At 69.4% G+C, this 56,830-nt stretch carries 52 protein-coding genes (1 of these 52 cut by a window edge); 12 read left to right on the top strand and 40 right to left on the bottom strand.

The features are described 5' to 3' along the window. From lysS to AC16DP_RS38510, 5 genes are all read right to left on the bottom strand, one after another. Positions 1-155: the start of a lysine--tRNA ligase gene (gene lysS, locus AC16DP_RS38530; protein WP_329728375.1), read on the bottom strand. The gene continues 1,390 nt to the left of window position 1, outside the view; 155 of the gene's 1,545 nt are visible here — the first part of the coding sequence; its start codon is at positions 153-155; its stop codon lies off the left edge, out of view. A 99-nt stretch (positions 156-254) separates the two neighbouring features. Beyond that, positions 255-608, bottom strand: coding sequence for an anti-sigma factor family protein (locus tag AC16DP_RS38525; protein WP_329728376.1), 354 nt, complete (start codon positions 606-608; stop codon positions 255-257). A gap of 26 nt (positions 609-634) precedes the next feature. Then, on the bottom strand, positions 635-1,270 hold the full coding sequence (locus AC16DP_RS38520) for an RNA polymerase sigma factor (protein ID WP_329728377.1): 636 nt from the start codon (positions 1,268-1,270) through the stop codon (positions 635-637). A 118-nt stretch (positions 1,271-1,388) separates the two neighbouring features. Beyond that, positions 1,389-2,508 (bottom strand): peptide chain release factor 2 gene (gene prfB / locus AC16DP_RS38515; RefSeq protein WP_329728378.1). Its coding sequence is split into 2 segments (ribosomal slippage): positions 1,389-2,438 and positions 2,440-2,508, totalling 1,119 coding nucleotides; the frame shifts between segments, so codons are not numbered across the junction. A 54-nt stretch (positions 2,509-2,562) separates the two neighbouring features. Beyond that, positions 2,563-3,879, bottom strand: a complete 1,317-nt coding sequence (locus AC16DP_RS38510; protein ID WP_329728379.1) for an Lnb N-terminal periplasmic domain-containing protein — start codon at positions 3,877-3,879, stop codon at positions 2,563-2,565. 128 nt (positions 3,880-4,007) lie between these two features. On the opposite strand from AC16DP_RS38510, the gene AC16DP_RS38505 reads away from it, so the two are divergent. Then, a complete protein-coding gene (locus AC16DP_RS38505; RefSeq protein WP_329728380.1) occupies positions 4,008-4,469 on the top strand; it encodes a hypothetical protein in 462 nt (153 codons plus the stop codon). Between the two features lie 24 nt (positions 4,470-4,493). Here the strand turns inward: AC16DP_RS38505 and ybeY are convergent, their stop codons facing one another. From ybeY to AC16DP_RS38480, 5 genes are all read right to left on the bottom strand, one after another. After that, a complete protein-coding gene (gene ybeY / locus AC16DP_RS38500) occupies positions 4,494-5,339 on the bottom strand; it encodes an rRNA maturation RNase YbeY (RefSeq protein ID WP_414640708.1) in 846 nt (281 codons plus the stop codon). Between the two features lie 23 nt (positions 5,340-5,362). Next, positions 5,363-7,846 (bottom strand): HD family phosphohydrolase, encoded by a 2,484-nt coding sequence (locus AC16DP_RS38495; RefSeq protein WP_329728381.1) that lies wholly within the window; start codon positions 7,844-7,846, stop codon positions 5,363-5,365. Between the two features lie 108 nt (positions 7,847-7,954). Next, positions 7,955-9,052: a PhoH family protein gene (locus AC16DP_RS38490; RefSeq protein WP_329728382.1), complete on the bottom strand. Its 1,098-nt coding sequence runs from the start codon at positions 9,050-9,052 to the stop codon at positions 7,955-7,957. A gap of 100 nt (positions 9,053-9,152) precedes the next feature. Beyond that, positions 9,153-10,346, bottom strand: a complete 1,194-nt coding sequence (locus tag AC16DP_RS38485) for a DUF4388 domain-containing protein (protein ID WP_329728383.1) — start codon at positions 10,344-10,346, stop codon at positions 9,153-9,155. Positions 10,347-10,359: 13 nt separating this feature from the next. Further along, complete coding sequence (locus AC16DP_RS38480; protein ID WP_329728384.1) at positions 10,360-12,606, bottom strand: tetratricopeptide repeat protein; 2,247 nt, start codon at positions 12,604-12,606, stop codon at positions 10,360-10,362. A gap of 112 nt (positions 12,607-12,718) precedes the next feature. On the opposite strand from AC16DP_RS38480, the gene mazG reads away from it, so the two are divergent. Together mazG and rpsT are read left to right on the top strand one after the other, a co-directional pair. Continuing rightward, positions 12,719-13,897 (top strand): nucleoside triphosphate pyrophosphohydrolase, encoded by a 1,179-nt coding sequence (gene mazG / locus AC16DP_RS38475; protein ID WP_329728385.1) that lies wholly within the window; start codon positions 12,719-12,721, stop codon positions 13,895-13,897. A gap of 113 nt (positions 13,898-14,010) precedes the next feature. Next, positions 14,011-14,286, top strand: coding sequence for a 30S ribosomal protein S20 (gene rpsT, locus AC16DP_RS38470; protein WP_329728386.1), 276 nt, complete (start codon positions 14,011-14,013; stop codon positions 14,284-14,286). 9 nt (positions 14,287-14,295) lie between these two features. Here the strand turns inward: rpsT and lptE are convergent, their stop codons facing one another. The 4 genes from lptE to AC16DP_RS38450 all read right to left on the bottom strand — a co-directional run bounded on the left by lptE (position 14,296) and on the right by AC16DP_RS38450 (position 18,501). After that, positions 14,296-14,838: an LPS assembly lipoprotein LptE gene (gene lptE / locus AC16DP_RS38465; protein WP_329728387.1), complete on the bottom strand. Its 543-nt coding sequence runs from the start codon at positions 14,836-14,838 to the stop codon at positions 14,296-14,298. A 63-nt stretch (positions 14,839-14,901) separates the two neighbouring features. Continuing rightward, positions 14,902-15,468: a hypothetical protein gene (locus AC16DP_RS38460; RefSeq protein WP_329728388.1), complete on the bottom strand. Its 567-nt coding sequence runs from the start codon at positions 15,466-15,468 to the stop codon at positions 14,902-14,904. A gap of 12 nt (positions 15,469-15,480) precedes the next feature. After that, complete coding sequence (gene leuS / locus AC16DP_RS38455; protein WP_329728389.1) at positions 15,481-17,979, bottom strand: leucine--tRNA ligase; 2,499 nt, start codon at positions 17,977-17,979, stop codon at positions 15,481-15,483. 138 nt (positions 17,980-18,117) lie between these two features. Next, positions 18,118-18,501, bottom strand: a complete 384-nt coding sequence (locus AC16DP_RS38450) for a response regulator (RefSeq protein ID WP_043409778.1) — start codon at positions 18,499-18,501, stop codon at positions 18,118-18,120. A 129-nt stretch (positions 18,502-18,630) separates the two neighbouring features. Between AC16DP_RS38450 and AC16DP_RS38445 the strand changes: the two genes are divergently transcribed. From AC16DP_RS38445 to AC16DP_RS38430, 4 genes are all read left to right on the top strand, one after another. Further along, positions 18,631-19,311, top strand: coding sequence for an Fpg/Nei family DNA glycosylase (locus AC16DP_RS38445; RefSeq protein WP_329728390.1), 681 nt, complete (start codon positions 18,631-18,633; stop codon positions 19,309-19,311). A 236-nt stretch (positions 19,312-19,547) separates the two neighbouring features. Next, positions 19,548-20,810 carry a hypothetical protein gene (locus AC16DP_RS38440; RefSeq protein ID WP_329728391.1) on the top strand — a complete coding sequence of 421 codons (1,263 nt, stop codon included), beginning with the start codon at positions 19,548-19,550 and terminating at the stop codon, positions 20,808-20,810. A 15-nt stretch (positions 20,811-20,825) separates the two neighbouring features. Continuing rightward, positions 20,826-21,797 carry a HEAT repeat domain-containing protein gene (locus AC16DP_RS38435; RefSeq protein ID WP_329728392.1) on the top strand — a complete coding sequence of 324 codons (972 nt, stop codon included), beginning with the start codon at positions 20,826-20,828 and terminating at the stop codon, positions 21,795-21,797. A 50-nt stretch (positions 21,798-21,847) separates the two neighbouring features. Continuing rightward, complete coding sequence (locus tag AC16DP_RS38430) at positions 21,848-22,519, top strand: BamA/TamA family outer membrane protein (protein WP_329728393.1); 672 nt, start codon at positions 21,848-21,850, stop codon at positions 22,517-22,519. Between the two features lie 13 nt (positions 22,520-22,532). On the opposite strand, the gene AC16DP_RS38425 is transcribed toward AC16DP_RS38430, so the two are convergent. Beyond that, positions 22,533-23,012 (bottom strand): cupin domain-containing protein, encoded by a 480-nt coding sequence (locus tag AC16DP_RS38425; RefSeq protein ID WP_329728394.1) that lies wholly within the window; start codon positions 23,010-23,012, stop codon positions 22,533-22,535. A gap of 104 nt (positions 23,013-23,116) precedes the next feature. Between AC16DP_RS38425 and AC16DP_RS38420 the strand changes: the two genes are divergently transcribed. Beyond that, on the top strand, positions 23,117-23,893 hold the full coding sequence (locus AC16DP_RS38420; protein WP_329728395.1) for an alpha/beta hydrolase: 777 nt from the start codon (positions 23,117-23,119) through the stop codon (positions 23,891-23,893). Positions 23,894-23,911: 18 nt separating this feature from the next. Here AC16DP_RS38420 and AC16DP_RS38415 read toward each other — a convergent pair whose 3' ends face one another. Next, complete coding sequence (locus AC16DP_RS38415) at positions 23,912-25,075, bottom strand: ATP-grasp domain-containing protein (protein ID WP_329728396.1); 1,164 nt, start codon at positions 25,073-25,075, stop codon at positions 23,912-23,914. Between the two features lie 682 nt (positions 25,076-25,757). On the opposite strand from AC16DP_RS38415, the gene AC16DP_RS38410 reads away from it, so the two are divergent. Further along, positions 25,758-26,243, top strand: coding sequence for a hypothetical protein (locus tag AC16DP_RS38410; RefSeq protein WP_483956954.1), 486 nt, complete (start codon positions 25,758-25,760; stop codon positions 26,241-26,243). Here AC16DP_RS38410 and AC16DP_RS38405 read toward each other — a convergent pair. The 17 genes from AC16DP_RS38405 to AC16DP_RS38325 form a co-directional block, all read right to left on the bottom strand. Continuing rightward, positions 26,237-26,848 carry a transglycosylase SLT domain-containing protein gene (locus AC16DP_RS38405; protein WP_329728398.1) on the bottom strand — a complete coding sequence of 204 codons (612 nt, stop codon included), beginning with the start codon at positions 26,846-26,848 and terminating at the stop codon, positions 26,237-26,239. The genes AC16DP_RS38410 and AC16DP_RS38405 overlap by 7 nt on opposite strands. Before the next feature lie 230 nt (positions 26,849-27,078). Next, a complete protein-coding gene (locus AC16DP_RS38400; RefSeq protein WP_329728399.1) occupies positions 27,079-27,870 on the bottom strand; it encodes a hypothetical protein in 792 nt (263 codons plus the stop codon). A gap of 16 nt (positions 27,871-27,886) precedes the next feature. Beyond that, a complete protein-coding gene (locus AC16DP_RS38395) occupies positions 27,887-28,921 on the bottom strand; it encodes a protein-glutamate methylesterase/protein-glutamine glutaminase (protein ID WP_329728400.1) in 1,035 nt (344 codons plus the stop codon). Beyond that, the gene (locus tag AC16DP_RS38390; RefSeq protein ID WP_414640706.1) at positions 28,918-29,787 is read right to left on the bottom strand and encodes a CheR family methyltransferase; all 870 of its coding nucleotides are present in this window, start codon (positions 29,785-29,787) and stop codon (positions 28,918-28,920) included. The genes AC16DP_RS38395 and AC16DP_RS38390 overlap by 4 nt, the downstream gene beginning before the upstream one ends. Positions 29,788-29,812: 25 nt before the next feature. Continuing rightward, complete coding sequence (locus AC16DP_RS38385) at positions 29,813-31,789, bottom strand: HEAT repeat domain-containing protein (RefSeq protein WP_329728402.1); 1,977 nt, start codon at positions 31,787-31,789, stop codon at positions 29,813-29,815. Further along, positions 31,786-32,397, bottom strand: a complete 612-nt coding sequence (locus tag AC16DP_RS38380) for a chemotaxis protein CheW (protein ID WP_329728403.1) — start codon at positions 32,395-32,397, stop codon at positions 31,786-31,788. The genes AC16DP_RS38385 and AC16DP_RS38380 overlap by 4 nt, the downstream gene beginning before the upstream one ends. Next, positions 32,394-32,957, bottom strand: a complete 564-nt coding sequence (locus AC16DP_RS38375) for a chemotaxis protein CheW (RefSeq protein WP_329728404.1) — start codon at positions 32,955-32,957, stop codon at positions 32,394-32,396. Before AC16DP_RS38375 ends, AC16DP_RS38380 begins: the two co-directional genes overlap by 4 nt. Positions 32,958-32,991: 34 nt before the next feature. Then, the gene (locus AC16DP_RS38370; protein WP_329728405.1) at positions 32,992-35,325 is read right to left on the bottom strand and encodes a chemotaxis protein CheA; all 2,334 of its coding nucleotides are present in this window, start codon (positions 35,323-35,325) and stop codon (positions 32,992-32,994) included. Continuing rightward, the gene (locus AC16DP_RS38365; protein WP_043409781.1) at positions 35,322-35,696 is read right to left on the bottom strand and encodes a response regulator; all 375 of its coding nucleotides are present in this window, start codon (positions 35,694-35,696) and stop codon (positions 35,322-35,324) included. The genes AC16DP_RS38370 and AC16DP_RS38365 overlap by 4 nt, the downstream gene beginning before the upstream one ends. A gap of 50 nt (positions 35,697-35,746) precedes the next feature. Further along, positions 35,747-36,238 (bottom strand): M17 family peptidase N-terminal domain-containing protein, encoded by a 492-nt coding sequence (locus tag AC16DP_RS38360; RefSeq protein ID WP_329728406.1) that lies wholly within the window; start codon positions 36,236-36,238, stop codon positions 35,747-35,749. Beyond that, on the bottom strand, positions 36,235-36,654 hold the full coding sequence (nusB, locus tag AC16DP_RS38355; RefSeq protein ID WP_329728407.1) for a transcription antitermination factor NusB: 420 nt from the start codon (positions 36,652-36,654) through the stop codon (positions 36,235-36,237). Before nusB ends, AC16DP_RS38360 begins: the two co-directional genes overlap by 4 nt. A 2-nt stretch (positions 36,655-36,656) precedes the next feature. After that, a complete protein-coding gene (ribH, locus tag AC16DP_RS38350) occupies positions 36,657-37,154 on the bottom strand; it encodes a 6,7-dimethyl-8-ribityllumazine synthase (RefSeq protein WP_329728408.1) in 498 nt (165 codons plus the stop codon). A gap of 39 nt (positions 37,155-37,193) precedes the next feature. Further along, the gene (ribB, locus tag AC16DP_RS38345) at positions 37,194-38,426 is read right to left on the bottom strand and encodes a 3,4-dihydroxy-2-butanone-4-phosphate synthase (protein ID WP_329728409.1); all 1,233 of its coding nucleotides are present in this window, start codon (positions 38,424-38,426) and stop codon (positions 37,194-37,196) included. Then, positions 38,423-39,067: a riboflavin synthase gene (locus AC16DP_RS38340; protein ID WP_329728410.1), complete on the bottom strand. Its 645-nt coding sequence runs from the start codon at positions 39,065-39,067 to the stop codon at positions 38,423-38,425. The genes ribB and AC16DP_RS38340 overlap by 4 nt, the downstream gene beginning before the upstream one ends. Positions 39,068-39,191: 124 nt before the next feature. Next, complete coding sequence (locus AC16DP_RS38335; RefSeq protein WP_329728411.1) at positions 39,192-40,436, bottom strand: cytochrome P450; 1,245 nt, start codon at positions 40,434-40,436, stop codon at positions 39,192-39,194. A 198-nt stretch (positions 40,437-40,634) separates the two neighbouring features. Continuing rightward, positions 40,635-41,528: an alpha/beta fold hydrolase gene (locus AC16DP_RS38330; RefSeq protein WP_329728412.1), complete on the bottom strand. Its 894-nt coding sequence runs from the start codon at positions 41,526-41,528 to the stop codon at positions 40,635-40,637. A gap of 230 nt (positions 41,529-41,758) precedes the next feature. Then, complete coding sequence (locus tag AC16DP_RS38325; RefSeq protein WP_329728413.1) at positions 41,759-43,579, bottom strand: methyl-accepting chemotaxis protein; 1,821 nt, start codon at positions 43,577-43,579, stop codon at positions 41,759-41,761. Positions 43,580-44,035: 456 nt separating this feature from the next. On the opposite strand from AC16DP_RS38325, the gene AC16DP_RS38320 reads away from it, so the two are divergent. Further along, on the top strand, positions 44,036-44,899 hold the full coding sequence (locus AC16DP_RS38320) for a UbiA family prenyltransferase (protein WP_329728414.1): 864 nt from the start codon (positions 44,036-44,038) through the stop codon (positions 44,897-44,899). Between the two features lie 96 nt (positions 44,900-44,995). Here the strand turns inward: AC16DP_RS38320 and AC16DP_RS38315 are convergent, their stop codons facing one another. Further along, complete coding sequence (locus AC16DP_RS38315; RefSeq protein ID WP_329728415.1) at positions 44,996-46,372, bottom strand: NAD(P)/FAD-dependent oxidoreductase; 1,377 nt, start codon at positions 46,370-46,372, stop codon at positions 44,996-44,998. 222 nt (positions 46,373-46,594) lie between these two features. Here AC16DP_RS38315 and AC16DP_RS38310 point away from each other — a divergent pair, with 222 nt between their 5' ends. Next, positions 46,595-49,006: a YfhO family protein gene (locus tag AC16DP_RS38310; protein WP_329728416.1), complete on the top strand. Its 2,412-nt coding sequence runs from the start codon at positions 46,595-46,597 to the stop codon at positions 49,004-49,006. Here the strand turns inward: AC16DP_RS38310 and AC16DP_RS38305 are convergent. Next, a complete protein-coding gene (locus AC16DP_RS38305; protein WP_329728417.1) occupies positions 48,987-49,880 on the bottom strand; it encodes a sigma factor-like helix-turn-helix DNA-binding protein in 894 nt (297 codons plus the stop codon). The two genes, AC16DP_RS38310 and AC16DP_RS38305, sit on opposite strands and share 20 nt — an antisense overlap. Beyond that, a complete protein-coding gene (locus AC16DP_RS38300) occupies positions 49,877-53,014 on the bottom strand; it encodes a serine/threonine-protein kinase (RefSeq protein WP_329728418.1) in 3,138 nt (1,045 codons plus the stop codon). Before AC16DP_RS38300 ends, AC16DP_RS38305 begins: the two co-directional genes overlap by 4 nt. A 122-nt stretch (positions 53,015-53,136) precedes the next feature. Between AC16DP_RS38300 and AC16DP_RS38295 the strand changes: the two genes are divergently transcribed. Then, positions 53,137-53,634 carry a PilZ domain-containing protein gene (locus AC16DP_RS38295; protein WP_329728419.1) on the top strand — a complete coding sequence of 166 codons (498 nt, stop codon included), beginning with the start codon at positions 53,137-53,139 and terminating at the stop codon, positions 53,632-53,634. Positions 53,635-53,656: 22 nt separating this feature from the next. On the opposite strand, the gene ribD is transcribed toward AC16DP_RS38295, so the two are convergent. The 4 genes from ribD to AC16DP_RS38275 form a co-directional block, all read right to left on the bottom strand. Next, on the bottom strand, positions 53,657-54,829 hold the full coding sequence (gene ribD / locus AC16DP_RS38290) for a bifunctional diaminohydroxyphosphoribosylaminopyrimidine deaminase/5-amino-6-(5-phosphoribosylamino)uracil reductase RibD (protein ID WP_329728420.1): 1,173 nt from the start codon (positions 54,827-54,829) through the stop codon (positions 53,657-53,659). Positions 54,830-54,835: 6 nt separating this feature from the next. Beyond that, entirely contained in the window at positions 54,836-55,333 is a 498-nt protein-coding gene (gene nrdR, locus AC16DP_RS38285) for a transcriptional regulator NrdR (protein WP_047856817.1), read from the bottom strand. 15 nt (positions 55,334-55,348) lie between these two features. Then, on the bottom strand, positions 55,349-56,596 hold the full coding sequence (gene glyA / locus AC16DP_RS38280; RefSeq protein ID WP_483956953.1) for a serine hydroxymethyltransferase: 1,248 nt from the start codon (positions 56,594-56,596) through the stop codon (positions 55,349-55,351). Then, the coding region (locus AC16DP_RS38275; RefSeq protein ID WP_483956952.1) for an RpiB/LacA/LacB family sugar-phosphate isomerase at positions 56,593-56,830 on the bottom strand (238 nt) is incomplete at its 5' end. The genes glyA and AC16DP_RS38275, both read right to left, overlap by 4 nt.

Here is a 56,830-nt window from a genome sequence, read left to right as displayed (position 1 = left end):
TCCGCGGCCAGGTGCTGGGGGCGGTAGCCGTTGCCGTACGGGTTGAAGCCGGAATCCCGCCATTTGCGCCCCTTCTCGAGGCGCTGGTCGTAGATTTCCTGCTCCTTGGACCCGAGGTCCGCTTCCGCGTTCTTGTTCTCTGGAGTGTCAGCCATGGGGCATCCCGTAGGGGCGCGGCACCGTAGCCAAGCCCACCCCGGGACGCAACGAATGGCTGGAAGGGATGTTCCCGAAAAGACCCGCCCCCGCCCGTCTCAGGGCGCGGACATGATGAGGAAGGCCCCCACCGCGGCCGCGATGAGCAGCGGAATGAGGATCTCCACTGGCAGGCGGTAGTGCGCGTGCATCTGGTGCAGCCGCTTGAGGCCGAAGCGCCGCTGGCGCTTCACCCGCGTCATCACCATGGAGGCCAGCGCCGGGGGCGCCTTCTGCTTCTCCACGTTGCGCACCCGCAGCACGGTGGCCGAATAGCGCTGCCACCCCTGCGCGCACTCGCCGCACCCGTCCAGGTGCGAGCGCACCGCCTGGGCCTTGTCGGCCGGAAGCTCCTCATCGGCGAGGGCGATGAAGAGGGCCTTGGTCTCGCGGTGGCTGAGCTGCGCTGGCATATCCCGGAGTCTCCGCTGAAAACCGTTCATTCCTCAAGCCGTCCCAGGAGATCCGCCAGCTTCTCCCGTGCGCGGTGGAGCCGACTCTTCACGGTACCCAACGCCAGCTCCGTGATGTCGACGATCTCCTCGTATGACAACCCCTCGATGTCCCTCAGGGCCACCAGCATCCGGGCGTCCGGATCCAACTGGGAGATGGCCCACTGTACCCGCGCCTGTTCCCTGGCCGACTCCAGCGCCGCGTCCGGCCCCGGGGGCGAGCCCAACAGCTCCGCCAACGCCCCCTCGCTCTGCTCGCCGTACTCCTCCGAGCGTCCCCTGCCCCGCCGCTTCAGGTACTTCAGCCGGTTGATGCAGTGGTTCTTTCCAATCCGGAACAACCACGTGGACAGCTTCGAGTCCTCCCGGAAGCGCGACAGGTTCTGGTGGGCACTCACGAAGACGTCCTGCACCAGATCGTTCGCCTCCTCCCGGTCCCCCAGCATCCGCACGCAGAAGTCGTAGAGCCGGTCCTGGTGCGTGTTGACCAGCGACTCGAAGGCCCCCGGGTCGCCCCGCCTCAGGCGCGCCAGCAACAGGCGCTCCTCGCGCGCGGCGGCCTCGGCCTCGGCGGACACCGGCGTTCCCTCTGTCTCCATCCCGAGCACCCCGCTCGAAGACACCGGTGACCTCCCCACGTGGCCTACACCGCGCGCGTCCATCCTACCCCGTCTCGCGTTTTCCCGTTCCACGGCCTGAGACAACGAGGCCATGGAAAGGTTCCGCGGGACTTCCGGGCAATTACTCGGGGACGTTGCGGTTGGGGTTCTTCACGCCCATGAGCTGGGCGGTGACGAACTCCTCCAGGCTGCCGTCCAGCACGGCGTCCACGTTGCCCGTCTCCACGCCGGTGCGCAGGTCCTTCACCATGCGGTAGGGCGCGAGCACGTAGGAGCGGATCTGCGAGCCGAAGGAGATGTCCTTCTTCTGGGCCTCGGCGGCGGCCTGCTCGGCCTCGCGCTTCTTGAGCTCCAGCTCGTAGAGGCGGGCGCGGAGGATCTTGAAGGCCATGTCCTTGTTGGCCGACTGCGAGCGCTCCGTCTGGCAGGTGATGAGGATGTTGGTGGGCAGGTGGCGCAGCTGCGCCGTGGAGGAGGTCTTGTTGACCTTCTGACCGCCCGCGCCACCGCCGCGGATGAACTTCAGCTCGTAGTCCTTCTCCGGGATGTCGATCTTGATGGTGTCATCCACCTCCGGATAGACGTCCACCGAGGCGAAGGCCGTCTGCCGGCGCGCGTTGGCGTCGAAGGGGCTGATGCGCACCAGCCGGTGCACCCCCACCTCGGCCTTGAGGTAGCCGTAGGCGAACTCGCCTTCAATGCGCAGCGAGACGTTCTTGAAGCCCGCCTCTTCGCCCTCCACCGCGTCGTTGATCTCGACCTTCCAGCCCTTCTGCTCGCAGTAGCGCGTGTACATGCGCATGAGCATGGCGGCCCAGTCCATGGAGTCGGTGCCGCCCGCGCCCGCGTTGATGTCCATGAAGCAGTTGGAGCGGTCCTGCTCGCCGGAGAGCATCCGCGCCAGCTCCAGTTTGGCGACCTCCGACTCGAGCGAGCCGAGCGAGTCCTCGGCCTCCTTGGCACTGGCTTCGTCGTTGAGCTCGGCGGACAGCTCGAAGAGCACCTGGGCGTCGTCCAGGCCGCGCAGGGTCTTCTCGTAGGCGCTCACGCTCGACTCGAGCGTGGTCTTCTCCTTGAGCATCGCCTGCGCCTTGGTGTTGTCGTCCCAGAAGTTGGGGAGCGTGGACTCTCGCTCGATCAGCGCGATGCGGGACCGCTTGCGGTCGAGGTCAAAGATGCCCCCGGAGCGCGAGCAGGCGCTCCCGAAGTCCGTTGATCTTCTCCATCGAGTCGTTGGCCATGTGTGTCGTGTCCTCGGTGTGCGCGAGGGGTACCCGCGCGCGATTGCCGGATGATCAGCTACCGGAAGCCTTCAGGGAAGGAGACAGTGGTTCCGCGGGCCGGGCCGCCCGAGCCGGGAGTCGGGCGAGGGTGCAGGCCCCCTCCAGTCCCATCGACACGGGAAGCAGGAGCGCGATGAGGCGCCAGTTGTCCTGGTCGAACATGGGCAGCAGCTTGAGCACCAGCCCCAGGACGCCCAGCGCCGCCAGCACCCGCCACACGCGCCGCAGCCGCTCGAGGGCCCGGGGCGAGCCGCGCATCAACTGGATGCCCAGGGGGATGGCCAGCACGGTGAGCGGGTTGGCCAGGAAGAGGTTCTCGTTGCGGTACGTCACCGTGTGGTCGGTGAACAGCCACATGATGAACAGGGCGAGCCCCGGAATCCCGGACACCAGGCCCACCAGCAGGTTCTGCAGGCCGAGCAGGATGCGAGGCAGCCGCCCTCCCCCGCTCCGGCGGATCCACCACCCCAGGCCCGCCGCGCCACCGCCCAGCAGCAGCCCCAGCACCAGCAGCACGGGCCCGTACTTCGGCGGCTCCGCGGGTGTGACCGGGCGGCCCTCCGCCGTGTAGATGTTCAGGGTCTTCGCCACCAGCGGGTGCTTCTGCCCGTCCTCCCCCACCACCTGCGTCTCCGCCACCTGACGCTCCAGCTCGTCCGGGAGGAAGGCCTCCTGCCAGCGGGTGACGGGCTTGTCGATCTCGTCGTTCATCAGGAAGTCGAGCAGCAGGCCCATGGCCGGGTTGACGTCCGAGTAGCGGCGCGTGTGGTCGCGCAGCGTCATGCGCCCGGGGCCGCTCATGGCCTGGTGCAACTGGCCGCCCACCACCTTGTCGATGGCGTCGCGCAGCCGCGTCACGCAGTTGTCGTTGTAGTGGTGGTAGAGGTAGTGCCGGTTCTCCGGCAGCACGTTCACCGCGAGCAGCCGCCCCAGCTCCACCTTCTGCGCCGGGGACAGGTTCAGCTCCTGCAGCCGCACGTCCCGGTTCAGCGAGCGGTAGAAGCGGAAGGTGCCCGCGGGGCTCGCGTCGTCCACCCAGAACTCGAGCCGCCCCATGGCGTAGCGGGCCAGCATGGTCGAGTCGAAGGAGAACATGCCGTAGTTGTAGAGACGCGACTGCTTGAGCCGCGCATCCTCCACCACCAGCGAGCCGTGCCCGAACCACGAGGCCACGTCATCTCCGGGCCCGAAGGTGGCCAGGTAGATGTTCAGGTCCTGGCCCTGGCTCTCGCCCGTCCCCCAGGGAGGCATCTCCTGGGAACGCGCCGGGGTGGCGGCCAGCAGCAACAGGCCGAACAGGCAGGTCAGCAATGGAGCAAGACGAGGCATTGTCCGTCCCAACAAATGAGGGCGGGCCTACCTATCATGCGCACTGCCCGACTCAACCCCGAGAGTGGCTGGCAGGTGAGCGGGCGTTCGGGGCATGAAGGGCCCTCCCCTTTTCCCAGGAGTCTCTCATGTGGCGCGGCATCCTGCTCGGCACCCTCTTCTTCATCGCCTGTCATCGCCCCCCGGCCCCCCCCTCCTCGGAGGCCCCCCAGCCCACCACGACCGCGACCGAGGAGACCCGGAGCGGAGGCTCCGCGCTCACGTCGCCCTCGGACGCGGGGGGCTCGGCGGCCCAGCGCCCTCCTCCGGTCCAGACGGAGCCCCAGGCGGGTGGCCCGGGCGACCCGAAGGCGGACGACCGCTGCACGCGCGATGCGGACTGTGTCGTGACGCAGACCGCCGCCGAGGGGTGCTGCCCCCAGTGCACGCCGCGGGCGCTCTCCACCGCCGCGCTCGCCCGCCTGAAGCAGTCCTGCGTGAGCGTCCCGGAGGAGACCTGCCCCATGCCTCCCTGCATGCCTCCCCAGGGCATTCCCACCCCGGCCTGCGTGGGCGGGCACTGCACGGTGCGCTTCAAGCCCCTGGACTGAGCGAGGCCTCCGGCGCGAGGGCCCTCAGGTCATGAGCTTGCGGGCCCGGGGGGCCACGGCGTCGCCCACCATGCCGCTCTCGCCCAGCAGCCGCTCCTCGGTGCGCGCCATCTTCTGCGCGTCCTTGGGGCGCTCGTGGTCGTACCCCAGCAGGTGCAGCAGCCCGTGGGCCAGGTAGCGCGCCACCTCGGCCTCGAGCGTCCGCTCGTACTCCCTGGCCTGCTTCTTCGCCGTGTCCAGGGAGATGACCACGTCCCCGAGCTGCCTCGGCCCGGGCGTGCCCTTGGGCAGATCCCCCGCTGGGAAGCTCAGCACGTCCGTTGCCTTGTCCTTCTTGCGCCACGTGCGGTTGAGCCGCCGGATGGCGTGGTCTCCCACCAGGGAGATGGACAGCTCGCACCCCGACAGATCCAACTTGCGTAGGAACGTCTCCGCCAGCTCCGTCACCTGCTTGGAGAAGCGCTTGCCCTGCGGGTGCGCCACCTGCACCGTCACCCGGTTGTCCTCCGCCTCCTGGGGCGCCTCCTCGATGTGGGCCCGCTCCACCCGGAAGGCCGGCGCGCAGAGCGAGTAGTAGTCACACGCGCCCTGCCCGTCGTTGCGGTACACCACCCGGTGGCCCCGCGGCACCATCCCCAGCTCCCCTTCCCCGATGAGCTGGCGCCGGCCATCCACCACCAGCGTCAGCTCCCCCTTGAGGACGATGACCACCTCGTCGAACTCGGGGGTCTGCGCCGGCTCGGACCAGCCCGGCGGCGCCAACATGCGGGCCACCGACATGGAGTCGGTGCCCGTCGTCGCCGCGCCCACGAACTCCTCGATGCGCTTTCCATCCTCGCGCGGGATGATCTTGCCCTTGCGCAGCTTCACCACGTTCGGCCTCCTCCGCCGCCTCAGGTGCCCGTGCCCGCCGGGCGCGCCTTGCCATCCTGCTTCGTCGTCGTCCCCGCCACCGTCAACGCCGCCCCCTTGGGGCCCGCCTGCAGCGCTCCCGCCGGGTACTCCGGGCGCGCATGGTAGATGCCCTCCAGCGTGTGCAGGAAGGATTGTGCGATGAGGTTCAGGTCCCTCAGCGTCAGATCACACTCGTCCAGCTGCCCCTCGGAGAAGATGAGGTTGATCATCTTCTGCACCTGGGCCTGCAGCCGGGTCGTGGTGGGCTCGGGCAGCGCGCGCGTCGAGGCCTCCACCGCGTCGGCGATCATCACCAGCGCCGCCTCGCGGAACTGAGGCTTGGGGCCCGGGTAGCGGAAGATGCTCTCGTCGATGGGCGGAGCGCCTTCCTTGCCCTCCTGCTCCTTGACGGCCTTGTGGAAGAAGTAGCCCACCAGCCGCGTGCCGTGGTGCTGCGGAATCGCATCCGCCACCAGCTTGGGCAGCCGGTACTGGCGCGCCATCTCCAGCCCCTCGGTGACGTGGCGCTTGATGATGACGGCGCTCATCGCCGGGGCGAGGCTGTCGTGCCTGTTCTCGCCCTTCTGGTTCTCGCCGAAGTAGAGCGGATTCCGGCCCTTGCCGATGTCGTGGTAGTACGCGCACGAGCGCGCCAGCAGCGGATTGGCGCCAATGGCCTCCGCCGCGTTCTCCACCAGCGTGCCGATGATGATGGAGTGGTGGTAGGTGCCCGGTGCCTGGACGATGAGCTCCTTGAGCGCCGGGTGGTTGAGGTTGGCCAGCTCCAGCAGCTTCAGGTCCGACGCATAGCCGAACACGGACTCGATGAGCGGCGTGAGCGCCATCACCATCACCGGCACCGCCAGCGCCGTGCCCGAGAAGGCGAACAGGGCCGTGATGAGCGTGTCCGGCGTCAGCCCCTTGCCCTCGGCCAGGAAGAGGCAGAGCACCGCCACCAGGTTGACGCCACCGGTGGCCACGCCCGCCCGGAAGAGCCCCACCCGGTCCTTCGCGTAGGTGACGCGGTCCGCCGCCACCAGCGCGCCCACCAGCGCGTAGATACCGAAGGACAGCGAGTTGCCCAGCATCACCCCGCACAGGCTCGCCATCACCAGGGCGAAGAAGAGCGCCAGCTCCTCGGAGAGGATGAAGCGCACCAGCATGGCTCCGGCCGCCACCGGGAAGGCGTAATAGAAGGCCTCCAGGGGAATGGCCGTGTACCGGTCCTGCACCGCGTCCGCGATGGACACCCACACCTGCAGCAGGCCCAGCATCGCCACCAGCAGCGAGCCCAGCAGCATCGCGTCCTTGCGCGTGGGCCGGAAGCGCCGGAAGGCCGCCCGGCAGAAGAGGTACGTGGCGGAGATCAGCAGCGCCACCAGCCCCGTGCCGCCCACCTGCAGCTGCACCAGGTCCAACCGGTCCGTCTGCGAGCGCATGCCCCGGATGGCCACCAGGTGCGTCTCGTTGACCAGCTCCCCGTCCCCGATGACCCGCTGGCCCTTCTTGATGGAGATGACGGCGTCCTTCACCGCCGCCGCCGCCTGCCGCCGCCGCGCGTCCGTCTCCGCCAGGTTGATGGTGAGGTTGGGCCGCACCAGCCGCTTGGCCAGCCGCAGCACCGCCCGCCGCTGCACGCCCGGCGAGTCCGGCAGCAGGTTGCCCGGGATGGACGCGAAGCGGTCCATCTCCATGTGCGCCTCGCGCACGTCCACCACCGTGGGCGCCGTCCCCGGCAGCGTCTGCTCCCCGTTGTGCCTCAGGTCCCGCACGGTGATGCCCTGCGGACCCTCGCGCGATACCTCCTCGCGCGAGTTGGTGATGTACACCGGGGTGGGCTCGGAGAAGCCGTACGCCCGCTCCACCAGCGCCACCGTGGCCTGCTCCATCGCCTCGGAGAAGCGCGCCGAGGCCAGGGCCTGGACGTCGTCATTGTCCAGCACCGCGTCCTTGCGCCCGAACAGCAGCCCCTGGAAGAGCTCGCGCTCCTCCGGCGTCACCAGGGACGCGGCCGGCTTGCGTGCCTGCGCCTTGCCCGTCTCCGGCGCCACCACCGGCGCCTCTTGCTGGGTGGCCGCCGCCCGGGCCGCCAGCCGCTGACGCATCTCCTGGAAGGCCGCGCCCACCGCCGCGCGGATCTCCAACAGCACGCCCGGGCTCAGGTCGTACACCGGCCGCACCGCGCCGCGCGCCTCCAGGCGCCGCTGCTCGGTCATCGCCTGGTGGATGATCTCGTAGTCCCGCCCCGCCTTGAAGCCCGCCGGGGAGTTGGCCCGGAAGGGCTTGCCCAGGTGCTCCTCGGTGAGTGCGGGAATCTGCTGGCTGAAGAGGCCCGGGGAAATGACGAACCCCGCCGCCACCGACACCGTCAGTAGCAGCAACACACTCGTCAGGCGCCGGCCCCAACGGGGGCCGAGCCGGAAGCGGTGGGCGAGCGCGTCCAGCGGACTGGGTCCGGGGGGCGACGATTCCGGTTCGGCCATGGGGCTGTCCAACCTATGGGAGGCGTGGCGGGTTCATCAAGCAAACCGGGCGGCGGGAATCCCCTCCGCCGCCCGCCGCCTGCTCACCCGGCTATCGAGCGAGGAAATTCAAGGGGTTGGCGTGTCGGATTCCGGCGCACCGGCAGCTACTTCCGGTGCCGTTCCGCCCGCCGCCGCCGCTTCCGCTTCCTTCAGGGCCTTGGCGGCCTGCTGCGCCGCGTCGTAGCGATCGTAGGCGCGGATGACTTCCTGCACCAGCGGGTGACGCACCACGTCCACCTCGGTGAACTCGGAGATGTTGATGCCCTCCACGTTCTTGAGGATGGAGCGCGCGTGGTGCAGGCCGCTGGCCTTGCCCACCGGCAGGTCCACCTGCGTCACGTCACCCGTGATGACCGCCTTGCTGTTGTAGCCCAGGCGGGTGAGGAACATCTTCATCTGCTCGATGGTGGTGTTCTGCGCCTCGTCGAGGATGACGAAGGAGTCATTGAGCGTGCGGCCGCGCATGAAGGCCAGCGGGGCCACCTCCACCACGCCCTGCTCAATCAGATGCAGGGCGCGCTCGACGGCCATCATGTCGTGCAGCGCGTCGTAGAGCGGACGGAGGTAGGGGTTCACCTTCTCGGCGAGGTCACCGGGGAGGAAACCAAGCTTCTCACCGGCCTCGACGGCCGGACGCGCCAGGACGATGCGCTTGACCTTGCGCTCCTGCAGGGCGGCCACCGCCATGGCCATGGCGAGGTACGTCTTGCCGGTACCGGCGGGGCCGATGCCGAAGACGATGTCATGGGCGCGGATCGCATCTACGTAGCGCTTCTGCGCGAGGCTCTTGGGGGCGATCTGCTTGTTGCCCGAGCTCTTGAGCACCGGGCTGTTCATCACGTCCTGGAGCGACTCCGCCCCGCCGCGGCCGAGCACCTTGATGGCCTGCTCGACGTCCTCGCGGTAGATGGGGCGGCCGGCGCGGATCATCCCCTCGAGGTTCTCCACGAGGCGCACCGTGAAGGCCACGGCGTCCGAGGGCCCCGACAGGTGGAGCTCGGTCCCCCGCTGTCCGACCCGGACGCCGAGCCGACGCTCCATGAGCTTCAAGTTCTCGTTCTGGTTGCCACACAGCGCCAGGGTCGTTGCGTTATCGCGGACATCCACCTTGGCCGAGGTGGGGCTGACTGCTGCTTGAGCCTCTACTGTGGCGGGGTTTCGCAATTCGTCTAATCCCTCGGGACGGGTGTCGGACAATTCAGGATCCTCACTGTCAAGCTAACGTCCTCCCACTGTCGGCGAAAGGAGGAAGCGAGCAACCCACCTAGCGCAGGGGAGACAGGAGGATGAACTGCCGATCTGACGTCCGGCGGTAGTAGTAATCCTCCCGCCAGGGGTAGCGCAGGTCCTCCTGCTGTAGGAGTCCCACCTCCACCAGGGCATTCAAGCGCTCGGGGAGGGCTCCCTTTTCCAGTCGGAACACCTCCAGTGCGGCTTCGATTCTTGCCCGCTGGGCGCGCGCCAGGAGGCGCTGGGCCGCCGGGTCCGCGAACGAGGAGGCGGAGTCGTCCCCCAGGTCCCAGGTGTCCGGGCGGAGCCGCGAGCCCACGAAGCCCAGGGCGGCCAGGACGATGACCGTCACCACGGCGCGGGCCACCACGCCACCCACCCGGACGAGCAGGTTGGCCGCGCCCACGGAGGCGGACCGACCCGAGGGCTGATGGGCGCGGATGTACTCGAGGTTGAGCAGGTTGACGAGCGCCTTGCTGGTCTCGAACTCGCCCAGGCTGCTGAGGTCCACCAGCTTGCGCAGGTCACGGCCGGGGGCGATGAGCTCGTAGACGCGGCGCTCGGCGCTGCCGATGGACTTGAACTCGCCCTTGTTCTCGTCCTTCTTCTCCTCGGAGAAGGCGTCGTCGAAGGAGGCGTCGAAGTCGTCCTCCTCCTGCTGCTTCTTGTTCTTGGGGTTGGGGGCGGGCAGCTCCTTGAGCCGCTCGAAGGTCATGGCCTCGCTGGAGATCTTCTTCCGGACGTGGGGCCACTCGTCCACCATCCGGAAGCCTTCCATCAGCACGCTCTCGGCGCGCAGCGGCGTGATGGACTCGCTGTCCGGCTGGACGTCCTCCTGCTTGAACTCGTAGGTGCCCGCCTTCCAGAGGAAGAGCCCGTAGAGGGTCTCCGTCACCTGGAGCTGCATCATCTGCTTGAGCTTCTGGGCGGAGATGGCACCGGAGCTGGTGAGCACGTCGCCCAGCCGCTTGAGGGTGCGCTTCTGCGTCTCCAGCGCGCTCTCGAGCTGCTGCTCGGTGATGAGCTCGGCGCGCACCAGCATGTTGCCGATGAGGTCCTTCTTCTTCCGGGTGACGCTCTCGGCGCGGACGATGGCGCCGTCCCGGAAGAAGACCTGGACCTCCTGCTCCTTGCTCTTGAGGTACAGGACACCCGTCTTCTGCTGCTGACCGATCAGCTGCAGGATGTCCGCGATACCAAAGTCCTTGAGCGTTCCCGTGAGGGCCATCGTCGGTCCCGGCCTATTCGTTCTGGCGGCGGTACAGGCCGCGCAACGTCAAAAGGTGGAGGGGAATGAGCAGCAGCAGCAGCGGCGCGAGCTTGAGGTACAGCGGAGCCTCGCCATAGGGCGCGCGCAGCACGCCGGAGCGCAGCAGCACCCCGGACACCGCGAAGAGGAAGAAGAAGGCGTAGAGGGTGCCGCGCACCGGCAACCCCTGGAACAGGTGGCCCGCACCGGACACCAGCGCGCCCACGGCGTACGACACGCCGCTCTCCCACTGGCGGTGGCGCTCGATTTCAATCTGCTTGCGGGCCCGGACCCGCGCCTCCACCGCGCCCTTGCGCGAGAAGGCGTTGACGCACTGGGCGCACATCTTGCTCGCCACGCCCAGCTCCTTGTCGCACCGCCGGCACACCGGGCGGCCGCACTTCTCGCACTCGCTCGAGGCCTTCATCGACTGGCCCGCGAAGCCGAGCCCGAAGGCCAGCAGCGCGCCCAGCACCGGCAGGCCCCAGGCGGTCAGGCCCGAGCCGCCCCCGAGCAGCCGGCGCGACAGCTGCGCCTCCACCCGCACGCCGGCCTCCGGATCATCCGTGGGCGGCAGGTCCTCCTCCGCGAGCGCCGGGGCGAGTAGCAGGCGGTTCATCACCAGGCGATCCTCCGGCGGCCGCTGCCACATGAGCAGGGAGGCGTCGAGGCGCTGCGCGGCCTGGAGCGCATCGCGCGCCTTCTGGTTCTCGGAGCCGATCTCCGAGTCCGGGGCCACCGCGGCGCGGCGGCGGTAGATCTCGGCCATGTTGAAGGCGGGAGCGGCCATTCCCGGATCCGCCTCCGAGGCCTCGGTGTACTTGCGCAACGCCTCGTCCGTCTCGCCCTTGACCAGCAGCGCGTTGGCCCAGTTGGTCAGCAGCGCCGCATGCGGGGCGTTGCTCATGGCCGACGCCGCCTTGTAGTGGGCGATGGCCTCGTCCAGCTGGCCGCGGCGGGCCTCGAAACGCCCGAGCGCGAACAGCTCCGCGAACTCGATCTTGTACTGCTTGTCCTCGCTGCGCGCGCGCACCCGATCGGCCACCGCCTCCGCGGACAGGCCCCCGCGCTCCAGGATGTAGACGTCCTCGGCCACCGTCCCGGCGAAGGCCGACGTCTGGGCGATCTTCCCGGCGGCGAACGGCACGAAGGCCGCCGCCACCAACAACACCGCGCCCACCGCCCGCTCCAGCTTCGAGAGGTAGAGCGACACCGACAGCAGGAGGATGAGCAGCACGGGCACCAGGCCCAGCCGCAGCGCCACCGGCGTGCCGATCAGCAGCAGCACCGCCAGGGCCGCGGACTGCCACCGCGCCGCCGCCCGGGGGAAGAGGTGGTGGAAGTCATGGAAGAAGAAGCGCGCCCGCCGCAGGAAGAGCACCGCCACCACCACCGCCGCCGTGGCCAGCACCGCCACCAGGAACACCGCGCCCAGGTCCGCCAGCGCCGGGCGCCGGTAGCGCGGATCCTTCAGCATCACCATCAGCGCGGCCTTGATCTCCTGGCTGTACGCCCCCACCTCACCGGGCGCGCGGCGCGCATGGGCCTCGGCGAGCGCGAGCCGCGCATAGGGAAGATTGGGCGAGAGCGACACCGCTTGCTGCAGCAGCTGCAGCGCACCGGCCCCGTCGTTGGCCTTGCGCCGCCCCTCGGCCGCCCGGATGAAGCCGATGCTCAGCGACTCCATGTCCAGCGCGGCCACGTCGTCCTTGAGGGACACCAGCTCCGTCTGCGCCTTGCGCGCCGACTCCATGTCCAGCGCGGCCACCGCCTTGCGCCACTTGTCCCAGGCGGCCTGCAGGTCCGCGTCCGTCACCCGCGGGGCCCGGATGGGCGGAGGCGGCGGCCGGACCACCGGCGGCGGCGCGGGCGCGGCCGGCTTCATCTCCACCGTCATGCCCGTCGCGGGCTTCTCGTCCACCGGAGGCGCGTCCTGCGCGGCCTCCTCGTCCCGCCCCTTCTGGCCCTTGCGGTTCTTGCCGCGGCCCGCGCGCGTGGAGCCCTCGTCCGTCTCCTCCTCGGAGGTGTCCTCCTCGGACATCTCGTTCGAGGGCTCGACCGTCATCTCCGACGGCTCCAGCATCGACGGATCGTCATACCCCGGCTTCTCGGCGGGAGCCTGACGCTGGGACTTCTGCGCAGTGGAACGCGGCTTCTGCGCATGCGCCGGCCGCGCGGGCATCCACACGGCAAGGCACATCATCAACGACAAGAGGCGCAACAGGGGAAGGCGCGGCATTCGGGGTCCCGATGATAGGCGACGGGCCACCCCCACGGAAGTTGTCACCCCCGTTTCGCAGTTCCCCCGTGTTACAGGGAGCTCGCTCGCTCGCCGGGGGAGGAGAGCCATCATGAGTGCAGCAGGGGAGCAATTGGACAGGTTGGTGGAAATCATGGCCCGGCTCCGGTCCCAGGATGGTTGTCCCTGGGACAGAGAGCAGGACCTGCGCTCGATGCGTCCCTATGTGACCGAGGAGTCCTTCGAGGTCGTCGACGAGATGGACCGGGTGGCCGAGGGCGGCCCGTGGCGCGCGCTGTGCGAGGAGCTGGGGGATCTGCTCTTCCAGATCGTCTTCCACGCGCGGCTGGCCGAGGAGCTGGGCGAGTTCTCCATGGCGGACGTGTCCCGCTCCATCAGCGACAAGCTCACCAGCCGCCACCCGCACGTCTTCGGCGAGCGGCAGGCGGACGGCACCCCGCAGCCGCTGGCCAACTGGGCGAAGCTGAAGGCCGAGGAGCGCAAGAAGAAGACGGGCCGCGAGGGCTCGGTGCTGGACGGAGTGCCCACGGGCGCCCCCGCCCTGCTGCGCGCCGAGCGGCTCACGGAGAAGGCCAGCCGCATCGGCTTCGACTGGCCGAGCCTCCAGGAAGTCCGCGCCAAGCTGTACGAGGAGCTGGGCGAGCTGGACGAGGCCATCGCCTCGGGGAACCGGGACGCGCTGGAGCACGAGCTGGGGGACGTCCTCTTCTCCCTGGCCAACCTCGCGCGCTTCATCCAGACGCCGGCCGAGGACGCGCTGCGGATGGCCATCCGCCGCTTCACCACCCGCTTCCAGCACATCGAGTCCGCCCTGCGCGCCGAGGGCATCCCCCTGGGCGAGGCCACCCTGGAGCACATGGATCGGCACTGGGACGCCGCCAAGACCGTGGAGAAGGGCCTGCCGCCCCCCGTCCGCGTCCCCCGCGCCCCCCTGGTGGCCCTGCGCCTGCCGGTGCCGGACCTCGCCGCCCAGCGGGCCTTCTGGGATCGGCTCGCCCCGCTCCTCGGTTGGAGCGCCGAGCGGGGGGCGGCCGACGAGGCGGCCTACGGTGACGGACTGTACCGGCTCGTCTTCACTCCGGGCCCGGGTACCCCCTCCCCCACGACGGCGAGCTTCGGGGCCCCCTCCGCCGAGGCGGTGGAGCGGCTGCGGACCCTCCTGGAGGGCACCTCCCCCGGGTGCGTGCTCGAGGGCGGGGGCTCCACCGGGCGGATCACCTTCCGGGACCCGGCCGGCCTGCGTTGGGAATACGCCTTCGGAGCCCGCTGATTGATGAGACTCGGGCGTCCGGAAGGTGGCATGGATCACGCAGGTCTTGACGCTCAGTGGGCGCCGAAGTAGGTACGGCGCCTCTTTTCCACAGAAGTAAGCTGGAGATCACCTTGGCCAACACCAAGTCCGCAGAGAAGCGTAACCGCCAGGCCCAGAAGCGCCGCGCTCGCAACGTCAACGTCCGCACCACGGTGAAGGATGCCGTGAAGAGCATGCGCGACTCCCTCACCACCAAGGACACGGCGAAGACCGGGGACGCCCTCAAGGCCGCCACCCGCACCATCGACAAGGCCGCGTCCAAGGGCGTCATCCACAAGCGCGCCGCCTCGCGCCGCATCTCCCGGCTCGCCAAGGCCGCGAACCGCGCCAAGGCCGCCGCGAAGTAATCGCGCCCCTCACCAGTTGCTGGCCAACCGGTCGTAACCCTCGCGCAGCAACGTCTCGGCGAGACGGTGCAGCGCGGCCCGCCGGTTGGCCTCCACTTGCAGCACATCACCGGACACGCTCGTCGTGCCCGGAATGAAGTCCTCCGTACCGGAGACCTCCGTCTCCGCCAGCACCCGTCCGTCCCGCTCGAGCCGCAGCAGCACCACCGCGGACGCTTGGTAGCCCGCCACCTGCGCGGCCGCGCTCCGCGGATCGCTCTGGAAGGAGGGCTCGGCGACGACGGTGGGCCCATTGCCCACGCTCCGCACCACCCCCGACAGGGTGGCCTCGCAGGCCCCCGTACCGCCGAGCACCCCGGCGCGCACCAGCTCCTGGCGCAGGATGCGGGTGAAGAGCACCTCCAGCCCCGGCTCGGCCGTGTCGTTGCGGAAGACGGGCGCGCACACCGAGCGCACCCCCTCGGGAAGCCCCGCGTCCCGGGACGTGAAGCGGTAGCCGCACCCGGCCGCCGACAGCAAGAGAACCCACCCCATCGCGCGCATGCGGGACATGGCGCCCACAGTAGCGGCGAGATCCCCCGGGTCAAGCGCGAGGGGAGCCCCGGCCGAAGCAGGCTACGCGGGGGGCTCGCTCACCTTCACGCCGCGGGAGCGCACCGCGTCCGCGAGCGTGCGCCAGACCGAGCGCAGGTGCTGCTCCTGGGAGGAGCCGCGGCGCACGGTGCCCAGCTCCCAGCGCGTCTCCACCTGGCCGGTGGACTCCAGGACGAGCGTGTAGCGCCGGCTGGAGAACGCCAGGGCCAGCCCCACCAGGGCCAGCACGCCGAGCAGGAGGCGCAGGCCCTGCCGGGGCACGAACGGCAGCAGCACGATGGCGGCGGCGGTGAGGGCCAGGGCCTCGGAGCGCGGCCGGTGCACCAGGGAGAGCCGGCGCAGACTCGGCAACTCGAGGAGGAAGGGCGTGGCGGAGTGGCCTGGACGGTAGGAGAGGCGGTTGCCCTCGCCGGTGAGGACGCGCCCGCCCGGGAGCTCCGCCGAGAGGAAGCGCTCCGGGGAGGTGGTGCCCACCGCGAGAGGCAGGGGCGCATCGGGCAGCTCCCCCCCGCACGCGGCGCACCGGCCCGCCCCCGCCTGCTGGGGACGGCCGCACCGCTTGCACATGACGAGGACCTCGGTGGGCACCGGGCTCCCGTCTCAGCCGACGACGAAGTTCACCAGCCGCTTGGGGACGAAGACGAACTTGCGCAGCGTCTTGCCCGCCATGGCCGCCTGCACCCGCTCGTCCGCCTCGGCCGCGGCCCTCACGTCCGCCTCGGCCGCGTCCGCCGCCACGCGGATCTCCGCGCGCAGCTTGCCGTTCACCTGCACCGCGTACGGAATCACGTCGTCCACCACCAGCGATGGATCGAACTCCGGCCAGCCCTGCGTGACGGTGAAGTCCTTCGCGCCATAGGACTCGGCGATCTCATCCGCCAGGTGCGGAGCGAACGGCGTCAGCACCACGGACAGGATGCGCACGGCCTCGGCCATGGCCGCCTTCTCCGCGGGCGTCTCCGCCGTGCCCAGCGCGTACAGCGCGTTCACGTACTCCATGGTGCCGGCGATGGCCGTGTTGAAGGACAGCCGCTCGATGGCCTCCCCCACCCGCTTCAGGCACTTGTGCGCCGCGCGGCGGATCTCCAGCGCCTTGCCCTCGTAGGCCCCCGTGTGCGTGGACCCCGCCACCCCCTGGTGCTGCACGGCCAGCGTCCACACCCGCTTCAGGAAGCGGAACGCGCCCTCCACCTGATCGTCGGACCAGTCGAAGTCCCGCTCGGGAGGGCCGGCGAACAGCACGTAGGTGCGCGCCGTGTCCGCGCCGTACTTCTGCACGATGGAGGCCGGCGCCACCACGTTGCCCCAGCGCTTGGACATCTTCCGCCCGTCCGGGCCATTGACGATGCCCTGCGTCACCAGGCGCTTCACGGGCTCGTCCACCGGGCTCAGCCCCAGCAGCTTCATCACCCGCGTCCAGAACCGGAAGTACAGCAGGTGCATCACCGCGTGCTCGGGGCCGCCCACGTACACGTCCACCGGCAGGAAGCGCTGGGCCTCCTTGGGATCGAAGGGCGCCTCGGTGTAGTCCGGCGACAGGTAGCGCGCGAAGTACCAGCAGGAGTCGACGAAGGTGTCCATCGTCTCCGTCTCGCGCCGCGCCGGGCCCTGGCACTTGGGGCACGTCGTATTCACCCACGAGGGCACCTTGGCCAGCGGCGGCTCGCCCTTGCCCGTCAGCACCGTCTGCGTGTCGATCTCCGGCAGGCGCACCGGCAGCTGCTCCAGCGGCACGGGCTGGCCCTTGCGCTCCGGATCGCACTTCTCGCAGTACACGATGGGGATGGGCGTGCCCCAGTAGCGCTGGCGGCTGAAGCCCCAGTCCTTCTGGCGGTACGTCACCTTGGGCTCGCCACGGCCCTCGGCCCGCAGCTTCTCGCCCATCTTCTTGCGCGCCTCCGCCGACGCCAGGCCCGAGTACTCACCCGAGTCCACCAGCACGCCGTCCTCGGTGGCCGCCGCCTCCAGCTTGTCGCCCGAGGGCAGCTTGTCCCCGGTGGCCGGCTGCACCACCACCTGGATGGGCAGGCCGTACTTGCGCGCGAAGTCGAAGTCGCGCTCGTCGTGCGCCGGCACGCTCATCACCGCGCCCGTGCCGTAGTCGGACAGCACGAAGTTGGCGATCCAGATGGGCACCGGCTGGCCCGTGAAGGGGTTGATGGCGTGCGCCCCGGTGAAGACGCCCTCCTTCGTCGCGCCCTCGGCCGTGCGGTCCGTCTTGGAGATGGCCGCCATCTTCTTCACGAAGGCGTCCACCTCGGCGCGCTGCGCGGGCGTCGTCACCTGCGCCACCAGCTTGTGGTCCGGCGCCAGCACCACGTAGGTGCAGCCGTAGATGGTGTCCACGCGCGTGGTGAAGACGCGGATGCGCGCGTCACTGCCCTGCACGTTGAAGTCCGCCTCCACGCCCTCGGAGCGGCCAATCCAGTTGCGCTGCATCGAGGTGATGCGCTCGGGCCACTCCTTCAGCTCGTCCAGGCCGTCCAGCAGCGCCTGCGAGTACTTCGTGATCCGGAAGGACCACTCGGGCAGTTCCTTGTCCACCACCGGGGACTCGCAGCGCTCGCACGTGCCGTCCTTCACCTGCTCGTTGGCGATGACCGTCAGACAGCCCGTGCACCAGTTCACCTTGCTGAAGCGGCGGTAGACGAGCCCCCGCTCCAGCATCTGGATGAAGAACCACTGGTTCCACCGGTAGTACTCGGGCTCGCTGGTGTTGACCTCGCGCGTCCAGTCGTAGCTGTAGCCCAGCGAGCGGATCTCCTTCTTGAAGGAGTCGATGTTCTCGCGGGTACGCACCGCCGGGTGCACGCCGTCCTTGATGGCCGCGTTCTCCGCCGGCAGACCGAAGGCATCCCAGCCCATGGGGTGCAGCACGTCATGGCCCCGCATCTGGAAGAAGCGCGCGTAGACGTCACCGATGAGGTAGTTGCGCACGTGCCCCATGTGCATCTTCCCGCTGGGGTACGGCAGCATCTCGAGGATGTACTTCTTGGGGGCCCCGGGGCGCTTGCCCGCCCGGAACACTCCCGCCTCTTCCCAACGGGTCTGCCACTTCTGCTCGATTGCCTGCGGCTCGTAACGCTCGTTCATGGCCATGACGGGGTGCGTCTTAGTGGGACGCCCGGCCCCAAGCAACAACAGACGCCCGGGTCCGTCTCCCTCTGACGCTCGGCGTCCAGGCGCGAGCGGAGCCAACGTCCGCCCGGCAACGAGCGCCCGCCAGGCAGGCCGCCGCTACTCCAGCCGCAGCAGGCTCTTCACCGTGTCCTGCACCACCTTGGACTGCACCGGCTTGACCAGGTAGGCGCTGGCCCCGAGCGCCATGGCACGCTCCCGGTCCTCGACGGCCGACTCGGTGGTGATGACCACGATGGGCACCGTGCGGTACGCATCCGTCTGCCGGATGTGGCGGATGAGCTTCAACCCGTCCATCAACGGCATGTTGATGTCCGTCAGCACGAGATCGTAGCGGCCCAGGGTGAGCTTCTTGAGGCCCTCGGCCCCGTCCTGCGCCTCGTCGGTGTGGAGCCACGAGCCCAATCGCTGCAGCGCGTACATGAGACTGCGCCGCATGGCCAAGGAGTCATCCACCACCAGCGCGCGGATCTGCTGCGTCATGGCTCCCGACCATAGCACCGCCGGACGCCCGCCTGGGGAACACTCGCCGGGCCCTCCCCATCGGCCGGGCGGGCAAGCCGGCCCGACGCCCGACGAGACAGGTCATGCCCCCGGCGTTACCTGGGAGGAATGCCCGAAGGCAACATCCTCCATCGTATCGCCCGGGTTCACGGTCAGTGGCTCGTGGGGCGGAGCTTCACCGCGGACTCGCCCCAGGGGCGCTTCCCGGCCGGCTGCGGCTCGCCTCCGCTCCACCTCGCCGGGCCTCAGGCTTGCGAGCTCCTCAGCCACGAGGACGCGGCCGAACTGCGCTCCCGGCTGGGGCCGGACCCACTGCGCCCGGATGCTTCGCCCTCGCGCGCCCTCGAGGCCCTCCGAAAGGGACGGATTCCCCTCGCCGCCGCACTGCTGGACCAAGGGCGCATCGCTGGCGTGGGGAACATCCTGCGCGCCGAGGCCCTGTTCCTCGCGCGGCTGCCGCCCCTGCGCCCCGCCTCGGAGCTGCGTATCGCGGAGTTCGAGCGGCTGTGGGAGGCCCTCCGGCTGTTGATGGAGGACGCGGCCCGTGATGGGCGCATCGTCACGCCCCATGCGCCCCCGGCCCCCTGGGAGACGCCCGGCAAGCGCCGCGAGGATCGCTTCAGCGTCTACGACCGCGAGGGACAGCCGTGTCCCCGGTGTGCCACGCCCCTCTCGCGCGTGACGCTGGCCGGACGCGGACTGTTCTTCTGCCCTGGGTGCCAGACTCCGCACGAACACACCGCGTCAGTGGCGCGGCGAAAGGAGATGGAACACGCTCCCAGGAAATGAAGAGAGCACCCGCGCTGCCGCTCCTGCTCCTGGCCCTTGGAATCGCCCTGTTGTCCACCGCATGCGCGACCTCGCAGGTGCACATCACCGATGGGCAAGCACGGCAGGCTCCAACACTATCGAGTGTTCCTCGGCATGAGGTCGCCCGCCCCGGAGAGACCCGGCAACAGCAGGCACCGGGTGTCCAGGAGCAAGCAGCGTTCACGAGTGAAGGTACCCAGGTGAGGGGGCTCCCGGTGGGCATCCGCGAGGTACCCGATGGTCGCTGGCAGTTGCTCTTCCCACCTCGTCTGCTCAACCCGGCCCTGGAGGTGCTGAGCCTCGACGACGTGCGCCCTCTGCTCGACGCCCTCGCACCTCTCGCGCCACCAAGGACCCGGACCCCTCGGCTGCGCCTATTGGAGAGTCCTGGAGCTGACCGGGCTTCCCCCGGCCACGATTCCGACTGGGAAGCACGCCTGCGCGAAGAGTTGCTCTCCCGCTTCGGCCCTCCTCTGCTGCCTCTCCCAGAGTCTCTCTCCTCCAGCCGCCTCTTCCTCGCCCTCCAGCTCTCCACACGCTATGTGGCCGAGGGCATCCGCGAGGCCGCCGTCGCCCTCTTCGCCTCCCCTGCCTTCGTCATCAGCGTCTGCTTCTCCATCGTCGTCTACTTCTCCGCCTGGTTGGCACCCGAGCCGCTGTTCTCGAAAGCGTTCGCCGCAACCCTTACCTTGCGACTCTCCCTCGCCGTGGGTCTGTTGGAACTGGGACAGGTGGCGATGGCCTGCCTTCGCCTGTATCAGGAGGTGGAAACCGCCTCCACACCCGAGGCGTTGGAGGCCGCATCCGCTCGCTTCGGCAGGTCCATGGGCGGCACCTATCTCCGAGTGCTGGTCACGGTGGGCTCCCTGGGCCTGGCTCGCCTCATTCCCCAGGTACCCGAGGGTGGAATCTGGCGACTGTTGCCGCCGGTGACGTCCGAGGGGCTCGTCATCCTGCAGCAGTCCGCATCCACCGCCCAGGTGGTGGCGGATGGAACCCTCATCGTCTCTGGCGTAGCCGCAGGCACGGCTACCTGCTCCGGTCTTGCCCTGTGCTCGACAAGCGCTTCGAGCAACACCCCCAATAACGCTCCCAAGCTCTCTACCCGTTATGGCAAGCCCCACACCCGGAAGAACCCGCCGCACAATGAGGCCATCGAGGACGAATTGGCCGCGCGGGAGGCGGCGGGGCATACCGACTTGCGGAAGAACAAGGCACAAGTCAGTGCCCAGAAGAAACTCGTTGAAGACCCGAATCCAGTCAGAGGAACACACTTCCGCAAGCCCGACGTGTCCTCCATTCGACCCGATGGCGTGCGGCACAACATCAACTACGTGTCCAATGCACGAGACATGCGGCGCGAACTGGAAGCTTTCGATTCCATGGTCCGCGCGGATGCCAGGGCCATCCATGAATTGTACCTGCTTGATGGAACCCTGGTGAGACGGCACGTTCCCTCAGGCGTGCTCTACCCGTAGAAAAGGGAACAGGCCATGCCACGCGAACTGGACCTGGAACAGTGGAAGGACGACCTCGTCACGGCATGCAGATTCGGTGAAGAGGAGCGGGCCCGCGCCCTGGTGCAGAAACCCGGTCCGCGCAAAGCCAGGGCCTTGCTCGAAGCCATGATGGACGAGGAGGAAGGACTCGTACGTCAGGCCGCGGCATTCGGACTGGGCGAACTGGGAGGTGCCGCCAGTGCTCGACGCTTGGAGCAGCAACTCGTCCGCGAAGAGGCCCGCGGTGATTACGATGGAAACTCCGTCGCGGAAGCCATCACACAGGCACTGGGGCGTCTCAAGGATGCAGGCGCTCGCTCGACCCTCATCCGCAGGTTGCAGCGAAGTAGCGTCGGCACCATGGACCCCGCGGACCTGTGTACGCTGGCGCGTGCCCTCTGGCGCAGGCGCCATCTGGAACTGCTGCCGCCCGTCCGCAAGGCCCTGGAGCAACTCACTCCAACTGCTCCCACGGCCCTCCATGGCCTGCTCGTGCTGCTGGAAATGACGCCAGAACAGCTCCGTACGTGGGCACAGGACATGTCGATTCCCATCGAACTCAAGGAGGAGGTCCTCTCGGTCCTCACCGAGGACATCACCGAGGCACTCGTCCCCACCCTGCCCTCGTTCATCTCCACGGCCCATGCCTTTCCCGAAACGACAGTGCGGGAGGAAGGGGTGGTCTCCTCATACTACCTGGCGTTGCTCACCCTCTTGCTCCGGCACAGGGAGCAAGTGCTTCCCCAGCTCTCCCCCGAGACCCGAGCCGAGCTCCGGGCTCTGGCTCGAAGGCTGGTGGCTGCCACGGCGCTGAGCAACTGCGCCATTCGCGCCGCCGTCCTGCTGCAGTACGTGGGAACTTCCGAGGACGCCGAACTCCTCCTGGCTCACCGCCCAGCGGAACCCGTCCTGGCCAAGGTATTCGACGACGCCGCCCAGGCCCTGCGCCCCCCTCCAGTCCAATAGCTCTGACTGTCCGCATGCGCCGGGGCCTCTGGTCGGCTACAAACCTTCACATGCTCCGCCGCACCGCCCTCGCCGCCTTCAGCCTGTCGCTGGCCGCCTGCTCCACCCCGCAGCACAACACCCGGGAAGTGCTCCAGCGCGCCGACACCCGCTTCTTCATCCGGGAGCAATGTCAGCCCAAGACCACCGCCTCGTTCTCCCGCAACCAGGTCTCCGGGCTCGACGAACTGCCCGCCGCCCTTCGCGAACGACTCCTCGCGGACCTGCCCGTGGAGGCCACCGGCAGCAGGCCGTTCATCCAGTGCCAGGACGTCGCGGCCCGGCTCCTCGAGGACCGGCTTCATGCCCTCTGCTGGCCGGAAGCACGCGTGACGTGGCAGGCCGATACGGTCACCGGCGCCTCCGCATCCCAGCCCCGGCTCACCGTCCAGCTCGGGGCGCGCTACCAGGTCGGTGACATCTGGGTCGTCCAGCGCAAGAACGCGACGGTGCCCGCGGCTCGCATCATCAAGGCGGCGCAGAGCGCGCTCCCCAAGGACAGGGCGTGCACGGCCCGCACGTTCGAGGACATCCGCACCCAGGTCTCCAAGCTCGGGACCTTCCACCGGGTGCTCGTGGTCCCCGGCCCACCACCCGGCGGCGAGCAGAAGAAGGTCCCCGTGGTCGTCGACATCAGCGAGAAGCCTCCGGTTCAGAAGCCTCCGGCTCCCCGCGCGAAGTGACCGGCCATCCCGCTCAGGTGGCGCAGTGGGAGAGCTGGCGGAACAGCGCCGCGTGCTCGGGATGGCGGGCGGCCAGGTCCTCGCCTCGGGGCATCTCCCAGTCCGCGAAGTCGAAGCCCGGTCCCACCGTGCAGCCGCACAGCGTGTAGTCCCCGCGAGGCCGCGCCGCCTGCAGCACCCCGGCCGGTACGAGCACCTGCGGACGCTCGCCCCTGGCCACATCCCTGCCCAACGTCACCGTCTCCAGGTGGCCGCGTTCGTCGAGCAGGTACATCGTCAGCGCGTGCCCGTCGTAGAAGTGCCACAGCTCAGCCGAGCTCACCCGGTGCCAGGCGGCGAACGTGCCTCGCGGCAGCAGGTAGTAGATGGCCGTGCCCACCGAGCGCGTACCTCGCGGCGTCTCCACCGGCACCGTCGAGCGCCAGGTCTCGCGGTAGAAGCCGCCCTCGGGATGCGGCGCCAGCCCCAGTGTCCTCACCAGTTCATCGACCATGCCGGCCAGTGTAGCGCCACCGTGGCGTGTGACACCGCCGAGGTGGCGCGAGGCGAAGCGCCTGTTTATCTTGCGCCCCCACCCCCGATTCCAGCCGCGGCCTCATGGGACACGTTCACATCATCCGAGACTTCCCCTCCCCTCTCGAGGGCCGCTCCCGCACCGTGCGCATCTACACGCCCGATGCGTACGACTCCGCCCCCGAGGGCCACCGCTTCCCCGTCCTCTACATGCTCGACGGGCAGAACGTCTTCGCCCACCCGGAGTCCGCCGTCTACGAGACCTGGTGCGCCAACCTCACCCTCGAGCACCTCGTCCGCGAGGGCTCCATCGAGCCGTGGCTCATCGTCGCCGTGGACTCCACGCACCACCGGCTCGCCGAGTACTCCCCCTGGGACGAGCCCCGCGGCAACATCCGCGCCCAGGCCGAGCCCTACATCCGCTTCCTCCTCGACTCGCTCAAGCCCTACGTCGAGCGCGTCTACCGCACCCGCCAGGGCTCCGAGTGGACCGGTGTCATGGGCTCCTCCCTCGGCGGGTTGATGGCCCTCTACCTCGGCAGGCACTACCCGCACCTGTTCGGCCGCATCGGCGGCCTGTCTCCCTCGGTGATGTGGGGCTGGAACCAGCTCTTCTCCGATTGGAAGAGCCACACCCGGCAATGGTCGCGCATCTACCTGGACGCGGGTGCCGAGGAGATCATCGATCCCGTCGGCTACACCATGTTCTACGGCGACGCCACGCGCGACTTCTACCACCACCTCAAGCGCCTGGGTTACGCCGACCACGAGCTCCTGCTCGTGCTCGACCCCGCCGGCCACCATCACGAGCTGGACTGGCAACGGCGGCTGCCCTTCGCCATGGACTGGCTGCTGCGCTGAGCAGGCCGCGCGCCCCGCTCAGGCGCGCGTCTGCTGGATGAAGCGCAGCGCCTCCTGCATCGCCGGCAGCTCCCGGTGACGCGTGAGGTACATCTCGTCCCCCAGGGCACTCCGGTAGACGCCGGGCATCTCGCGGTGCAGCAGCAGCGACTCGCCGAGCCGGTTCACCACCTCCTGGTGGCCGTAGCGGTACTGACGGCTGGAGCGCCGGGCCGCGTGGCACACGTGGTACTTGGGCTCGTAGCGGAAGCTCCGCACGTCCTCCCCGGCCAGCATCCGCGCCCAGAGCCGGTACACGTCGATGTCGCACGCGTAGTTCATCATGTCCGGCAGGTAGGCCCCGGGCGGACGCAGGTTGGCCTCCAGCGCGACGTAGCTCCCGTCCGACAGCCGGAAGAACTCGAGGTGGAACCAGCGCTCGCGCAGCCCGAGCACCGCCACCGCCTTGCGTCCCAGCGTGTCCAGCGCGGGAGGAATCTGCTTGTGGCTCCAGATGGCCAGGTCCCGCTGCTCGAGGACCGACTCCATGATGCCGTCGCTGTACTCGTGGCTGAAGACGAAGATGATCCGCCCCTCCCGGTCCACGAGCCCGTCGTAGGTGACGATGGTGCCGCGCACGAAGACCTGCGCCACGTAGCCGGACAGGGACTCCGCGAAGGCGGCATCCACCTCGGCGTCACTGGACACCTTGAAGGTGCGCGCGGCGCCGACGCCCACGTCGGGCTTGATGACGAGCGGGTAACCCACGCTCCGGGCGAAGGCCTTCACGCCCGCCACGTCCTTCACGGGGATGGCGTCCGGGTGGGGCACGCCCGCGCCCTTGAAGACGTCATGCATGCCCTGCTTGGAGCGCAGGCGGGCGATGTCCGAGGGCAGCAGCCCCGGCACGTGGAAGTCCTCGCGCAGGCGCGCCTCCATCTCGAGCCACGTCTCGTTGAGCGAGTCGATGCGATCGATGCGGCCGTGGCGCCAGGTGAAGTAGCCGGCGGCGCGCAGCAGGGCGTCGTAATCGTTGAGGTTGGGGGTGAAGAAGTACTCGGTGAGGGCCTCGCGCAGCTCGGGCCGGAGGGAGTCGTAGGCAGCATCGCCAATCCCCAGCACGTTCACCCCGAGCTCGCGCAGAGCGGTGACGAAGTGGAAGAACTGGGGCGGAAACTGCGGGGAGATGAAGACGACGTTCATGGCGGCACTTCCGGCGGGTGACTGACGCGCTCCCGATGCCGCTCGATGATGACGCAGAGCGGCAATCAAAGTGAAGGGAGATCAGGGACAACCGCACCACGAGCAGGCCAGCGCCTCCGGTGCCCCGGGCCCCTGTCAGGCCGAACGTGGCTTGGGAGGACGCAACCAGGCCGAGCCTCGAGCGGATAACCCAGGCGGCCGGATTACCCGCCAGTGCCTGGAGTCAGGTCATGCAACGAGCCCATGTCGTCGGTCGTGGCCATCCGTATCGAGCGATGGTTCTCGCAGCAGGTCTTTTCCTCCTGGCCTCTGGGTGTGCACACGTTGGCGAGTGCAATCCGGCCGACAACACCGTCTCATGCTGTTTGAAGGAGCACCCCGGAGAGTACGAACGGTGCGCAACCGTCGCTCCACCCACCCCGCAGTCGCAACCGAATCAGCTGCTACCTGGGCGAGCAGAGACCGCACTCCCCGAGGCAGAAGCCGCGCCGATCCCTGAGCTTCCCACTCTCGACGAGAAGGAGAAGTGGAGGGACATCTGCATGGACCACTACATGAAGTGCAGAAGTGGCAGGCATGATGGCCGGGTCTGGGGTGAGTCGCAGTGCAAGGCGTGCTACGAGGCCTGTATGCGCCACGGCTTCTGGCCATTGCGTGCAAACGAAAAGCCGTGTCCAGGAGCGTGACCCAGGTGACTTCACGGCAAGAGAGAGCCCCGACGTTTGGTGAGGAGCTCGATGCCCTCTTCATGGAGTTGTTCAAGGCCAGGGCGCCCTATGAAGAGCGAAAGCGCGAACTCCTGAAGCTGGAGAAGCGGTGGCTTCAGAGAACGAAGACTCCGGCTCAGCGCCTCGCGGTGCAGCGCATCATCGCGAAGACCATCCTGACCGAGGCATTCGGGTTCGACATGCCGTGGAAGGAGTTCGGGCGATGGCTCCGCCGCATCCAGCAACTCGGCTTCCGCGATCTGGGCATGCGTGTTCACGTCGCCTGCCTCTACGTGCAGTCACTCCACCTCTTCCCTCGGCAGGCCCGCGAGGCATGGGAGATGCTGGAGGACGCGGAGCGGAGAGCGCTCCGGCTTCGTCGCGATCGACCCCTGCGGCAGGAACATCTGGAGTCGATCTCGCACGCGAAGAAGGTGGCCCGGATACCGGCCCCTCAGTAACCCACGTAGGACTGGCCCTGGCCGAGCGACTTGATGCCGGGCACGTTGGACACGGAGCCGTAGCGCTCCACCGCGTAGCGGACGCCCGCGATGATGTTGTCCACGGGGTTGCGGATGTTGTCGTGGCCCGGGAGCTTGTACGCGTCGAATGTCGGCTGGATGGTCTGCATCAGGCCGATCGACGGGTGGCCATCCTTGGCGTTCTGATCCCAGAGGTTGATGGCGTTGGGGTTGCCGCTGGACTCGTGCTCGATGATGCGCGCGATGTCCTGCGGGTTCATCTTGTCGGCCGGCACGCCCGCGGCGCTCAGCTTCTGCATGGCCTCCTTGATCCAATCCCCCACCTGCCCCCGCGGCACGTTGCCCACCGGAGCGCTGGCCTGCGCGCCCTTCGTGGAGGCTCCCCCGTCGAGGTTCACGCCCTTGGGGCCAGAGGCGGACACGAACTCGTCCTTGCTGCCCGGGATGTTGAGCTTCGCACCCGCGTAGATCAGGTTCGCGTCCTTGATCTGCGTGTTGGCCTTCATCAGCTCGCCAACGCTGGTGTGATAGCGCTGCGCGATGTTGCTCAGCGTGTCCCCGGCCTTGATGCTGTAGTTGCCCATGTGCGTGCCCTCGAAGTGTCGGAAGCGAAGTGACTGCGGATGCACCGGCACAAAGCAGGAGGCGTGCCATGCACCCCGCCCTCCTCCCCGGGCCCGCAAGTCCTTGATTCCACGCACATGCACTCGGGTTCCGGCCGCACCTGGTGACAGCCGGCACCGCTCTACACGGGTTGCCCCTGGTGACTGCCCTCACCCCCTGGTGACCGAAGTCACCACCCGGGGGCCGGGCCTCAGCCGGGCCGAGCGACGGACGGAGGCGGCTCGATGGCCGTGCCCCGGCGGTACTCCCGGGGCGCGTCCAGGAACGTGCCCAGCAGCACCCAGCGCCGTGCGTCCTCCTCGGCGCCCGGCTTCGCCATCAGCGGCGTCGTGTAGTGCCAGAAGGGCAGCCGGTACACCGTGATGCCGCCCACGGTGTTCACGCTCCGCATCTCCGAGAAGTGTCCGCCCTTCGCGTAGACGAGCCACTGGTGCGCCACCGCGGGCGTGGCGAACGTGAGGTGCATGTCCACGTAGCCGTCGAAGGCCTCGGCGTCCTCGGGGTGGTGATCGTTGTGCGGGCCCGTGTAGTCCCCCGGGCCGTAGCACAGCGCCTGAATCCCCCACTTGCGCCGCAGCGCCCGCCCGCTCACCGACGACGCGAACGCCGCGAAGCTCTCCGAGCGCATCATCGCCACCAGCCCCACGGCCTCGGCCGCCTTCCACGAGCGCGAGCGCCGGCTCTCCAGCAGCGCCGTCCTCACCCGCACCGTCTTGGGCAGCAGCTCCGCGTAGTTCTCCGTCATCCCCCAGATGCTCTCCGGGGGAATCGCATCCTCCATCTGCGTCAGCGTGTCGCGCAGCGCCTTCTCCAGCAGCTCCCGGCACGCCACCGCCTTGCGCGCGTCCAGCACCCCGCCGAGCGCCACGAAGCGCTGTCCCGGCCGCAGCAGCGCCCCACAGGCCTCGCTGTCTTTCCCCTCCAGGATGCGCCGCCCCTTCGGGGTGAGCAGCTCCGCGAACTCCGTGGGAAACGTCTTCATGCCACTGCCTCTACCGTCACCGGCGCTTGCGCGCCAGATCCACCAGCGCCGGGCCGATCTCCCCGAGCGGCAGCACCCGGCTCACCGCGCCGGTGGCCACCGCCTCCTGGGGCATGCCGTAGATGACGGCCGTCTCCTCGGATTCGGCCCACACCTCGCCGCCCGCCTTGCGGATGACCTTGGCGCCCACCGCCCCGTCCGAGCCCATCCCCGTCAGCACCACGCCGATCGTCTTGGAGCCGAACACCTCGGCCAGGCTCATGAAGAGCCGATCCACCGAGGGCGCGTGCTTGTCCTGCATCGTCGGCGGCGGCGTGCCCACCACGTACTGCCCGTTCTGCCGGTACACCACCAGCTGCCGCCCGCCGGGCGCGATGAAGACGTGGCCCGGGGCCAGCACGTCTCCCTCCTGCGCCTCGCGCACGGAGAAGGGCCCCAGCTTGTCCAGCCGCTCCGCGAAGGCGCGGGTGAACTGCTTGGGCATGTGCTGGCACACCAGCAGGCACATGGACGGCTCCCGCGCGAGCGACTCCAGCAGCCGCTGCACCGCCGGTGGCCCGCCCGTGGACGCCCCGATGCCCACCACGAACGAGGGCTCCAGCGGCGTCACCTTCGGCTTGCGCGCCACCGGCTTCACCTCCGCCGGGCGGATCAGCCTCGCCGCCTGCACCTTCTCGTGCAGCTCCTTGCGCAGCTTCTCCAGCACGTCCGGCGTGGGCTTGGCCGGCTTGGCGATGAAGTCGAAGGCCCCCAGCTCCAGCGCCTTGAAGACGTCCGTCTTGTGCGCGTAGCTGGAGATGACGATGACGGGCGTGGGCGCCGAGCTCTTCAGCAGCCGCAGGAACGAGTACCCGCCCAGCCGGGGCATCTCCAGGTCCAGCGTCACCACGTCCGGGTGCAGCGCCAGCACCTGACGCAGGCCCTCGTTGCCGTCGCACGCCGTGCCCACCACCTTCACGTCCGGCGAGGACTCGAGCAGCTCCGTCAGCAGCCGCCGGTTGTGGGCCGAGTCATCCACCACCAGCACCTTCACGGGCTCGTGGGCGCTCACGGGCTGCCTCCTCCGCCGAGCTCCGGCTTGCGGTAGACGAGATCACTGCGCAGGTGCACCAGCTCGAAGTCCGCGCTGAGGTTGATGAGGTTCTCCGAGTGCCCCAGCAAGAGGTAACCGCCGGGCACCAGCTTGTCGTAGATGAGGCGCAACACCCGCTGCCGCGCGGGCGTGTCGAAGTAGATCATCACATTCCGGCAGAAGACGACGTCCGGCCGGGTGATGTGCAGGGCCGCGTCCGGATCCTGCAGGTTGTGGTGCCCGAAGGACACCCAGGCGCGGATGTCGTCGCGCACGCGCACGCGGTTGGGGCCCACGTGGACGAAGTAGCGGGCCACCTTGTCCGGAGGCGTGGCGCGGAGCGCGGAGGGCCCGTACTCGCCCTGGCGCGCGGCGGCCAGCACCCGGCGGGAGATGTCCGTGCCGTGCACCTCCACGTCCCAGCCCTCGAAGCGCCCGCTGTCCTTGAGGAGCATGGCCACCGTGTAGGCCTCCTCCCCGGACGAGCACCCCGCGGACCAGATGCGCAACCGCTTCGTACGGGCGTTGCGGCGCTCCAGCTGGGGCAGCACCTCCTCGGAGAAGGCCTTGAGCTGGCGCGGCTCGCGGAAGAAGTACGTCTCGTGCGTGGTGAGGGCCTCGATGGCCGTCTCCAGCTCGGCGCGGCGCTGCGCGTCGAAGCGCAGGTAGCGGTAGTAGGCGCTGAAGTCCGTCAGGCCCAGCGCCTCCAGCCGCGGCCACAGCCGCCGTTGCATGACGTACTTCATGTCGTCACGCACGAGGATGCCGCAATGGCCGTAGACGAAGTCCCGCAGCAGGCGGAACTCCTCCGCGGTCATCTCCGGCCTGCCTGTATCGAAAGGCATCACCCCCGGGAACCTCCGCGGCAGCTCAGCGCCCAGACAACCGTTCCACCGCGTCCACCAGCGCGCGGCGGGCCAATGAATCCATCTCGGCCGCCAGGGCGGCCCGTGTCGCCGGCAGGCACTCGGGCCCACCGGAGTCTCCCAGCACCCGCGCCGCCGCGGCCCGCACGTCCCAGCTCGCGTGGCCCAGCAGCCCCACCGCCAGCGACACCCCCTCGGACGAGGCCGCGCCCGCCATCAGCGCCGCCTTCACCACCTCATGGTCTCCATGGCCCACGGCCTTCCGCAGCACCTCGTCCCGCAGCGCCCCCAGCCGCGCCAGGGCCTGCACCGCCCGGTACGCGATGGCTCCATCCGGGTGCGGCACCAGGGCCTCCAGGTCCGCCACCCGCTCCAGGGCCCCGCACTCCCCCACCGCATCCAGGGCGGCGAGCCGCACTTCCAGGGCCTCGTCGGCCAGGGCCTGCTTCAACAGCCCCGCCATCGTCTTGTCCCCCACCTGGCCCAGCACCCGCACCGCCGCGGTGCGCACCCGGGGAGACTCGTCCGTCAGCGACTGGCGCGCCAGCTCCAGGCCGCCCACCGGATCCACCGCGGCCAGCACCTCCACCGCAGTGGCCCGCAGCGGCACGGAGGCCTCGCGCGCCGTGCGCCGCACCAGGGGCAGCATGGCCGTGCCTCCCACGCGCACCAGCGCGCTCAGCACCACCGGCTCCGCCCCGTGCTCCAGCGCCGACTCCAGCGCCTGCACCACCTGCTTGGGGAAGTGGGCGGCCAGCGTCACCAGCGCGCGCACCGCCGGCCCGGCCAGCTCCGGGTGCGAGAGCAGCTGCGCCAGGGGCTCCACCGCCTCCAGCGAGCTCGTCCGCCCCAGCGCCTGCACCGCCACCGCCTTCAGGTCCACCTCGCCCCAGTCGAGCATCTGCACCAGCTCGGGGACGAACGTGGCGTCCACCAGCTCCACCAGCACGTGCCCCGCCACCTCGCGGGCCGGGAAGGAGAGCCGATCCATGCTCGCCAGCAGCTCGCGCCCCGTCTCCGGGCCGAAGTACGCCAGCGTGCGCATCACCTCCGGCATCAGCCGCTCTTCCTGCGCCACCTCGGCCACCAGGGGCGCCAGCTGCGGCTCGCGCAGGGCCGCCGCCGCCACGAGCGCTCCGGCCTTCAGCTCGATGTCATCCGACTCCAGCGCGCTGGCCACCCACCCCACCGCCTCCGGCAGCCGCTTGAGCGCCAGCCGCACCGCCGCTTCCATCTCGGGCCGCAGGGACGGCTCGGCCAGGCTCGCCTGGGTGCCCAGGGCCACGAGCGCCGCCTCGCGGGTGGAGCGAGACTCCGCGCCCAGTCCCCGGCACACCAGCTCCGTGGCGGCCACCTGCGGAATGAGGCCCAGCACCCGGTAGGCGCTGCGCTTGAGCGTGGGATTTCCCAGCAACCGCACCACTTCCGGCAGGGGCGGCGGGTGGCGCAGGGCCGCGAGCGACTCCAGCGCGCTCAACTGCAGCAGCGGCTCGGGGTCGTACAGGATGCGCTCCAGCGCGCGGGCCGCGACCTTGCCGCCCACCTGGCCCAGCGCCTCCGCCGCGGCCACCCGGACGTTGAGGTCCGTGTCCTGCATCATCGCCTGCACCAGGGCGTCCTCGGCCTGGGGCTGTCCCAGCTGCCCGAGGATGTCCGCGGCGAACTTGCGTTGATCCGGATCCACGTGCCCGAGCAGCCGCACCAGCGGCCCCACCGCCTCCGCGCCCATGCCCGCGAGCGACTCGGCCGCCGCGTTGCGCGCGCCCGTCTCGTCGCGCTCGCCCAGCACGGAGATGAGACGCTCCACCACCTTGTCGCGCTCGGGCACCCGGGTGAGGCCGTCGGCGGCGGCGCGGCGCACCCGCCAGCTCTCGTCATGGAGCCCCGCCACGAGCGTTTCCCGTGCGCCCGCGGCGGACACGTCCAGCTCCAGCAGGGCGCGGTAACGCGCCTCCTCGGCGTTCCGCCCCTCCTCCATCATCCGTTCACCCTCCGGTCGCACACCATCTCCGAGAGCAGCAACGCCTTCACGTCCAGCAGCAGCTTGAGCCGCTCCTGTCCCCGGGCATCCGGTGCGCGCCGCTCCAGCCCGCGCCGCTCCGGCTGGCGCTTCTCCTGCTTCTCCTGCTCCCGCTTCTCCTGCTCGCCGTACACGCCGACGACGAAGGGGGCCGGGCCCACCGCGCCAATGGCCGGGGCGGGTTTGATCTCACTGCGCCGCAGCCGCACCACCTCGGACACGCGGTCCACGGTGAAGGCCACGCGCCTGCGGCCCAGCCAGCACACCAGCAGCCGCGTCTTCGGCGTATCCACCGGGGCCTCCACGCCGAGCAGCCGCTTGCGCAGATCCACCACGGGGATGATGGAGCCGCGCAGGCGGATGACGCCCTCGATGAAGGGCGGCGCGCCGCGGATGGGGGTGAGGCGCTGGGGCTGGAGGATCTCCTCCACCCGCATGATGTCCACCGCGTACTCCTCGGGCCCGACGAAGAAGGCGCACAGCTGGACGAGCGGATCCCTCTCGGCCGCGGCGGACTCGTCGGCCTGGGACTGCGTCAGCTGGCTGAGGACGTTGAAGCGCTGTCTCATGTGAGGGCCTGCCAGATGTCGAGCAGGATGAAGAGCTGCTGTTTGCGCCGCCCGAGCCCCACCACGCAGTCACGCTCGCCGCCGCCCACGCCGGGAGGGGCCAGTTCCAGCATCGAGGGCCGGAGCCGCACCACCTCGGAGACCGAGTCCACCCAGATGCCCGCCAGCCCGTCCGCCGTCTGCACCACGATGATGCGCGCGCCGCGCGGAGGTTCCGCCGCATCCGGACCCGCCACCAGCGGCGCCTTGTCCGCCAGCCGCAGCTTCACCTTGATGTCGTAGACGGGCAACACCTCGCCGCGCAGGTACATCACCCCGAGCAGGTTGGCCGCGGCGCGAGGCACCTCGGTGAGCGGCGGAACCTTGACGATCTCCCGCACCCCGTGGATGGGCACCGCGTAGTGCTCCCCTTCCAGCCGGAAGGCCAGGTACTCCTCGGGGATCTCCTCGGGAACGGGCTCGACGGTCTCATCGGTGCCGGCCACCAGCTCCTGGATGGGGCCGACGTCCTCATCCGGACGGTAGAAGAAGCTGTCGAGCAGGACGGACAGGGAAGGCACGAGGTAGAGGATAGCAGCCCTACGGCCGGAGACATCACGCGCGGCGTCGTTCCAGGCTCATCCCCTCCTCCAGCAGGGCACCGACATCCAGCACCAGGACGGTGCGCCGGTTGGCCAGGTCCGCGGCGCCCGAGATCCCTCGCACGCCCTGCAGGCGGCCACCCAGCGACTTGACGACGATGTCCTGCTGGCCCTGCAGCTCGTCCACGGCGATGCCCAGCCGCTCCTGGGCCAGGCCGGCGACCACCACGAAGTGCCGGTCGTTCTGGCGCTCGGGGTGGCCGAACTGCCGGGCCAGGCGCATCAGGGGCAGCGTGGTGCCGCGCACGTCCAGCACCTCGCGCCGCTCCACGGTGCGGATCTCCGAGGGCTTCACGGAAAGGATTTCCAGCACGCTGTTGAGCGGCACCGCGTAGGTGCGGCCACTCACGCCCACCACCAGGGCGCGGATGATGGCCAGGGTGACGGGCAGCGTGAGGTGGAAGGCCGTGCCCTGCCCGCGCTCGCTCCACACGTCGATGATGCCGGACAGGTTGCCGATGTTGTTCTTCACCACGTCCAGGCCCACGCCGCGGCCGGACAGCTCGGACACGCTGCGGGCGGTGGAGAAGCCCGGCAGGAAGATGAGGTTGAGCAGCTCGCGCCGGCTCATCTCCCGCGCCTGGACCTCGGTGATGAGGTTCTTGCGCAGGGCCATGTCGCGCACGGCCAGCTCGTCGATGCCGCCTCCGTCGTCGCTCACCTCGATGACGACGTGGTTGCCCTTCTGCTCGGCCCGCAGCGACACGCGCGCACGCCGGGGCTTGCCCGCCGCCATCCGCGCCTCCGGCGACTCCGCGCCGTGGTCGATGGCGTTGCGGATGATGTGCATCAGGGGATCGCTCAGCTCCTCGACGATGAGCTTGTCCAGCTCCACGTCGCCGCCGCCGATGACGAAGTCGATCTCCTTGCCCGCGTCCCGGGCGATGCGGCGCACCAGCCGGGCGAGCCGGTCGAACACCTGGCCCACGGGCACCATGCGCGCCTCGAGCAGGCCCTGCTGGAGCGCGTCCAGCTTGCGCTCCAACTGCCGCGTCTCGCGCGACAGCTCCTGCCCCCACAGCTTGCTGGAGAGCATCACCGAGCCCTCCTGCTGGCGCGCCGTCTCCACCATGCGCTGCAGGTTGGCCTTGATGAGCAGCAGCTCGCCCACGGTGTTCATCAGCGCGTCCAGACGGCTGATGTCCACGCGCACCGTCTGGGTGAGCGAGCGCGCCGACTCGTTCTCCATCCGCGGGCCGCGCGGGGACGCCGGCTCGTCCGTGAGCGTGCGCACCGGGGGCCCGGCCAGCTCGGGGCGGGGGGGCGAGGAGGACTCGCCCATCCGCATCGCCTCCAGCACGCCCTGGGTGAGATCCTCCGGGCTGGCCTCCTCCACGGCGCGCAGCAACGGGGCCTGGACGAGGCTCTCCGTCACGGCCGGGGCGGGCGTCTCCGCGCCACTCCCCTTGGGAGCCCGCTTCTTGCGCGGCTTCTTGGGAGGCGTGGGCGCATCGGCGGCGGGGGCGGACGGGCGGATCCCCTGGGCCACGGACTGCGCCACGGGAGCGGGCGCCGCGGGGGCCTGCGCACTCCCCACGGGACGCACCTTCAGCGAGAAGAGCTGCGCGGGCGTGCCCTGGAGCTTCGCCGCCAGCTCCGCCTCCGGCACCTTGGCGCCGAAGATGAGATCGAACGCGATGCCCGAGGCCCCGCCCGGCTCCGACGAAGGCAGCGTGCTGACGACCTCGCCCAGCGGCTTGAGGCGCGAGTTGAGCTCGGCCAGCCCCGTGTCGAAGTCGGACAGGTCGAACGCGGCGCGCACGCGGTAGAGGGCCACGCCCCGGCGCACGTTCTCGCGCAGGCGGTGCTCCTCGTACTCGGTGAAGACGGCGCGCACCTGCGCGTCCAGCTCCAGCCGATCCAGCGGATCCTCGTCGACGGCCGCCGACGTGACGCCCAGGTTCGCCAGCCGCGAGCCCAGCTCCGTCACCCGCCCGCTCAGGGCATCCGAGGACACCTCGCGGGAAGCCTCGGCCAACAGGGCCTGGAGCACGTCCAGCGCCTCGATGAGCGAGTCCAGCACCTGGTCGTCCAGCGACAGCTTGCCCAGCCGCAGCCGGTCCAGCAGATCCTCGGCCTGGTGGGCGAGCTTCGAGATGCGCTCCTGCCCGAAGAGCGCGGACAGGCCCTTGAGCGAGTGCGCCGCCCGGAAGATGCCGTTGATGAGATCCGGGTCCGGGTCCGAGCCGCGCTGTTGATCCAGCACGAGCAGATCCTTGCCCAGCGCCTCGAGGATCTCCGTCCCCTCGGCAACGAACTCCGCGAGTGCTTTTCCGGCCTGGTTCACGCGAGCTTGAGATAGCGGCGCACGAGCCCGACCAGGCTCTGCGGTGAGAAGGGCTTGACGAGATACTCCGCCGCGCCGAGCGCCAGCCCGCGGTCGCGATCCTTCTCACGGCCCTCGGTGGTGACGATGAACAGCGGCGTGTCGCGGTAGTTGGGGTTCTTCTTGACGAAGTTGATGAGCTCCAACCCGTTGATGTCCGGCATGTTGATGTCGGTGATGATGAGATCGAACCGGTGCCGGGGCAGGAGCTTGAGGGCCTCGAAGCCGCTGCTGGTGGCGATCGCCTCCAGACCGGAGATGGACTCCACCGTCGCGGCGATCAGCTCGCGTGACGCCTTGGAGTCCTCCACGATCAGGATCTTGAACTTCATGGGTTGGAACCGGCCCCCCATCGTAGCAGAACGGAGGGCGGCGGCGAGCTTCAGCCCTTACGTCCGGGCAGGCGGCGTGCCAGATCCTTGTCCGCCAGGACGGCGACCTTCTTGCCTCCCTTGAAAGCCGGGATGAACTTGTCTGTCAGGGAAGCGGCCCGGGCGGCCTCGTCGAGCGCGCCGGTGCCGGGGATTTCCAAGGCCACGCCCTCCACCTTCGCCCGGGCGAGCACCTGGCCGGCGTTGGCGAGCGCCTCACCCAGCGAGGAGGCATCCAGGCCCTTCCTGCGCCCCAGGCCGACGACGAAGATGCGGGGCACGGGGAAGCGGCCATCGGCGGGCAGCAGGAGCGAGTCGCCCTGGGCGCCCACGAAGAAGCCGGACTGGAGCACGCGCGACAGGGCGCCGCACAGCCGCCAGTCCACGAAACCGGCCGAGCCCGGCAGGGGCCGGTCGTCCTCGCCGACGAAGAGGCAGAGCGCGTCCACCCCCTCCAGCGAGTCCAGGCCCTGCAGGCCGATGTCGTAGGCGGCGACGTTCACTGCTTCCCCAGCGCCACGGCCACGCGGTCCAGCAGGCCGTTGACGAAGGCGCTGGACTCCTCGGTGCCGAAGTTCTTGCCCAGCTCCACCGCCTCGTTGAGGGACACCTTCTTGGGGATGTCCGGGCGGTACTTCAGCTCGAAGACGCCCAGGCGCAGCACGTTGCGGTCGATGCGGGACATGCGGTCCAACCGCCAGTTGTGGCTGTGCTGCTCGATGAGCCGGTCGATCTCCGCCCGGTTGCCCATGACGCCGTCCACCAGCTCGCGGGCGAACTTCACCGCCTCGGCCTCGCGGTGGGACTCCTCGGTGGCGGCCCACGCGGACTCCAGGGCCTCGTGGACGGAGCCGGGCGTCATCTCCAGTTGGTAGAGCGCCTGCAATGCGCGCTCCCGTGCGGTTCTCCGAGCGCCCATGGCTAGCCCTTCTTCCCGTCCGAGGCCAGCGTGGTGGCCAGCTTCGCGTGGAGGTTGACCATCTCGATGCAGGCGGCGGCGGCCTCCGAGCCCTTGTTGCCGGCCTTCACGCCGGCCCGGTCGATGGCCTGCTCCACCGTGTCGCACGTGAGCACGCCGAAGGTGACGGCCGCCTGGGCGTTGAAGGCCACGGTGCCGATGCCCTTGGCGCACTCGCCCGCCACGTAGTCGAAGTGCGGGGTGCCGCCGCGGATGACGGCGCCCAGGGTGATGATGCCCACGTAGGCGCGCGAGTCCGCCACGCGCCGCGTGAGCGCCGGCAGCTCATAGGTGCCGGGGCAGCGGAAGACGTCGATGTCTCCGTCGGCCACTCCGTGGCGCACCAGCGTGTCCACGGCGCCCTTCACCAGCTCCTCGGTGATGAACGCGTTGAAACGGGCCACGCAGATGGCGAAACGGCCCTTGGGAGGAAGAAAGTCACCTTCGATGTAGCGAGGCATGTGCGGCCCCTCTCTACACCAGCCACCCGGCTGGCGTCCCTACAGAGTTTTCGTCGTGCGGCGGCGGGGAGGACGGCGCGCGGCCACCCGCCGGACGGGCTCGGCGGACAGGGTGAGCGGAATCTGCTCCACCACCTCCAGCGAGTAGCTCTCCAACCCCACGATCTTCTTGGGGTTGTTGGTGAGCAGCCGCAGCCGGGACAGCCCCAGGTCCTTGAGGATCTGCGCCCCCACGCCGAACTCGCGCAGGCGCGTCTGATCGTTGTTGCCCGGCACCGCCTCCTCGTTGGAGACGTGGGTGCACTGCAGGCGGTTCTTCGGGGGCACGTCGCGCTGGAGGAAGACGACCACGCCGCGCCCCGCCTCTTGAATCCGCTGGAAGGCCTGCTCGAGCTGGCTGCCGCAGTCGCACCCGGCGCTGCCCAGCAGATCTCCCACGAGGCAGGCCCGGTGGACGCGGGTGAGCACGGGCTCGCGGCCGGAGATGTCCCCCTTGACGAGGGCCACGTGCACCGCGCTGTCCACGTCGCTGCCGTAGGTGTAGGCCTGGAAGGTGCCCTGCCCCCGGCGCTCCAGCGTCGCCTCGCCGATGCGCCGGATGAGCCGCTCGCGCTCCAGCCGGTAGCGGATGATGTCGGCCACGGACAGCAGCACCATCTTGTGCTTCCGGGCGAACTTCACCAGGTCCGGCCGGCGGGCCATGGTGCCGTCCGGGTTCATGATCTCGCAGATGACGCCCGCGGGCGTGAGGCCGGCCAGACGCGCCAGGTCCACGCTGCCCTCGGTCTGCCCGGTGCGCACGAGCACGCCGCCGTCACGGGCGCGCAGCGGGAAGACGTGGCCGGGGCGCGCCAGGTCGCTCGGCTTCGCGTCGGGGGCCACCGCGACCTGGATGGTGTGGGCACGGTCCGCGGCGGAGATGCCGGTGGAGACGCCCTGGGCGGCCTCGATGGAGACGGTGAAGGCCGTCTGGAAGGAGGAGGTGTTGTCCTGCACCATGAGGGGCAGGTTGAGCCGGCGGATGCGCTCCTCGACGAGCGACAGGCAGATGAGCCCGCGCCCGTGGGTGGCCATGAAGTTGATGGCCTCCGGCGTCACCTTCTCCGCCGCCATGACGAGGTCTCCCTCGTTCTCCCGGTCCTCGTCATCCGTGAGGATGACCATGCGCCCCTTGCGGATCTCCGCCAGCGCCCGCTCCACCAGGGAGATGCTGTCCGACTCGTGCTGCCTGCCACCGCGCGCCATTGCTTCCTGGCCTTTCCTTCGAATCATCCGCCGAAACCCGCCGCCTTGATGACCGCCTCGGAGAGCCCGCCACCCGGGCCCTGGCGCAGCGACACCAGCCGCGCCACGTACTTGCCAATCATGTCCCCCTCCAGGTTCACCCGCTCGCCCACGGCCTTGGCCCGGAGCGTGGTGCGCTCCTGCGTCTCGGGGATGAGCTGCACGCTGAAGCGGTCCACCCCCACCGAGTTGACGGTGAGGCTGATGCCGTCGATGGCCACCGAGCCCTTCTCGATGAAGAAGGGCGCCAGGGCCTCGGGGAGCCGGAACACCATCACCCACGAGCCGCCCTCGGGCCGCGTCTCCAGCACCTCGCTGACGGCGTCCACGTGACCGCTGACGAGGTGGCCGCCCAGCCGGTCGCCCAACGCGAGCGCCCGCTCGAGGTTGACGCGCGAGCCGGGGGCCACGGCTCCCAGGGTGGTGCGCCGGAGCGTCTCCGGGGCCGCCTGCACCCGGAACGACTCCCCGCTCCGCTCCACCACCGTCAGGCAGGCGCCGTCCACGGCGATCGATTCACCGAGCGCGAAGTCCTTCGCGCCCAGCGCCGTGCGAATCCACACGTCCGTCATCCCTCCGGGGATGACCCGCTCCACCACACCGATGTCCTGGATGAGTCCGGTAAACATTTCGGGCTGGCTTATAACGGATTCCAGCACGAGGTTCCGCTAGAGCCTGCCTCGACCCCCCAGGCAAGCTCACGAGGGCCATCACCCCCGGATGCCGTCCAGGAGGAAGCTCTTGCCCGTGGCTTCACCACCGCACGGGCAGAGACTCGAAACCGCGGAACATCAGGCTGTGGCACTTGAGCTGCGGCGCCTGCTCCTCGTCCAGGCGCAGGCCCGGCAGACGCGTCAACAGCACCTCGAATGTAATCTCCAGCTCGCGGCGAGCCAGACCCGCGCCAATGCAATGATGGGGCCCGAAGGTGAAGGCCATGTGCTTGTTGTGCAGGTGGTCGCGGCTGATGTCGAACCGATCTGGATCCGGGAAGGCCTGGGGATCGCGGTTGGCGGCGGCCAGCCCCATGAACACCACGTCCCCCTTCTTGATGGTCTTGCCACGCAGCTCGAAGGTCTCCGAGGCGATCCGGTGCATGAAAGGGACCGCCGGACTGAAGCGCAGCATCTCCTCCACGGCGGACTTCACCAGGCCGAGATCCGACTGGAGTTTCTGGAGTTCCTCCGGATGCGTCAGCAGCGCGTACAGACCGTTGCTGATCTGATCCGTGGTGGTGGTGTGTCCGGCGAAGAGGATGAGGCTGGTGTTGGACACCAGCTCGTCCAGGGTCATGCGCCCTGCCGCCTGCTCCTGCAGCATCTTGCTGAGCGCGTCCTGCCCGGGGTTGTGGCGACGCTCCTCGATGAGGCCCTTGAGATATTGGACCAACTCCCCGATCGCCTTGTTGCTCTCACGGGCCAATGCCACCACGTCGGTGCCCGCGGCGGGGGCATTGAAATCCGCGATGGGGTGCGACCACTCCAGGAACCTGTCGCGATCCTCCCGGGGAATCCCGAGGAACTCCGCGATCACGATGGGAGGCAGCTGGGTGGAGACCGCCTTCACCACGTCCATGCGCCCCTGTTGCATGACCCGATCCACCAACTGCTCCGCGGTCTGGCGGATGGCCGGGCGCCAGGCATCGAGCGCCTGGGGCGAGAACCCCGCGGAGGTCTGCCGGCGCATCCGGATATGCTCCGGGCCGTCCCTCATGGACATCTGATGCGAGAGCGACCACATCAGATTGTCGATGAGGCCCGGGCCAATCTGCTCGAGCGGCCCGAGTTGGGCCTGGTAGAACGCCATCCGGTTGGCGCTCAGGCGCGGATCGCGAAAGCAGTTCAGCACGTCGTCGTAGCGCGTGATGAACCACGCATGCACCGCGTCCGACCAATAGACCGGGTCTACCTCTCTCAGCCGCTTGTAGAGAGGAAGGGGCTCGAGGAGATTCTTGGGGCTGACGGGATTGCCGTCGAACTGCTCCGCTTCGCTCGCCATGGCGTCCCTGGTAGAAGTGACAGGCTCGGTGGGGTCGGGCACGAGCGGGAGGCTAAGCGCTACGGGCGGGGTTGTCGACGTTCGTGAGACCCAGAGTGTGCCGGACGCGATGCCCTGGCGCCGTGCTCCGCGGAGCGCCCGCGGAACCCGCCGGGTCAGGACCAGCGGGCCCAACCCCTGACAGTGTGAGCAGCTCGCTCACCCTTTGCGCGCCATGAATTCGCGGATGTACGGGATGACCTGTGCCGACCGCTGCAAGGTGACCCAGTGTGTCGCCCCTGGGAATTTATGGAGGGTGAGATCGGGCACGTATTCTTCCAACCCATTGAGGCAGTCCGACAGGAGTGCGCGGTCTGCATCCCCCCAGAGCATCAACACGGGGAAGTTCACCTTCCACCTCTCCTGGGGCACCCCCTCCAGGAGGTTGCTGCCACCCGGGTAGCCCTTGCCGTCCGGTGGGCCGAGCCTCGCGGCCCGGTAGTAGTTGAGGATGGCCTCGATGGCGCCAGGAGCCCCCCAGGTCCGTACCCACTCCTCGACATCCTCGTCCGAGAGCTGCGCCCCCCCTTTGCGAGCGTCCTCGATGACCGACTGGCGCATGAACGCGAAGTCGTTTGCCGCCAGTTGGGCGCCGATGCCCGGAATGGAGAAGGTCAGCATGTATCTGCTGGCCTCCTGCTGCCTCGGGTTCTCCCGCAGCTCGCGGTTGAACAGGGCAGGGTGTGTGATGTTGGCGGTGATGAACCTTCGGACGCACTCCGGGTATCGCAGCGCGAAGCTCCAGCCCAGCAGCGCGCCCCAGTCCTGGCTCACCACGGTGACCTCGCGCAGGCCCAGGTGCTCCAACAGCGCGCGCACGTCCTCCACCAGCAGGTTGATGCCGTACTGCTCGACTTCGTTGGGGCGTGTGGTCTGGTTGTAACCCCGGAGATCTGGAGCGATGACCAGATGGTCTTTCGAGAACTCCGCGAGATACCGCTTCCAGACTCCCCAGTATTCAGGACATCCATGGAGGAAGAGGATGGGCTCCCCCTTCCCTTCCATGACGTAGTGCATCCGGATGCCGTTGATGTTCGCGTAGGCGTGCTGCATGTCATTCATCCAGGGGAAGTAGGTGCGCTCGCCGCACTCCGTTCCAGATGATGCCACTTCGGCAGCATGCCGCTAATCGGAATCAGGAGCACATCTGCTCGACGTGCTCAGGCTGTGAACAGAACACGACAGTGAGGTGCGGAGGGTGCCGAGGTAGAGGCACGGTCGACGCGTGCCCCCCTCGCAGCGGCAGCCCTCGAACAAGCGCCAGCGGGCCTGGAGCGAACCGCTCAGCCCTGGGCGTCGCCGCGCCCTTCCTGCTTCTGGTCACCCTGCCAACCGTAGTTGCCCACGAACTGGGTCACCGTCTCGGCCACTCCATTCACCACGGTCAGCGCCTCGTCCGAGGCACGCAGCTGCTCCATCGTCTGGTCCATCATCGTGGACAGCTGGGTGACCGCCTGGACGATCTGCACGATTCCGCTGTTCTGCTGCGTCACGGCCGCGGTGATCTGCCGCACCGACGCGGCGTTGTCCCTCACGATGCCCGCGAGCTCCTGGATGCGGGTGCCGAACTCCCGCACCTGGACGATACTGGCCTCCACGCGCACGGTGCCCTGCTCCATCATCGACACCGAGGTGCGAATGGCCGAGCTGATGTCCAGGAGGATCTCCCGCACCTTGGTGGTCGCCTTGATGGACTGATCCGCCAGCGAGCGGATCTCGCGCGCCACCACACCGAAACCCCGGCCGTGCTCACCCGAGCGCACGGCCTCGATGGCGGCGTTGAGCGCCAGCATGTTCGACTGGTCGGCCAGATCCTTCACCGTGGTCGTGATGTTGCCGATCTGACGCGCCCGATCTCCAAGCGCCTTGATCTGCCGCGACATCTCTCGCACCTGATCGCCGATCTGCTGGATGCTGTCGAGGCTGTGCTCGATGGCGGACTGACCCAGCCGGCTGATCTCGTCGGCCTTCTCCGTCTTGTGCAGGATGTCTTCGGCCTTCTGGGCGGCGAGCGCGGAGGTCTCCTTGATCTCCTGGGTGGTGACCTGGGTCTCCTGCAAGGCCGTCGCCTGGAGGGTGAGCATCTCCGTCTGCTTGGAGGTGGACGACCCCAGCTGCTGGGCCGAGCCGCGCAGGTTGTTCGCCGACTCTCCCAGCGACAGCGAGAAGGCGCGCAGCTGCTCGAAGGCCTGCGCGGTGGCCAGCGAGAGATCGCCCACCTCATCGGTGGAGATCCAATCCGGCAGCTTCGGCTTGCCCGACGCCAGGGCCTGCATGGCCTCTTGCACGCACCGGGCCGCCTCGGACTGGTGCTGGGCAATCCGCCACGCGGACAGCGCGGCGTTGAGCAGCAGGAAGATGCCCAGCAACGTCAACGGAACCCCGATGCTCACCTTCAGCTTGTCGACGGATTGCTCCAGCACCTCCAGGAACGGGAGCGAGGAGTTGCTCACCACGAGGTTGCGCATCTCCTCATAGGCGCCGAGCGCCTCCTTCCCCACGATGGTGGCGGTGAACACCAACGTGTTCGCCACGAACAACCCGAACGCGTAGGGCAGGTACCAGCGCTGCCGCGGCCACAAGAGTCCACCCCCCCGGAGGGCCGCCTCGGGATGCCGATGGAACTCCTCGATGGCGTACGGGCTCATGAGCTTCTCGAGGGCGAGCCGGATCTGCAGCCAGACCAGCAGCGAAATCAGCATCGCGACGAGCGTGGCCCAGGGCACCACCCAGAGGCTCGTCCCGTAATAGAGGGCCGGAAGGCCCACGTACAGACCGACACCAATGCCCGTCCCCGTCGTGAGGTACATCTCAATCGTACGCGGCACCTTCAAGATGCGCGTCAACCGATCGCCGGGCTTGTCCTCGGCATTGTGGGCGAGCGCCTTCTTCAGCGTGGTGCGGATGACGAAAAAGGGCAGCAGCAGACCCAGCGTCACGATGAGCCCCGGAAGCAGCGCGATGGCGATGTTGCGCGACCGCTCTCCCTCGTGATCCATGATCAGCATGGTCAAGTAGACCAACGGCGGCGTCGCCATGCCCGAGTGGTTCTGATAGCTCTGGAACAGCTTTTTGGTGATCGCGTTCAGCTCAGTTGGCGTCATTTCTAGAAGCGCCCTTAAGTGGCCCTGCTGGAGGTACTGGTTGACCCGACCATAGCCGACCCGGAAAGCGCAGTGAAGTGCAGGTCGTCCCCTGGCTCGGAGAGCAGAAATACGGGGCCCCGTCCCCTTGCCCGGATTGCCGCGAGATGAACCCAGGAGGTCGGTTCAGGAAACCCGATTCCATTGAAAGATTTCTCGTTTTACGGCTTATCCTGTATTTTGACTTTCCAAGAAGATTCTGCTAAGAGAGGTCGCTCTATGGCCTCCTGAGTTGGGGGCAACCGTGGCCCCTGCCCGTCCGAAAGGTGGGTCAACATGCGAGGGGGGTCGAGGAGACAGGGCCCAATGGACTCCAAAGCATTGACTGAGTCGTGGCCGACAGAAACGCCTTCCGGGACGCAGGAGGAGAGTCAGCGTCCGCGGTCACGCGCCCTGTGGGCATTGGTGGCACACGAGGTGTCCTTCATCTATCAGGTCATCCGGAGGGACATCTCCTCGGCGGTGATGCCGGGCCTCATCTTCGGGCTGGCGGCCTGGCATACCGCGGGAAGTTCCGCGCTCGAGCTGGTGCCGCAGCTGGGGCGGGGCCTGCTGTACTTCACGCTCTACGCCTTCACGTTCTGTCTCTCCAACCAGCTCATGGGTGTGGAGGAGGATCGGATCAACAAGCCGGACCGCCCGCTGGCACGAGGAATGGTGTCGCTCCGGGGCGCGAGCATCCGGTGGGTGCTCGCCATGACCCTCTACACGCTGGTGGGCTGGTGGTTCGGGGTGTTGGAGTGGACCCTGCTCTGGCAGGCAGTGACCATCGTCCACAACCTGCTGCGCGGTGCGCGCAACTGGTTCATCAAGAACCTGTCGATGGGGCTGGGGGTATGGGCGTCACTGGAAGCGGGATGGAGGATCGCGTCCCCCATCGTTCCCCAGGGAGCCAACGAATGGCTCACCTTCCTGTCCGTGTCCGTCTTCCTGCTGGTGCCGCTGCAGGACCTGCGTGACATCGAAGGGGACAGGGACTGCGGGCGCAAGACATTCCCGATGGTGTTCGGCATCACGGCCACGCGCAGATTCCTGGGCGTTGGCTTCGCCGCGCTGGCGGTGCTCACCCACCTGCTGATGATGCGGCTGGTGGGCGCGCCCGCGACGATGGCCGGCGCCTCGCCTCAGGTGCTCGTCTTCGATGCCCTGCTCGCGCTCACGAGCTTGATGATCTGCATCCAGGTGCTCACCCGGCACCGCCCCGAGCAGGACCACAAGACCTACATGCACTACACCTACTGGTACTGCCTGGCGCTCGCGAGCACCTTCGTGCTCGTCTGAGGAGATACCCGTCGCGGGGCGAGATGCGGACCCACCGCCACCAGACAGGTGGAGGTGGGGTCCGCGGACTCGGAGCCCCGCCGCCCGTCCGGACCATCACGACGAGGCGTGAGAGGTCCCGGCCTTCGGCGGGCGTGCCGTCAACACGCGCCACAGCATGCCAGGTGAGAACAACGTCGCGGGGGACTTCAGCATGTGCTGCACGTTCGCGAAGCTGCGGACGACCTCCTCGTCATGCGCGGCCAGGGAGATGATCTGCTTGGTGTACCAGGTCATCAACCCGAAGCCGGGAGGCCGGGCGCCCTCCACCTCCGGGTGGCTCATGTCCTGGCTCATGGCCATCATCCACGGCAACAGCAACACGGAGGGCACCTGCTTGCGGAACCGCTGCGCCAGGCCCGTGAGGGAACCCGGAGCCTGGTTGCGCAAACACTTGTCGAGCAGCATCACCTGCAGGGCAGCGGACGTCATGCCCTGGCCGTACAGCGGGTTGAGGCTGCACACCGCATCCCCGAGCACCACCAGGTGCTCAGGGAAGCGATCCATCTGATCGTAATGCCGGCGCTGGCTGCCGGGAATCTTGTGCTGGACGATCGGCCCCGCCGGCTCGGCGTCCTTGATGGCATCATGGACGTCGGGCCGCGCCAACGAGCGCGCGTATTCCAGGAACCCGGCATCGTCCATCGGAGCATGCTCCTTGAGGTAACCCGCCAGCGTCACGAGCCAGCGGTCCTTCTCGATGGGGAAGATCATGCCCACGCGCTTGCCATGGGGCGGCTCGGCGTAGATGGCCACCATCAACCAATCGGCCTGGTGGTTCTTGGGCCGGTGGAAGATACGGCTGGTGTAGCAGACGTCCGTCTTGACGAGTGTCTGCGGTACACGAGGATAGCCGAGTTGCTCCAACCACTGGGGCGTCTGGGAGCCACGGCCGCTCGCGTCCACCACGAGGTCCACTCCGTCCAGGACCGTCTCGGCCTCCCCCTTGCGGTGGAGCCGGATACCCGTGACGCGCGTGTTGTCCGGGGTGGCCAGGTAGCCCTTGGCCTCGCAGCGCTCCATGACCTCCACGTTGTGCAATGCCCGCACGCGCTGACGCACCTTCCAGTCCAGCAACCCCCGGCTCTGGCTGTAGGCGATCACCCCCGTCTTGGCGCGTACCAACCAATAGCCCGAGTGGAACCAGGCCGCGTCGGACATCTCCGCGGGGGTCGAACCCGCCGCCACGAGCTCCTCGAAGAGCCCTGGGAAGAGCTCCGCCATGATTTGAGCGCCCTTGGCCAGCAACACGTGGGGGTGTTGGATCTGGGGCGTGCCCTTGCGTGGCTCCGGATCGTCCCGCAGTTCGTCTCGCTCGATGAGGGTGACCTTCTCGAACTGATCGGACAGGACCCGGGTCGTCAGAAGACCCGCCATGCTCGAACCGAGTACGACCGCGTGCTTGCCCACCTTACCGTTCGCGTCACCCGACATCGTCATCACCCTCAGTCTGGGAGGAATTTTACAGGCTGAAGAATAACCGATGAGCGTGTGCGCGCCCAAGCAGCGGGTGAGGACAGAGGAGAAGCCGGGCTCATGCACGGCAGGCGGGCAGGTGCGGAGCGCGTCCGGACGAGCGCTCCGGCGGAGTTGGATTGCTGTCCGCCACGTGCTCCTGGCAAGGTCGGCCGCTTCCACGCAACCGACTCGAAGCCCATGCCCCTCTCCCAGCAGGCCAGGACCCGCCTCGCGGTGGTGGCTACGGCCTTCGCCCTCCCCCTCCTCTACTTCCACCGGGCGGCCTTCTCCGGGAAGATCTTCGCCTCGCGCGACATCCTCCGCGTCTACTACCCGCTCAAGCAGTACTGGGCCGAGCGCGTCTCGCAGCTCCAGTTCCCCGACTGGTACCCGTACAACGCGCTGGGGCAGCCCTACCCGGGGATGCTCATCTCCGGGGCCTTCCACCCGGCCAACCTGCTCTACCTGCTGCTGCCGCCCGGCACGGCGCTCAAGCTGATCACGCTGCTCTCCTACGTGGCGGCCCTGGGAGGCACGTTCCTCTTCGCCCGGCTCTGGAGCCTGGGCCCCGGTCCCGCCCTGTTCGCGGGGCTCACCTACGCGCTGTGCGGCTACATGGTGGGCATCAGCAACAACCTGCTCTACCTCATGGCGGCCAGCACGTTCCCCTGGGCCCTCTGGGGCGCCGAGCGCTTCCTGCGTGCGCCCTCCGTGGGCCGCGCCACCGCCGCCGCCCTCCCGCTGAGCCTCGTCCTCCTCAGCGGAGATGCCCAGAGCTTCGCCCTGTGCAACGGCATGCTGCTGGTGCTCGTGCTGCTGCGCCCGGCTCGCGTGGACGCGCTGCGGGCCGCGCCCCGGGCCGGACTGCTCATCGTGCTCGGCGCGCTGCTGTGCGCGGTGCAGATCCTCCCCGTCCTCACCACCCTCCAGAACGCCTGGCCCAGCGCGCCCACGCTCCAGGTGGCCACCTCCTTCTCGTTCCATCCCCTGCGGCTGCTCGAGCTCGCCCTCGGGGCGCTCTTCCTGGATCCGGAGTCGGGCACGGCGGCCTCGAGCGCGATGGCGGATGAGCTGTTCCTGACGGGAATGGGCGGCTTCTGGGTGCACTCGGTGTACATGGGGCTCCCGGCCGTCCTCCTGCTGGGCGGAGCCCTGTGGACCTGGCGGCGCCACCCGCTGGCCTGGAAGGTGTCCGCCGTCACGCTGGCCATCCTCGCCCTGACGCTGGCGCACCAAGTCCCGCTCTACCGCTGGTTCTACCAGTGGGTTCCTCTCTGGAAGGCCTTCCGCTACCCGGAGAAGATGCTGCCCTACGTCCTGTTCCCCCTCGCCCTGGGCGCTGGCGCCGGGCTGGAGGCCGTCCTCCGGGACTCCGCCCTGTCGCGGCGGCTCGGCCAGGCCGGACTCGTGCTCGCCGGTGTTCTCGGGCTGCTCGCGCTGGGCGAGTGGCGGTGGCGGCTGTTCTCCAACGGCGTCATCCCCTCCCTCTGGGAGAAGGCGGATCCCCCCTCCCTCGAGATCCTCCACGGCAACTTCCTCCAGGCCGCCGGAGTGGGGGCCGTCACGCTCGCGCTGATGGGCGGGGTGCTGGCACGCGCCCTCTCCCCGGCGCGGTGCGTGGCCGCCGTGCTCGGGCTCCAGTTCGCCGTCCTCTACCAGGCCAACGAGGGCACCTACCACGTGACCTATGTGGACGTGCTGGAACGGCCCACGGGCTTCCTGAAGCTCCTCTTGAAGCGGGAGGCGGACGCGGGCCCGGTGCGGCCACGGGTCTTCGCGGGCGCGGAGGATCTCTCTCCCCGCGAGGTCCCCGAGGAGCTCCATCCCGTGGACCTCATGTCCATCAACTTCGTCGCGGGGCTCGCGCCGGACACGCCCGCGCTCTGGCACCTCGAGAGCGCCGGGCCCTACCTGCCCGCCGCCTCCCGCCGGCTGGCCGGACTGCTCTACTCGCCCGACTCCGCCCGCCTCTGGTTGAGCCGCCTCTCGGGCCTCTACCACGTGCGCTACCTCACCCTGGAGACACGCACCTATCAGCAGATGTCCGGCAACTGGGATGTGGTCCTCGGCCAGGATCGTCTCCTGGGGCCGGGCGTGGTGCTGCTCAACAATCCGAACACGCTGCCTCGCGCCTACCTGGCCACGCCCGTCTGCGTGCCAGATGAATCCTCCGCGCGCGCCCTCGTCCTCTCGCGCGCCTTCCACCCCCACCAGCAGGCGGTGCTGGAGTGCCCGCCCGGAACCCCGCGCGACGCGGCACCTCCCTCCCCCGGAGAGCCCGGCCAGGTGCGCATCGTCCACTACGCGCCGGAGTCCGTGGAGCTCGAGGTGGACGCTCGCGTGCCGGCGGCCCTGGTGCTCAACGACGCCTTCTACGACGGGTGGAGCGCGACGCTGGACGGACAGCCCACGCCCATCCTCCCGGCCAACCTCGCGGTGCGCGGCGTGCGCGTGCCCGCGGGCTCCCACCGCGTCTCCTTCACCTACCGCACGCCCCGTCTGATGCTCGGGGCCTTCATCTCCCTCGCGACCCTGGGGCTGCTCGGGCTCGCGGTGCTCGTGGAGCGCCGCAAGCGGGGAAGGCGTGCGCTCAGTCCATCAGCCGGTTGAGGCTGAGATCCAACCTGCTGCGCACCAGCCCCAGGAGGCTCTCCAGCTCGGAGCCATCCAGCTTCAGCCGGGAGGCCAGCTCCCCCCGGGTGAGCTTCAGCAACCGCTCGCGGGACTGCATCACCCGGCGCGCGATGCTGGAGCGGGGCTCGCCATACATCGTCGCCAGCCGGTCCATGGTGAGGCCATGGATGTGGTGCAGCCGCAGCAGGGCCCGCTCGCCCTCGGGCATGGCGGCCAGGGCCGTGCGCAGCGCGGTGACGAGCGCCTGGCGCGAGTCCTCCTTGAGGAGCTCCCGCTCCGGGTCATCCGGTGCCAGCATCCGCGCGAGCGTCTCCGGCGGCTCGTCGAAGAGCTCCTGGCGTCCGTCCTGGCTCGCCAGCTCGCCCACGATGCGCACCCCGATGATGCGCACCCAGGCCAGCAGCGGTCCCCGGCCCGAGTAGTCGGCGATCCGCGGAGGCGTGTCCCCCCGGCCCAGCAACAGCCGCTGGCGCATCACCTGGAGCACCTCGTCCACGGTGGACGCGGCGAGCTGTCCGAGCCGCGCGGGGACCTTCTGGAGCACATGCTGCTCGAAGGCGAGCAGGGCCTGGCGCTCCCCCACGGCGCAGGCACACGCCAGGTACAGATCTGCCCCATGGAGGTGGCGCAGCACCTCGGCGCCGCCTTCCGCGGGCAGGTGCCGGGCCAGGTGCCGCACGAAGGTCTCCGCCGGGAGCGTGACGGCGGGCCAGGCCTCCCGCCCCGTGCGCAGCAGCTCCCGAAGGAGTGTCTCCAGCTCCTCCACCCCCTCCACCCCGGCGCTCCGCTCCGGCGGCACATGGGCCCGCAGCAGCGCGGCGAGGGAGTCCACGTCCTGAGTCCCGCTCATGGCGTCACCGCCTTGCGCGCCACGGAGGACGGCGCCGGGTGCCGCTCCTGCCAGGCCGTCACCTCCCGCAGCTCCACGCGCGCCCGCGTGCCCAGGGCGGTCATCTGCGCCCGCGCCTCCTCCGCCAGGGCGGCGGCCCGCGCGAGCTCCACGGCGGGCTCCCGCTCTCCGAGCGCCCGGGCCAGCAGGAAGGAGACCCAGGCCTCGTCCAGCGGATCCCTCGGGGCCCGCGCGTTGAGGCGGCGGGCCCGCTCGAGCAGCGGCACCGCCCGCTCCGCGTCACCGAGCGCCAGGTGCGCCTCCGCGACACACGCGAGATCCATCGCCACGTCCGGGGTCTCCGAGCCCTGCGCCTTTTCGTCATTGCCCAGGGCGCGCTGGCAGTACGCGAGCGCCTTGCGGGGCGCACCGGCCTCCAGCTCGAGCCGGGCCAGGGGGCGCAGCGCGTTGTTGACGGTGGCGCTGTCCGGGCCGTTCTCCTTCTCCCACAGGTGCAGGGCGCGCAGCAGGTGGCGCCGCGCCTCGTCCTGGTGGCCCATCCGCTGCTGGACGACCCCGAGGAACATCAGCGGCCCGGCGGCCCGCGGCGAGTCCGGACCCAGCGCGCTCTGGATGCGCTCCAGGGCCTGCCGCTGGTAGCCGAGCGCCTCGTCGAGGTTCTGGGAGTCGTAGGCCACCATCCCGAGCGCGCTCAGCGCGGTGGCGGTGTTGGGATGATTCGGGCCCTTGCTGCGCTCGAAGATGGCGAGCGCCCGCTGGAGGTACCGCCGGGCCTCGTCCAGCCGGCCCTGGTCGCGCAGGGCCGAGCCGAGGTTGTTGAGCGGAGGGCCGAGGCTGGGATGATCCGGGGGGCGCGAGGCCTCCAGGAGCGCCAGGGCGCGGATCCACGCGGAGATCGCCTCGTCGCGCTGGCCCAGGGCCAGCAGCGCCGTGGCGAGGTTGCTGAGGTTGAGGGCGAGCGCGGGGTGCTCGGAGCCCCAGAGACTCTCGCGCAGCTCCTGGGCCTGACGGTACAGCGCCAGCGCCTCCGCCGGCCGGTTCTGGCGGGAGCGGACCCGGCCCAGGCTGGAGAGGAAATAGGAGGTGCGCAGGCTGTCGGGCCCGTACGTCTTGCGCGACAGCGCCAGGCCCTGGGTGAGCTCCTCGTCCGCCTGCTCCAGCTTGCCCTGGACGAGCCGCACCCCGCCCAGCCGCAGGTGGAGATCCGTGGCGATGGCCGGGAAGCGCTCGCGTCCCAGCCGCTCCACCACGGCCCGGGCGTGCTGGGCGAGCCGATCCGCCTCCTCCACGCGCGCCATCTGATCTCCCACGATCCACACGAGGAGCACCCATACGCGCGCCACCGTCTCGTCATCGCGGCCGGCCTCGGCGGCCCAGAGGGCGCGGTAGAGGATGTCCTCGGCCTCCTTCGACTTGCCCGCGTGGCCGTGGAGCTGGCCGCGCAGCAGCAGCACCTCCGCCTCCAGCGGACGGTAGTCGAGTCCGTTGATCTCCTGGAGGAGGGCCGCCGTCATCTCGATGCCCTCGGCGTGCCGGCCGGCCTCCATGCGGGCGCGGGCCTCGGCCAGCTTGCGGCGAGCGGCATCCACGCGGGGACGGAGCAGCTCGGGCGGCTGGGGCCGGGTGGAGCTGGCCGGAGCGTCCCGGCACCCGGCGAGCCCCTCGAGCGAGGCCACGAGCTGCGGCACGTTCTGCACCGTCTGCGCGTCCGCCTTCTCCAGCACCTCGGTGACGGCGGCGAACTGCCACAGCCGGGCGTCGAGGCACGCGGCGGTCTGCAACGCGAGGCCCGAGGTGCCTCCGTCGTCCGACGCCAGGCAGGACTCGGTGCGCAGCGAGCGCCAGAGGGAGGCGTGGGCATCCAGCGCGGAGGAGAGCTTCTCCCAGGCATCCGCGGCATAGGGCTTCTTCGTGGCGAGGAAGACGGCACGCACCCGCTCGCGCCGCGCGGGACCCCAGGCCGCGTCGAGCTTCTCCGCCTCCTGCGCGCAACGCACCTCGCGCCGGTGTGCCGCCACGTAGCCCATGGCCACGCCCATCAGACAGGCCATGGCGGCGGACACGGCCACCCAGGTGCGCACGCGGCCGGGCCCCGGGTCGAGCGCCGCCAGCAGGGCCTCCATGGAGGGGAAGCGATCCGCGGGCTTGGGCCGCAACCCGCGCAGCACCGCGTTGCGCACCCGCGCGGGCACCTTCGAGTCGCGCCCGGGCGGCTTCACCCTGCCCTCGCGCGCGGAGCGGCCGAGCTCCTCCAGGCTCAGGCCCTCGAAGGGCCGCACCCCGTGGAGCGCCTCGTAGAGGGCCACGCAGAAGCTGAACTGGTCCGAGAGCGCGTCCACCCCATGGCCCTCGAGCTGCTCCGGCGCCATGTAGGCCGGCGTCCCCAGCAGTGCCCCCGTCCGGGTGAGCAGTCCGAGGGAGTCCTCCTGCGCCACGGGCACCTGGGCCGAGGAAGGCTCCGGGAGCGCGCCCGCGGAGGTGATGGGGCGAGCCAGTCCGAAGTCCGTGACACGTGCCCGGCCATCCCGGCCCACCAGGACGTTGGCGGGCTTGAAGTCCCGGTGCACCAACCCCGCCGCGTGCGCGGCCGCCAGCCCCCGCCCCGCGTCCACGAAGACCCGCAGCACCTCGCGCCAGGGCCGCGGCTCCTTCAACCAGTCCGCCAGCGTGGTGCCATCCACCAGCTCCAACGCCAGGAAGACGCCGTCTCCACACATGCCCACGTCATGCACGGCGACGACGTGGGGATGGGAGAGCCGGGCCAGCGCCTGGGCCTCGCGCAGCAGCCGCTGCCTCAGCTCCTCCACATGGCGGCCCTCGGGACGCAGCAGCTTGAGGGCCACCTGCCGGTCCAGCTCCGGGTCATACGCCGCGTACACCACCCCCATGGCGCCGGAGCCGATCCGCTCCTGCACCACGTACCGGGAGAGCGTCGCGCCCCGGGCCAGCGCCTCGGCGCCCCCGGAAGAGGACACGTCCGGGACACCGGCCGTCGGCGTGGAGTCGCCGCCCGCCGCCAGCGCCCGCTGGCATCCGGCACAGCCCTCCACGTGCGCCAGCACCTCCTGCCTGCGCGCCTCCGGCAGCAGTCCCACCAGGAAGTCGCTCAGCGTCGTTTCGTCTGGGCACCCCATCCGAATCCCAAATTATCAGGGTCAGGGATTTCTTGTATATCCGAACTGGCGCTTTGGTACCGTTACGTCGGAAGAGTAGCGGCTGCCGGAAATGTCCGGAAAAGCACGCTACAATGGGCGGCATGGATCTGTCCGTCTGGTTGACGAACTTCCGGGAGCTGCACGAGCGCGCGCGCCGCAGGCTGCACACGAGCGATGAGCGGGCGCTGTACCTGGAGGCTCGCGAGCAGCTCGCACGCTCCCTGCTCGCGGCCCAGGGCCACAACCTGCAACCGGGAGCCAGTGCCCGGCGCAACTTCCGCGTGCCCAAGGGGATGCACGTGGACGTCAGCTTCCGTGCCGGCGCCCTGCGCAGCCGCACCCTGGACATCTCCTCCGGGGGCTTCTCCTGCTTGATGGGGGGTGCCCCCGGCGAGGGCACGCTCGGCGGTTTCGTGCTGTGGATGCCGGGGCAGGACGAGGGGCCCGTGGTGGGACGCGCGCGCATCGTCGCGGCGACCCCGCCCTCCGAGCACGGCAACCAGCGGGTGTCCTTCACCTTCGAGGACGTGAGCGACGAGGATCGCGAGCGGCTGGAGATGCTGATCTTCGACCTGGCGCTCGGCTACATCGTGGCCTGAGCGGCCGCGCGGGCCCGGGCCCTCACTTCGGTTCGGAGAGCCGGGCGCGGAGGAGCAGATCCTCCCCCACCTGCTCGAAGGAGAGCTTGCCCACCGTGAGCGCGCGGGCCATCTGCTTCACGCCCAGCGAGCCGGACCAGGACAGGCCCTCGCCGCCGATGAGCTTGGGGGCGACGAAGAGCAGCAGCTCGTCCGCGAGCCCTCCACGCAGGAACGAGCCGTACATCTCCGCGCCGCCCTCCACCAGCACGTGGTTGAGGCCCTCCTTGGCGAGGCGGCGCATCAGCGCCTCGAGGTCCACGCGGCCCTGCTTCGCGGGCATCTGCCAGACCTCGGCGCCCGTGGCGGTGAGGCGCTTCGCCTTGCGGCCGGTGGGGTCCTCCAGCGTGGCCACCACGGTGCGGGCCGGGGAGCGCTGGGTGAAGACGGTGAGCTTCGGGGACAGGCGCAGGTGCGAGTCCACCACCACGCGCACGGGATCCTTCCCGGTGCCCTCGGGGAGCCGCGTGGTGAGCTGGGGATTGTCCCGCTGGACCGTGGTGGCGCCCACGAGGATGACGTCCACCTGGTCGCGCAGCCGGTGCACCCACGCCCGGGCCTGCTCGCCCGTCACCCAGCGCGAGTCACCCGTGGCGGTGGCCAGCTTGCCATCCAGCGTCACCGCCGCCTTGAGGGTGACGTAGGGCAGGCCGGTGCTCATGGCCTTGAAGAAGGGGCGGTTGAGCTTGTCGGCCTCCTCCTTCAGCACGCCGGTGACGACCTCCACGCCCGCGCGCCGCAGCCGCGCCACGCCCTTGCCATTCACCTTGGGGTTGGGATCCGACGAGCCGACGAAGACGCGGCGCACGCCGGCATCGAGCACGGCCTGGCTGCACGGCGGGGTGCGCCCATAGTGGTCGCACGGCTCCAGCGTCGTGTAGAGGTCCGCCCCGCGCGCCCTGGCTCCCGCGGCCTCCAGCGCCACCACCTCGGCGTGGGCCGTGCCCGCCCGCCGGTGGTAGCCCCGCGCGATGATGCGCCCACCCTTCACCAGCACCGCCCCCACCACGGGGTTGGGGCTGGTGCGGCCGAGTCCCTTGGAGGCCTCCTCCAGCGCCAGGCGCATGAAGAACTCGGCCACCGCCCGGTCGAAATCCGCCGCGCGCTTCGCCCTGGGGGTGCGCTTCTGCATCCGCGCTCGCGTCAAGAGCCGCATGGCCCGTCAACCGTCCTTGCCCGCGGGACGCGGCGGCTTGAGCTCCCGCGTCCGGTCAGACAGCAGATCCTTCAGCTCCTCCATGAACTCGGAGATGTCACGGAAGCTCCGGTACACCGAGGCGAAGCGGACATAGGCCACCTCGTCCAGCCCGTGCAGCCGGCGCATCACCTCCTCGCCGATGACCGACGAGGGCACCTCCTTCTCCCCCATGCCCTGCAGCAACCGCTCGATGGCGACCACCGTCTCCTCGAGCTGATCCGCCGACACCGGCCGCTTCTCGCAGGCCTTCTTCAGCCCCGCGAGCAGCTTGTCCCGGTCGAACGTCTCCCGCCGCCCGTCCTTCTTCACGATGAGCGGGTAGAGCTCCTCCACCCGCTCGTACGTGGTGAAGCGCCGCTTGCACTGCAGGCACTCGCGGCGCCGGCGGATGACAGACCCCTCGTGAGACTCGCGCGAGTCGATGACCTTGTTCTCGGCGTCCTGGCAGAAGGGGCAACGCATGAATGGGAGGCAGGGTTACTTCAGCCGCGAGGCGTAGAGCGGGAAGCTCCGGGTGAACTCCTCGATGCGCGAGCGGATGTTGAACAGCCGCTTGTCGTCCGAGGCGTTGTCCAGCGCCTCCACGACGAAGGCGCCGACGGTGGCCATCTCCGCCTCCTTCATCCCGCGCGAGGAGATGGCCGGCGTGCCGATGCGCACGCCCGACGTCACCATGGGCTTCTCCGGGTCGAAGGGGATCATGTTCTTGTTCACCGTGATGCCGGCCTTGCCCAGCACCTCCTCGGCCACCTTGCCGGTGAGGTTCTTGGGGCGCAGGTCCACCAGCATCAGGTGGTTGTCCGTGCCGCCCGAGCACAGGCGCAGGCCGCCGCGCTTGAGGGCCTCGGCCAGGGCCTGGGCGTTGGCGACCATCTGCCGCTGGTAGGCCTTGAACTCGGGGCTGAGCGCCTCGCGGAAGGCCACGGCCTTGGCGGCGATGACGTGCATCAGCGGACCGCCCTGGATGCCCGGGAAGATCTGGCTGTTGAGCGTCTTGCCGTACTGCTCCTTGCTCAGCACGAGGCCACCGCGCGGGCCGCGCAGCGTCTTGTGCGTGGTGGAGGTGACGATGTCCGCCAGGGGCACCGGCGAGGGGTGCACGCCCGCGGCCACCAGGCCGGCGATGTGCGCCATGTCCACCATCATCGCCGCGCCCACGCTGTCGGCGATCTCGCGGAACTTCGCGAAGTCGATGGTGCGCGGGTACGCCGAGGCGCCCACCACCACCACCTTCGGCTTGTGCTCCTTGGCGAGCGCCGCGGCCTGGGCGTAGTCCAGCGTCTCGGTGTCCCGGGTCAGCCCGTAGTGGACGATCTTGTAGAGCTTGCCGGAGAAGTTGAACGCGGCGCCGTGGGTGAGGTGGCCGCCCGAGTTCAAGTCCAGCGAGAGGATGGTGTCACCGGGCTTCATCAGCGCCATGTAGGCGCCCATGTTGGCCTGGCTGCCCGAGTGCGCCTGGACGTTGACGTACTCGGCGCCGAACAGCTCCTTGGCGCGGGAGATGGCGAGGTTCTCCGCCACGTCCACCACCTCGCAACCGCCGTAGTAGCGCTTGCCCGGGTAGCCCTCGGCGTCCTTGTTGGTGAGGATCGAACCGACGGCCTCGAGCACGGCCTCGCTCACCGCGTTCTCCGACGCGATCAGCTCGAGGTTGAGCTCCTGGCGCCGTCCTTCCCTCTGGACGCAGGCGAAAATCTCCGGGTCGGTGCGCTCGAGAGAGTTCACGGCTTCTTCTCCAGGTCGGTCGTGCCGGGCGCCGGCGGGGCGCCGGCCGCGGTGGCGGTCTTGGTGCGAATGGACTCGATCTTGTCGACGCGGCGCTGGTGGCGGCCGCCCTCGAAGCGGCTGTGTACCCAAGTCCGGACGATGTCGCGAATGAGGCGCTCGCCGAGCATCCCGCCGCCGAGGACGAGGACGTTCGCGTCGTTGTGCTGGCGGGAAAGGGCCGCCCCGGTCACG

It is taken from the genome of Archangium sp. (assembly GCF_057119385.1).
This window is presented reverse-complemented; position numbering and strand designations above follow the sequence as displayed.

Coding starts and splice junctions, on each gene's coding strand:
- AC16DP_RS38510 (WP_329728379.1), bottom strand. CDS start 3,879: ATGCCTCGTCTTGCTCCATTGCTGACCTGCCTGTTCGGCCTGTTGCTG.
- AC16DP_RS38505 (WP_329728380.1), top strand. CDS start 4,008: ATGTGGCGCGGCATCCTGCTCGGCACCCTCTTCTTCATCGCCTGTCAT.
- AC16DP_RS38485 (WP_329728383.1), bottom strand. CDS start 10,346: ATGGCCCTCACGGGAACGCTCAAGGACTTTGGTATCGCGGACATCCTG.
- AC16DP_RS38365 (WP_043409781.1), bottom strand. CDS start 35,696: ATGAAGTTCAAGATCCTGATCGTGGAGGACTCCAAGGCGTCACGCGAG.
- AC16DP_RS38310 (WP_329728416.1), top strand. CDS start 46,595: ATGCCCCTCTCCCAGCAGGCCAGGACCCGCCTCGCGGTGGTGGCTACG.
- ribH (WP_329728408.1), bottom strand. CDS start 37,154: ATGCCTCGCTACATCGAAGGTGACTTTCTTCCTCCCAAGGGCCGTTTC.
- AC16DP_RS38430 (WP_329728393.1), top strand. CDS start 21,848: ATGCTCCGCCGCACCGCCCTCGCCGCCTTCAGCCTGTCGCTGGCCGCC.
- AC16DP_RS38330 (WP_329728412.1), bottom strand. CDS start 41,528: ATGCAGCACGCCTACGCGAACATCAACGGCATCCGGATGCACTACGTC.
- AC16DP_RS38305 (WP_329728417.1), bottom strand. CDS start 49,880: ATGAGCGGGACTCAGGACGTGGACTCCCTCGCCGCGCTGCTGCGGGCC.
- AC16DP_RS38495 (WP_329728381.1), bottom strand. CDS start 7,846: ATGGCCGAACCGGAATCGTCGCCCCCCGGACCCAGTCCGCTGGACGCG.
- AC16DP_RS38380 (WP_329728403.1), bottom strand. CDS start 32,397: ATGAGACAGCGCTTCAACGTCCTCAGCCAGCTGACGCAGTCCCAGGCC.
- AC16DP_RS38400 (WP_329728399.1), bottom strand. CDS start 27,870: ATGAAGACGTTTCCCACGGAGTTCGCGGAGCTGCTCACCCCGAAGGGG.
- AC16DP_RS38300 (WP_329728418.1), bottom strand. CDS start 53,014: ATGGGGTGCCCAGACGAAACGACGCTGAGCGACTTCCTGGTGGGACTG.
- ribD (WP_329728420.1), bottom strand. CDS start 54,829: ATGCGGCTCTTGACGCGAGCGCGGATGCAGAAGCGCACCCCCAGGGCG.
- AC16DP_RS38385 (WP_329728402.1), bottom strand. CDS start 31,789: ATGATGGAGGAGGGGCGGAACGCCGAGGAGGCGCGTTACCGCGCCCTG.
- nrdR (WP_047856817.1), bottom strand. CDS start 55,333: ATGCGTTGCCCCTTCTGCCAGGACGCCGAGAACAAGGTCATCGACTCG.
- AC16DP_RS38415 (WP_329728396.1), bottom strand. CDS start 25,075: ATGAACGTCGTCTTCATCTCCCCGCAGTTTCCGCCCCAGTTCTTCCAC.
- AC16DP_RS38450 (WP_043409778.1), bottom strand. CDS start 18,501: ATGACGCAGCAGATCCGCGCGCTGGTGGTGGATGACTCCTTGGCCATG.
- AC16DP_RS38480 (WP_329728384.1), bottom strand. CDS start 12,606: ATGCCGCGCCTTCCCCTGTTGCGCCTCTTGTCGTTGATGATGTGCCTT.
- nusB (WP_329728407.1), bottom strand. CDS start 36,654: ATGGGCGCTCGGAGAACCGCACGGGAGCGCGCATTGCAGGCGCTCTAC.
- lptE (WP_329728387.1), bottom strand. CDS start 14,838: ATGTCCCGCATGCGCGCGATGGGGTGGGTTCTCTTGCTGTCGGCGGCC.
- AC16DP_RS38405 (WP_329728398.1), bottom strand. CDS start 26,848: ATGGGCAACTACAGCATCAAGGCCGGGGACACGCTGAGCAACATCGCG.
- AC16DP_RS38420 (WP_329728395.1), top strand. CDS start 23,117: ATGGGACACGTTCACATCATCCGAGACTTCCCCTCCCCTCTCGAGGGC.
- mazG (WP_329728385.1), top strand. CDS start 12,719: ATGAGTGCAGCAGGGGAGCAATTGGACAGGTTGGTGGAAATCATGGCC.
- ribB (WP_329728409.1), bottom strand. CDS start 38,426: ATGATTCGAAGGAAAGGCCAGGAAGCAATGGCGCGCGGTGGCAGGCAG.
- AC16DP_RS38525 (WP_329728376.1), bottom strand. CDS start 608: ATGCCAGCGCAGCTCAGCCACCGCGAGACCAAGGCCCTCTTCATCGCC.
- leuS (WP_329728389.1), bottom strand. CDS start 17,979: ATGGCCATGAACGAGCGTTACGAGCCGCAGGCAATCGAGCAGAAGTGG.
- AC16DP_RS38295 (WP_329728419.1), top strand. CDS start 53,137: ATGGATCTGTCCGTCTGGTTGACGAACTTCCGGGAGCTGCACGAGCGC.
- AC16DP_RS38340 (WP_329728410.1), bottom strand. CDS start 39,067: ATGTTTACCGGACTCATCCAGGACATCGGTGTGGTGGAGCGGGTCATC.
- AC16DP_RS38325 (WP_329728413.1), bottom strand. CDS start 43,579: ATGACGCCAACTGAGCTGAACGCGATCACCAAAAAGCTGTTCCAGAGC.
- AC16DP_RS38435 (WP_329728392.1), top strand. CDS start 20,826: ATGCCACGCGAACTGGACCTGGAACAGTGGAAGGACGACCTCGTCACG.
- AC16DP_RS38335 (WP_329728411.1), bottom strand. CDS start 40,436: ATGGCGAGCGAAGCGGAGCAGTTCGACGGCAATCCCGTCAGCCCCAAG.
- AC16DP_RS38315 (WP_329728415.1), bottom strand. CDS start 46,372: ATGTCGGGTGACGCGAACGGTAAGGTGGGCAAGCACGCGGTCGTACTC.
- AC16DP_RS38390 (WP_414640706.1), bottom strand. CDS start 29,787: ATGCCTTTCGATACAGGCAGGCCGGAGATGACCGCGGAGGAGTTCCGC.
- AC16DP_RS38445 (WP_329728390.1), top strand. CDS start 18,631: ATGCCCGAAGGCAACATCCTCCATCGTATCGCCCGGGTTCACGGTCAG.
- AC16DP_RS38425 (WP_329728394.1), bottom strand. CDS start 23,012: ATGGTCGATGAACTGGTGAGGACACTGGGGCTGGCGCCGCATCCCGAG.